This is a genomic window from Arthrobacter caoxuetaonis, assembly GCF_023921125.1.
In the GTDB taxonomy this organism is placed as follows: domain Bacteria; phylum Actinomycetota; class Actinomycetes; order Actinomycetales; family Micrococcaceae; genus Arthrobacter_B; species Arthrobacter_B caoxuetaonis.
Genome location: NZ_CP099466.1, coordinates 737,356 through 795,026 on the forward strand (window position 1 = coordinate 737,356; position 57,671 = coordinate 795,026).

The 57,671-nt window shown below is 64.5% G+C and carries 43 protein-coding genes (2 of these 43 only partly in view); 30 read left to right on the forward strand and 13 right to left on the reverse strand.

Annotated features, from left to right (window positions below; genetic code table 11):
• On the reverse strand, positions 1 to 246 hold the 5' portion of the coding sequence (locus tag NF551_RS03415) for a M20/M25/M40 family metallo-hydrolase (RefSeq protein ID WP_227895442.1). It extends 1,065 nt beyond the left edge of the window; 246 of the gene's 1,311 nt are visible here — the first part of the coding sequence; its start codon is at positions 244 to 246; its stop codon lies off the left edge, out of view.
• Positions 247 to 480: 234 nt separating this feature from the next.
• On the opposite strand from NF551_RS03415, the gene NF551_RS03420 reads away from it, so the two are divergent.
• From NF551_RS03420 to NF551_RS03450, 7 genes are read left to right on the forward strand one after another with little or no spacing between them, the layout of a single operon-like run.
• Positions 481 to 2,322 carry an ABC transporter substrate-binding protein gene (locus NF551_RS03420; protein ID WP_227895441.1) on the forward strand — a complete coding sequence of 614 codons (1,842 nt, stop codon included), beginning with the start codon at positions 481 to 483 and terminating at the stop codon, positions 2,320 to 2,322.
• 2 nt (positions 2,323 to 2,324) lie between these two features.
• Entirely contained in the window at positions 2,325 to 3,365 is a 1,041-nt protein-coding gene (locus NF551_RS03425; protein ID WP_227895440.1) for an ABC transporter permease, read from the forward strand.
• Complete coding sequence (locus NF551_RS03430) at positions 3,362 to 4,261, forward strand: ABC transporter permease (protein WP_227895439.1); 900 nt, start codon at positions 3,362 to 3,364, stop codon at positions 4,259 to 4,261. The genes NF551_RS03425 and NF551_RS03430 overlap by 4 nt, the downstream gene beginning before the upstream one ends.
• Entirely contained in the window at positions 4,261 to 5,985 is a 1,725-nt protein-coding gene (locus NF551_RS03435; protein ID WP_227895438.1) for a dipeptide ABC transporter ATP-binding protein, read from the forward strand. The genes NF551_RS03430 and NF551_RS03435 overlap by 1 nt, the downstream gene beginning before the upstream one ends.
• Entirely contained in the window at positions 5,982 to 6,905 is a 924-nt protein-coding gene (locus NF551_RS03440; protein ID WP_227895437.1) for a S66 peptidase family protein, read from the forward strand. Before NF551_RS03435 ends, NF551_RS03440 begins: the two co-directional genes overlap by 4 nt.
• 5 nt (positions 6,906 to 6,910) lie before the next feature.
• Complete coding sequence (locus NF551_RS03445) at positions 6,911 to 8,023, forward strand: serine hydrolase domain-containing protein (RefSeq protein ID WP_227895436.1); 1,113 nt, start codon at positions 6,911 to 6,913, stop codon at positions 8,021 to 8,023.
• Between the two features lie 27 nt (positions 8,024 to 8,050).
• Entirely contained in the window at positions 8,051 to 8,893 is an 843-nt protein-coding gene (locus NF551_RS03450) for a serine hydrolase (protein WP_227895435.1), read from the forward strand.
• A 10-nt stretch (positions 8,894 to 8,903) separates the two neighbouring features.
• Here the strand turns inward: NF551_RS03450 and NF551_RS03455 are convergent, their stop codons facing one another.
• The gene (locus NF551_RS03455; protein WP_227895434.1) at positions 8,904 to 10,070 is read right to left on the reverse strand and encodes a mandelate racemase/muconate lactonizing enzyme family protein; all 1,167 of its coding nucleotides are present in this window, start codon (positions 10,068 to 10,070) and stop codon (positions 8,904 to 8,906) included.
• A gap of 33 nt (positions 10,071 to 10,103) precedes the next feature.
• Entirely contained in the window at positions 10,104 to 11,699 is a 1,596-nt protein-coding gene (gene mdlC / locus NF551_RS03460; RefSeq protein ID WP_227895433.1) for a benzoylformate decarboxylase, read from the reverse strand.
• A 1,478-nt stretch (positions 11,700 to 13,177) separates the two neighbouring features.
• Between mdlC and NF551_RS03465 the strand changes: the two genes are divergently transcribed.
• The 5 genes from NF551_RS03465 to NF551_RS03485 all read left to right on the forward strand — a co-directional run bounded on the left by NF551_RS03465 (position 13,178) and on the right by NF551_RS03485 (position 25,342).
• On the forward strand, positions 13,178 to 17,944 hold the full coding sequence (locus NF551_RS03465) for a sacsin N-terminal ATP-binding-like domain-containing protein (protein ID WP_227895432.1): 4,767 nt from the start codon (positions 13,178 to 13,180) through the stop codon (positions 17,942 to 17,944).
• Positions 17,941 to 19,458, forward strand: coding sequence for a nuclease-related domain-containing DEAD/DEAH box helicase (locus tag NF551_RS03470; RefSeq protein WP_227895431.1), 1,518 nt, complete (start codon positions 17,941 to 17,943; stop codon positions 19,456 to 19,458). Before NF551_RS03465 ends, NF551_RS03470 begins: the two co-directional genes overlap by 4 nt.
• A 17-nt stretch (positions 19,459 to 19,475) precedes the next feature.
• Positions 19,476 to 22,628, forward strand: coding sequence for a helicase-related protein (locus tag NF551_RS03475; RefSeq protein ID WP_252604980.1), 3,153 nt, complete (start codon positions 19,476 to 19,478; stop codon positions 22,626 to 22,628).
• Positions 22,609 to 24,417, forward strand: coding sequence for a DrmB family protein (gene drmB / locus NF551_RS03480; RefSeq protein ID WP_227895429.1), 1,809 nt, complete (start codon positions 22,609 to 22,611; stop codon positions 24,415 to 24,417). The genes NF551_RS03475 and drmB overlap by 20 nt, the downstream gene beginning before the upstream one ends.
• 133 nt (positions 24,418 to 24,550) lie before the next feature.
• Positions 24,551 to 25,342, forward strand: coding sequence for an NgoMIV family type II restriction endonuclease (locus NF551_RS03485; protein WP_227895428.1), 792 nt, complete (start codon positions 24,551 to 24,553; stop codon positions 25,340 to 25,342).
• Between the two features lie 809 nt (positions 25,343 to 26,151).
• On the opposite strand, the gene NF551_RS03490 is transcribed toward NF551_RS03485, so the two are convergent.
• On the reverse strand, positions 26,152 to 27,255 hold the full coding sequence (locus NF551_RS03490; RefSeq protein WP_252604981.1) for a DNA cytosine methyltransferase: 1,104 nt from the start codon (positions 27,253 to 27,255) through the stop codon (positions 26,152 to 26,154).
• Between the two features lie 62 nt (positions 27,256 to 27,317).
• Here NF551_RS03490 and NF551_RS03495 point away from each other — a divergent pair, with 62 nt between their 5' ends.
• The 6 genes from NF551_RS03495 to NF551_RS03520 all read left to right on the forward strand — a co-directional run bounded on the left by NF551_RS03495 (position 27,318) and on the right by NF551_RS03520 (position 33,730).
• Positions 27,318 to 27,512 carry an McrC family protein gene (locus tag NF551_RS03495; protein ID WP_227895427.1) on the forward strand — a complete coding sequence of 65 codons (195 nt, stop codon included), beginning with the start codon at positions 27,318 to 27,320 and terminating at the stop codon, positions 27,510 to 27,512.
• Positions 27,513 to 27,889: 377 nt separating this feature from the next.
• Positions 27,890 to 28,600: a GntR family transcriptional regulator gene (locus NF551_RS03500; protein WP_227895426.1), complete on the forward strand. Its 711-nt coding sequence runs from the start codon at positions 27,890 to 27,892 to the stop codon at positions 28,598 to 28,600.
• A gap of 51 nt (positions 28,601 to 28,651) precedes the next feature.
• Complete coding sequence (locus NF551_RS03505; protein WP_227895425.1) at positions 28,652 to 29,644, forward strand: ABC transporter substrate-binding protein; 993 nt, start codon at positions 28,652 to 28,654, stop codon at positions 29,642 to 29,644.
• Positions 29,645 to 29,666: 22 nt separating this feature from the next.
• A complete protein-coding gene (locus NF551_RS03510) occupies positions 29,667 to 30,902 on the forward strand; it encodes an alpha-hydroxy acid oxidase (protein ID WP_227895424.1) in 1,236 nt (411 codons plus the stop codon).
• A gap of 92 nt (positions 30,903 to 30,994) precedes the next feature.
• Entirely contained in the window at positions 30,995 to 31,501 is a 507-nt protein-coding gene (locus tag NF551_RS03515) for a DinB family protein (RefSeq protein ID WP_227895423.1), read from the forward strand.
• Positions 31,502 to 31,618: 117 nt separating this feature from the next.
• Positions 31,619 to 33,730 (forward strand): FAD-dependent oxidoreductase, encoded by a 2,112-nt coding sequence (locus NF551_RS03520; RefSeq protein ID WP_227895422.1) that lies wholly within the window; start codon positions 31,619 to 31,621, stop codon positions 33,728 to 33,730.
• A 107-nt stretch (positions 33,731 to 33,837) separates the two neighbouring features.
• Here NF551_RS03520 and NF551_RS03525 read toward each other — a convergent pair whose 3' ends face one another.
• A complete protein-coding gene (locus NF551_RS03525; RefSeq protein ID WP_227895421.1) occupies positions 33,838 to 34,329 on the reverse strand; it encodes an anthrone oxygenase family protein in 492 nt (163 codons plus the stop codon).
• On the reverse strand, positions 34,326 to 35,282 hold the full coding sequence (locus NF551_RS03530) for an SDR family oxidoreductase (RefSeq protein ID WP_227895420.1): 957 nt from the start codon (positions 35,280 to 35,282) through the stop codon (positions 34,326 to 34,328). The genes NF551_RS03525 and NF551_RS03530 overlap by 4 nt, the downstream gene beginning before the upstream one ends.
• A 62-nt stretch (positions 35,283 to 35,344) precedes the next feature.
• On the opposite strand from NF551_RS03530, the gene NF551_RS03535 reads away from it, so the two are divergent.
• The 6 genes from NF551_RS03535 (at position 35,345) to NF551_RS03560 (ending at position 42,867) form a co-directional block, all read left to right on the forward strand.
• Positions 35,345 to 36,280, forward strand: coding sequence for an AraC family transcriptional regulator (locus tag NF551_RS03535; RefSeq protein WP_227895419.1), 936 nt, complete (start codon positions 35,345 to 35,347; stop codon positions 36,278 to 36,280).
• Positions 36,281 to 36,430: 150 nt separating this feature from the next.
• Positions 36,431 to 37,030 carry a phosphatase PAP2 family protein gene (locus NF551_RS03540; RefSeq protein WP_227895418.1) on the forward strand — a complete coding sequence of 200 codons (600 nt, stop codon included), beginning with the start codon at positions 36,431 to 36,433 and terminating at the stop codon, positions 37,028 to 37,030.
• A gap of 323 nt (positions 37,031 to 37,353) precedes the next feature.
• Positions 37,354 to 40,329 carry a beta-glucosidase gene (locus NF551_RS03545; RefSeq protein WP_227895417.1) on the forward strand — a complete coding sequence of 992 codons (2,976 nt, stop codon included), beginning with the start codon at positions 37,354 to 37,356 and terminating at the stop codon, positions 40,327 to 40,329.
• 156 nt (positions 40,330 to 40,485) lie between these two features.
• The gene (locus NF551_RS03550; RefSeq protein ID WP_227895416.1) at positions 40,486 to 41,457 is read left to right on the forward strand and encodes a D-2-hydroxyacid dehydrogenase; all 972 of its coding nucleotides are present in this window, start codon (positions 40,486 to 40,488) and stop codon (positions 41,455 to 41,457) included.
• 158 nt (positions 41,458 to 41,615) lie between these two features.
• On the forward strand, positions 41,616 to 42,257 hold the full coding sequence (locus NF551_RS03555; RefSeq protein ID WP_227895415.1) for a DUF2867 domain-containing protein: 642 nt from the start codon (positions 41,616 to 41,618) through the stop codon (positions 42,255 to 42,257).
• Between the two features lie 13 nt (positions 42,258 to 42,270).
• The gene (locus NF551_RS03560; RefSeq protein ID WP_227895414.1) at positions 42,271 to 42,867 is read left to right on the forward strand and encodes a TetR/AcrR family transcriptional regulator; all 597 of its coding nucleotides are present in this window, start codon (positions 42,271 to 42,273) and stop codon (positions 42,865 to 42,867) included.
• A gap of 446 nt (positions 42,868 to 43,313) precedes the next feature.
• Here NF551_RS03560 and NF551_RS03565 read toward each other — a convergent pair whose 3' ends face one another.
• The 5 genes from NF551_RS03565 to NF551_RS03585 form a co-directional block, all read right to left on the reverse strand.
• The gene (locus tag NF551_RS03565) at positions 43,314 to 45,026 is read right to left on the reverse strand and encodes an amidase (RefSeq protein WP_227895413.1); all 1,713 of its coding nucleotides are present in this window, start codon (positions 45,024 to 45,026) and stop codon (positions 43,314 to 43,316) included.
• On the reverse strand, positions 45,026 to 46,144 hold the full coding sequence (locus NF551_RS03570) for an agmatine deiminase family protein (RefSeq protein ID WP_227895412.1): 1,119 nt from the start codon (positions 46,142 to 46,144) through the stop codon (positions 45,026 to 45,028). Before NF551_RS03570 ends, NF551_RS03565 begins: the two co-directional genes overlap by 1 nt.
• Before the next feature lie 24 nt (positions 46,145 to 46,168).
• Positions 46,169 to 47,857 (reverse strand): amidohydrolase, encoded by a 1,689-nt coding sequence (locus NF551_RS03575; RefSeq protein WP_227895411.1) that lies wholly within the window; start codon positions 47,855 to 47,857, stop codon positions 46,169 to 46,171.
• The gene (locus NF551_RS03580) at positions 47,857 to 49,140 is read right to left on the reverse strand and encodes an MFS transporter (protein WP_252604982.1); all 1,284 of its coding nucleotides are present in this window, start codon (positions 49,138 to 49,140) and stop codon (positions 47,857 to 47,859) included. The genes NF551_RS03575 and NF551_RS03580 overlap by 1 nt, the downstream gene beginning before the upstream one ends.
• Positions 49,141 to 49,241: 101 nt before the next feature.
• Complete coding sequence (locus NF551_RS03585) at positions 49,242 to 49,856, reverse strand: TetR/AcrR family transcriptional regulator C-terminal domain-containing protein (RefSeq protein WP_227895409.1); 615 nt, start codon at positions 49,854 to 49,856, stop codon at positions 49,242 to 49,244.
• A 187-nt stretch (positions 49,857 to 50,043) separates the two neighbouring features.
• Between NF551_RS03585 and NF551_RS03590 the strand changes: the two genes are divergently transcribed.
• Positions 50,044 to 50,577 carry a hypothetical protein gene (locus NF551_RS03590; protein ID WP_227895408.1) on the forward strand — a complete coding sequence of 178 codons (534 nt, stop codon included), beginning with the start codon at positions 50,044 to 50,046 and terminating at the stop codon, positions 50,575 to 50,577.
• A gap of 170 nt (positions 50,578 to 50,747) precedes the next feature.
• Positions 50,748 to 51,254: a hypothetical protein gene (locus tag NF551_RS03595; protein WP_227895407.1), complete on the forward strand. Its 507-nt coding sequence runs from the start codon at positions 50,748 to 50,750 to the stop codon at positions 51,252 to 51,254.
• On the opposite strand, the gene NF551_RS03600 is transcribed toward NF551_RS03595, so the two are convergent.
• Positions 51,216 to 52,178, reverse strand: a complete 963-nt coding sequence (locus tag NF551_RS03600) for an EamA family transporter (protein ID WP_227895406.1) — start codon at positions 52,176 to 52,178, stop codon at positions 51,216 to 51,218. The two genes, NF551_RS03595 and NF551_RS03600, sit on opposite strands and share 39 nt — an antisense overlap.
• A 45-nt stretch (positions 52,179 to 52,223) precedes the next feature.
• Here NF551_RS03600 and NF551_RS03605 point away from each other — a divergent pair, with 45 nt between their 5' ends.
• The gene (locus tag NF551_RS03605; RefSeq protein ID WP_227895405.1) at positions 52,224 to 52,700 is read left to right on the forward strand and encodes a MarR family winged helix-turn-helix transcriptional regulator; all 477 of its coding nucleotides are present in this window, start codon (positions 52,224 to 52,226) and stop codon (positions 52,698 to 52,700) included.
• A gap of 226 nt (positions 52,701 to 52,926) precedes the next feature.
• Here the strand turns inward: NF551_RS03605 and NF551_RS03610 are convergent, their stop codons facing one another.
• Entirely contained in the window at positions 52,927 to 53,094 is a 168-nt protein-coding gene (locus tag NF551_RS03610; protein WP_227895404.1) for a hypothetical protein, read from the reverse strand.
• An 18-nt stretch (positions 53,095 to 53,112) separates the two neighbouring features.
• Between NF551_RS03610 and NF551_RS03615 the strand changes: the two genes are divergently transcribed.
• From NF551_RS03615 to NF551_RS03625, 3 genes are all read left to right on the forward strand, one after another.
• On the forward strand, positions 53,113 to 54,768 hold the full coding sequence (locus tag NF551_RS03615; protein ID WP_227895403.1) for a bifunctional metallophosphatase/5'-nucleotidase: 1,656 nt from the start codon (positions 53,113 to 53,115) through the stop codon (positions 54,766 to 54,768).
• Between the two features lie 714 nt (positions 54,769 to 55,482).
• Positions 55,483 to 57,381 (forward strand): FAD-binding monooxygenase, encoded by a 1,899-nt coding sequence (locus NF551_RS03620; RefSeq protein ID WP_227895469.1) that lies wholly within the window; start codon positions 55,483 to 55,485, stop codon positions 57,379 to 57,381.
• Positions 57,382 to 57,551: 170 nt separating this feature from the next.
• Positions 57,552 to 57,671, forward strand: the 5' portion of a protein-coding gene (locus NF551_RS03625) for an ion channel protein (RefSeq protein ID WP_227895402.1). 1,173 nt of this gene lie beyond the right edge of the window; the window shows 120 of its 1,293 coding nt (coding positions 1-120); its start codon is at positions 57,552 to 57,554; its stop codon lies beyond the right edge, outside the window.

Here is a 57,671-nt window from a genome sequence, read left to right on the forward strand (position 1 = left end):
GGCAGGCACAACGTCCAGGTGTGCGTGCACCAGCAGTGCCGGAAGCGAGCGGTCCGCGCCCGGCACCCGCACCACCACGGACTGCCGGGTTTCCTCGGGGCCCAGGACCACCGGATCCAGGCCCGCGGCTGAAAGCCGGGCCGCGATCCACAGGGCAGCCTCCCGCTCTCCGTTGCTCTTGCCCTCGCCGTAGTTGGACGTATCGAAGCGAATCAGTTCTGCGCAGAGCTCTGCCGGATCGTGCATGCGGTTCCCTTCAGGTGTTTACAAGACAGTAACCAAAATAGGTAAAAAAATCTGTTGATTCGGGAACCTTCAGTAATTAGTGTTCAAGCAGCGATTTCCACGCGATCGAATTCCTCACCGGATTGCCGGCCGCAGATTACGCTATGCCCGAAACTGGGACCGTAGATACGTGTTTACATTTGTTTGCATATTTCCGCTGGCATAAGTCCAGCCTGTTACGGAGGAAAACGTAAATTGCAGCCGTATATCCCGCGCCCGCCGAGGCACCGCTTCCGTTCTTCCTCCGTCGCAGCCGCCCTGGGGCTGGCGGCAGCACTTGCCGTCCCCGTGGCCGCGGCGGCACCGGCAGTCGCCGCCGAGGACAACGCGCCGATGCTCAAGCTCGCCCTCACCGGGGACATTGACACCCTGAACCCTTTCATCTCCATCCTCGCCACGAGCTCGAACGTGCTGCGCCTGCAGTACGAGCCGCTCGTTGCCTACGGTGCGGAAGCGAACGAGGAAATCCCGGGGATGGCCGAGAGCTGGGAGACTTCCGAGGACGGGACCGTCTGGACCTTCAGCATCCCCGAGGGACGGCAGTGGTCTGACGGAGAGCCGATCACCGCCGAAGACGCGGAGTGGACCTTTAACGCCATTATGGAAAACGATGACCTGAAGCAGGCCAACGGCTCAGTGCTGAGCAGTGTGGAATCGGTCGAAGCCGAGGATGACACCACCCTGGTGATCACCCTGAGCGAGGCCCAGGCCGTCAACCCCGGCACCGAGCTGCCGATCGTCCCCGAGCATGTGTGGTCCGAGCTGGACGATCCGGCCGGTTACGCCAATGACAAGGACACGGTGGGATCGGGGCCGTTCGTGGTGGACAACTACGACAAGTCGGCCGGCGTCACCATGACCACCAACCCGAACTACTGGCGCGGAGCCGCGAAGATCTCCGGTGTCACCTGGATTCCGTACAAGAACTCCGACGCCGCCGTGCAGGCGCTGCGCACCGGAGAGATCGACATTGTCAGCGGCCTCACACCGGCCCAGTACCAGGCACTCGAGAACGAGCCGAACATCACCACCAACGCCGGCACCGGGCGCCGCTACCAGGCAATCGGCATCAATCCCGGCGCCCAGACCCCCGACGGTACCCCGATGGGCGACGGACATCCGGCACTGCAGGACGTGCAGGTGCGCCGGGCCGTGGCCCTGGCCATCGACAGCGACACCCTGCTGGAGAAGGTCCTGCAGGGACTGGGGGACAAGGCCACGGGTGAGATTCCCATGACTTACCCGCTCTACCACTGGGATACCGATGAGTTGCCGCTGGCCTATGACCCGGACGCCGCCAACAAGCTGCTGGACGAGGCCGGATACGAAATGGGTCCCGACGGCGTCCGCCTGGACAAGGACGGCAAGGCACTGTCCATGCGCCTGATGGGCCGCAACTCGGATCCGACCCACCAGCAGATGGCCGATTACGTCAAACCCTGGCTTAAGGAAATCGGTATTGATGTTTCCGTGGAAATGAAGGCTCCCGCCCAGGTGAATGATGATTCCACCGTCGGCAACTACGATCTCTACTTCACGGGATGGGGAATCGGTCCGGATCCGGATTTCCAGCTGTCCATCAACCAGTGCAGCTCGCGCCCGAATGCAGACGGCACCGGCGCGACGTCGGAGAACAATTACTGCGATCCGGAGTTCGATGAACTGTACAAAGCACAGCACGCCGAACTGGACCAGGAAAAGCGCAGCGAGTTGGTGGCCCAGGCACAGGAAATGATCTACAACGCAGCCGTCAACAAAGTCCTTTACTACGCCAACAGCCTTGAGGCCTACCGCTCGGACCGCTGGGAGCCGTTTGTCACCCAGCCGGCTGAGGGCGGCGTCATCACCAGCCAGAACGGTCCGTGGAGCTACTACCAGGCCACTCCGGCAGGTGAGCTGGATGAAGCCGGAGTTGTGACGGACGACGACAGCAACACCGGAATGTTCATCGGTGTTGGCGGAGCTGTTCTCGTGGCGGGCCTCGTGGCCTTCCTGCTGATCCGCCGCCGCTCCGCCACCGCGGACGACCGCGAGTAGCTGTGGCAGAAGCGCTCAGCGAGCAGGACCTGACTCCCGCCCGCCAAGACTCCGACAACCAGCGCAGGAATTCCTCCTGGCTGCATTACATCGGCGTCAAGGCGGGCGGGGCGGCCGTCTCCCTCATCATGGTGGTGGTCCTCGGGTTCTTCGCCTTTAGGATCCTGCCGGGAGACCCGGTGCGTTCCCTCGCGGACGGCCGGCAGGTCACTGCCGAACAAATGGATATCCTGCGCCGTGACTACGGCCTGGACCAGCCCCTGTTAGGCCAGTTCTGGCGGTACCTCACCGACCTGTTCCAGGGGAAGCTGGGGGAGTCCTACACGTACAACAGGCCGGTGCTGGAACTGATCGGCGACCGTCTGGGCCCTACCCTGCTGCTGACCGGAACCGCTGCGCTGATTTCGGTGGTGCTCGGGCTGTGGCTCGGGCAGAAGGCAGCGTGGCGCCGGGGCAGCCTGTTCGACAAGACCCAGACCGGGCTGGCGCTGATCTTTTGGTCGGTGCCGACGTTCTGGCTCGGGCTGTTGCTGCTGCTGCTCTTCGCCGGGACCCTGAACTGGTTCCCCACGGGCGGCATGGTCACCGCCGGGAGCAGTGCCGGCGGGCTGGAACGGATCCTGGACATCGGCCACCACATGGTTCTGCCGGTGCTGACCATGGTGGCCGTGGTCTACGCCCAGTACCTCATGGTGATGAGGGCGTCGCTGCTGGAGGAGATGACCTCCGATTACCTGACCACAGCGCGCGCCAAGGGGCTGCGGGAAGACGACGTCCGCCGCCGCCACGCAGTGCCCAACGCCCTCCTGCCCGCCGTCACGCTGATTTTCCTGACCTTGGGAGGGCTGATCGGCGGAGCGGTCACGGTGGAAACCGTGTTCTCCTGGCCAGGTCTCGGCTATCTGACCTTCCAGGCCCTGTCCGCGCCGGACTTCCCGCTCCTGCAGGGGACATTCGTGGTCTTTTCCTCGATCGTCATCCTGATGAACTTCGCCGCGGACCTGCTTTACCGCGTGCTCGATCCGCGATTGAGGGCCTCATGAACGCAACCCGCACCGCCTCGCGGGCGGCATGGGCGCGGCGCCGCGCCTCCGCCGCCGCAGGCTGGACACAGTTCCGCAGCAACAAGGCCGGGCTCAGCGGGATGATTGTCCTGCTCATTGTGGTGGCGCTGGCGCTGCTGGCTCCGGTGCTGGCACCGGAATCAACCCTCGACGTCACCCGGCTCGATTCCCTGCAGAACGAGCCGCCGTCGCTGGCCAACCCTCTGGGCACCGACCCGTCCGGGCGCAGCGTGCTGGCCATGCTGTTGTGGGGAGCCCGGGTCTCCCTGGTGGTCGGCTTCGCCGCAACGGCGGTCTCCATGGTGATCGGCACCGTCGTCGGGATGGCGGCCGGACACTTCTCCGGAGCCATCCAGGCAGTCCTCATGAGGATCATCGATTTCTTCCTGGTGGTTCCCTCCCTGGTGCTGGCAATCGTCCTCTCCAGCATCCTGGGCGCTGGCGTCATCACCATCGTCGCGGCGATCGGCATCACCTCCTGGGCGTCGACGGCCCGGCTGGTCCGGGCGCAGACCCTGACCATCGAGTCCCGGCCGTACATTGACCGTTCCTGGGCACTTGGTGCCGGCGACGCGCACATCATTGGCCGGCACGTGCTGCCTGCGGTGCTGCCGCTGGTGCTGGCCAACACCACCCTGACCGTGGGTTCGGCCATCATCGCCGAGTCAACGCTGAGCTTCCTGGGCCTGGGGGATTCGACCAGCATCTCCTGGGGGACCATGCTGAAATCCGCCTTGGACACGGGCGCTGCAACCGCCGGGTTCTGGTGGTTCGTGCTCCCGCCCGGTGTGGCGATCGTGATCGTCGTGCTCTGCTTCACCCTGGTGGGCCGTGCCCTGGAATCCGTAGTCAACCCCACCCTGCGAGGACGCTGATGCCCCGGCTGGCTTTTGAAGATATCCGCGTGACCTACACGATCCGCAGCGAGGAAGGTCCCCGCGATCTGGTGGCCGTCGACGGCGTATCCCTGGTCCTCGAGCCAGGTTCCACCCTGGGCCTGGCCGGCGAATCCGGCTGCGGCAAGTCCACCCTGGCCATGTCCGTGCTCCGCCTGCTTCCGTCCAACGCGCGGATAGAGGGGCGGATCATGCTCGGCGAGGAGGACGTTTCGGAACTGAGCTGGGGCCGGCTGCGTGCCGTGCGCTGGACCTCCGCCGCCGTCGTGTTCCAGGGTGCCATGCACTCACTGAACCCGGTACAGCGCATCGGGGACCAGATCGAGGAGGCGCTGCGCATCCATGCCCGCGACCTGGATCCGGCCTACCGCGAGGAGAAGGCCCGCCGGGCACGGGTGACGGAACTGCTCGGCCTGGTCGATCTGCCCCGGGCGAAGGCGGCGTCCTACCCGCACGAACTCTCCGGCGGACAGAAGCAGCGCGTCATGATCGCCATGGCCCTGGCCTGCGAGCCGGAACTGATCATCGCCGACGAGCCCACCACCGCCCTGGACGTGATTGTCCAGGACCAGGTGCTGCAGGTGCTCACCGGGCTGGTGGCCAGCCGCGGCCTGTCGCTGGTGATGATCAGCCACGACCTGTCCGTGCTCGCGTCGACCTGTGAGCGGATCGCGGTGATGCAGAACGGCCGGATCGTGGAGGAGGGCCCGGCGGCCTCGGTCATGCACGCACCGCAGCATCCCCACACCCAGGCCCTGGCCGCAGCGTTCCCCACCATCGGGGACCCGGCGTCCCGCCTGCGCCTGCCCGGTTACGCCGCCGAACCGGGGGCGCCGGATCCGGACGCTGCGCCCGTCTTGGAGGCCCGGAACGTCTCGGTGAGTTTCGCCGGACGCGGCGCGGGGACGGTTAGAGCGGTCGACGGCGTGAGCATCGCCTGCCGCCGCGGGGAAATCGTGGCCCTGGTCGGCCAGTCCGGGTCCGGGAAAACGACGCTGGCGCGCACACTGCTGGGCCTGCAGAAACCGACCGGCGGTGAACTGCTCTTTGACGGCAGTCCGCTGCCGCACCGCCGGCGTGCGCTGAAGGCCTACCGGCGGGCCGTGCAGTTTGTGCTGCAGGATCCCACCGCCGCGCTGAACCCGAAGCACACGGTCTACGAGTCGGTGGCTGAGGGGCCGCGGCTGCACAAACTGCCCGGCCACGAGGTACAGCTGGTGGCCGCCGCGCTGGCCAAGGCGGAGCTGAGCCCGCCGGAGCGGTTCGGCCCGGCCCTGCCGCAGGAGCTGTCCGGCGGGCAGCGCCAGCGCGTGGTCATCGCCGGGGCGCTGGCCCTGGACCCGGAGTTCCTGGTCGCCGATGAGCCGGTGGCCAGTCTGGATGCCTCGGTCCGGGCGGAAATCCTGGCCCTGCTGCTGCGGCTGCGCTCCGAGCTGGGGCTCGGAGCGCTGGTCATCACCCATGACCTGGGCCTGGCGTGGAACATCGCGGACCGGGTGGTGGTCATGTACCAGGGCAGGATTGTGGAGGAAGGCCCGGTGGAGCAGGTCCTGCTGGATCCGCAGCACGAATACACCCGCCGGCTGCTAAGCGTGGTGCCCACCGCGAACCGTCCGGCCGTCGGGGACCCAGCCGCCGTCGGGGAACCGGCCGCCGTTGGGGAACTGGCCGCGGGAGATACCGCCGTTGGGGAACCGGCGTGAGCGGGGCGGCCCATCCGGAGCTGGGGCCGCTGCGGTCCGGGGCGCGGGTTGGGCTGGTGGCACCCAGCGGTCCGCCGAAGCCGGAACAGCTGGAACGGGCTGAGGAGGTGCTGCGCGGCTGGGGGCTGGAACCTGTGCGGGGCAAGCACCTGCTGGACCACCATCCCCGTGCCAGCTACCTTGCCGGCAGTGATGCGGACCGTGCCAGTGACCTGCAGGACGCCTGGTGCGATGACTCGCTGGACGCCGTCCTGTGCGTGCGCGGCGGCTACGGCGCCGTCCGGGTATTGGACCTGCTGGATGTGCCCAAGCTGGCCTCGGCCCGGCCCAAGCCGCTGCTGGGATCCTCCGACATCACGGCACTGCATGTGTTCTGGGCCGAGGAGCTGGGCCTGGCCACCTGGTTCACTCCGATGGTGGCAACCGGGGCGTTCCTGGATGATCCGGTTGCGGCCGCGGGCGTGCACCGGGCACTGCTGGAACCATACGCAGGCACGTCGTACACGGGCCCCGCAGCCGAGGCGCTGGTGCCCGGCACTGCCCACGGCGTCCTGACCGGCGGCAACCTGGCCCTGCTGGCCATGCTCAACGGTGCACGAACGCGGAAGCCGGTGGACAACACCGGGCGGATCGGGCTGCTGGAGGATGTCACCGAAGAGCCGTACCGGCTGGACGGGTTGCTGCAGACCTTGCTGCGGTCCGGTTGGTTTGACGGCCTCACCGGCCTGGCGCTGGGTTCCTGGTCCGAGTGCGGCGACCTCGCCGAGGTGCGGGCCCTCTGCGTCGAGTTGCTGGCTCCGCTCGGCATTCCGCTGGTCTGGGAACTGGGCTTCGGACACGGTCCCGCCGCGCACAGCATCCCCCTTGGTGTCCCTGCCACCCTGACGGCAGGCCCGCAGCCGCAGCTGGTCCTGGACTGACCGGCATGGACCTGACACGCCAGCTGCAGGACCTGCTCGACGACGCCGTCGGGCAGGGCATGACGCCCTCAGCGGTGTGCGCCGCATCGCTCGACGGCGAAGCGTTGCCCGTACTCTCCGCCGGTCTGGCCCTGCGCTTCGGCGCCGACGGCGTGCCGCTGCCTGCCGAGGAGCGGGTGCCGGCCGATCCGCAGACCTGGTACGACCTCGCGTCGGTGACCAAACCCTTTTCCGCCCTCGCCGTCCTGGCGCTGGCGCGGGACGGGCTCCTGGACCTGGACGAGCCGGTGGCCGCCCGGCTGTCCGCTTTCGCCGCACCGTATCGGGGGAGCGAAGCGGGGAAGCAGCGCGTGACGCTGCGGCATCTGCTTACTCACACCTCGGGGCTGCCGGGCACCTGGGACGGCTGGCGGGAGCCACTGCCGGACCGGCAGACCGCGCTGGCCTCCCTGCTCTCCGTTCCGCTGGTTGCGGAGCCCGGTACCGGTTTCAGCTATTCGTGCGTGGGTTACAACTCCGCCATGGCGCTGGCGGAAAGCGTCACCGGGATGGCTTGGCGGACGCTCGTCGAGCTCCTGGTCCTGGATCCCCTGGCGCTGGGCGGCGACATCACGTTCCAGCCCGACCCCGGACACTGCGCCGCCACGGAATGCGGCTCGCCGGACGGGCGCGCCCTGGTCCGCGGCGAGGTGCATGACGAATCCGCGTACGCCCTGGGCGGGGCCGCCGCCAACGCAGGACTGTTCGGTACAGCCTCCGGCGTCCTCCGGTTCGCCGAAGCGCTGCGCGGCGGGATCCCGGCGCTCCTGCCCGGTCCGCTGGCAGAACTGCTGTGGGAGGACCAGCTGGACGGCCTGATGGGCTCCGCCGCAGGGGCGGCCCGCACCGGCGTCGGATACGGACAGTCCGTGGGCCTGCGGATCGGCCAGCTCGGCTGGATGGGCGGGGAAGCCGCGGACGCCCGCGGCCACAACGGTTTCACGGGCACCTCTTTCCTGACCGACCGGGGGCGCCGGCTCAGCGTGGTCCTGCTGACCAACCGGGTCCACCCCACCCGCGACGGAACCGACGTTACGCCGCTGCGGAAGGCGGTCAACGAGGCCGTCTACACCGCTTAGACCCCATCCATCCCTCCAGGAGAGTTCATGCCCGTTCTATCCGATTACAGCGACGGCACCCCCGAGATCGCGTTTTGCCTGCTGAACCCCGACGGCGGCACGGCGGCCTCCCGCGGCGCGGACACTGCGTTCTATTCAGCCAGCACCATCAAACTGGCCGTCCTGCTGGCGGTACTGCAGGCGGTGGACCGCGGTGAGCTGTCGCTGGAGATGAGGTTTCCCGCTCGGGACACGTTCTCCAGCGCCGTGCCCGATGGCGGCGAGTTCGGCTTCCCGGGCGATGAGGCAGACCCGGGAATGCCGGCGGCGGGCACCGAGATGTCCCTGGCCGCCGTGCTGGACCGGATGATCACTGTCTCCTCGAACGCGGCCACGAACATGGCCGTGGACCTGGTCGGGTTCGACGCCGTGAACCGCACCCTCGCCGGCGCCGGTGCAGCGTCGTCGTACATGCAGCGCTATATCGGCGACCTGGCCGCGTTGGAGGCCGGGCTCACCCACCAGGTGACGGCGGCGGATCTGGCCCGCACCATGTACGCACTGATTTCCGGAAAGGCGCTGGGGCCGGAATCCACGGAGTTCGCGCTGGGCCTCCTGGCCCGGCAGGAGTTCGCCTGGATTGCCGCCGGCCTTGCCCCGGACACGGTCCAGGGCAGCAAGTCCGGCTGGGTGACAGGTATCAGCCACGATGTTGCGTTCTTCGCCCCGGCCGGCACTCTGCTGCAGGCGCCGTTGGAGCGGGCGTGGGTGTTGGCCATCTGCACCCGCGGCTACGAAGCGGATGCCGGCCAGGAGGTGCTTGCCGCCGTCGCCGGCCTGGCTGCTGCGGTGGCAGGAAGCGAGTTCAGTGCCGTGGTGCCGGCCGGCTAGGTCAGTACAGCTAGGCCGGATCGGTGCGGATGCCGGCGGCGGCCAGCCCGGTGTGCAGGCCGGTGATGCCCTGTCCGGGAACTGACGGCAGGTGCAGGACGGGACCGACGTAGCGGACGCCGCCGTCGACCGCCGGCACCGCGGGCCACAGGCCGCCGTCCAGGTCCTGGCCGCTGCGCCCGGGGAACCCCGTGCCCAGTCCCGCGGCTGCGGCCAGCGCAGCACCGGCTCCGGCGCCTACAGTGCTTTCGAGCATGCAGCCGACCAGTACGCCCAGTCCGTGCCCGCGGGCCGCGGCGAGCAGGCGGACGGCGGGATAGATGCCGCCTGCCTTGGCCAGTTTGAGGTTCACCAGCGCCGCCGCACGGTGTTGCAGCAGGGGTTCCAGGTCCCGCTCGTCCTGGACGGATTCGTCGGCCATGACGGGCACGTCGACGGCGGCCCGCACCCGGGCCAGCCCGGCCCAGTTCCCTGCGGCCACCGGCTGCTCAGCCAGCTCCAGCCCGACTCCGGCGTCGGCCATGGCGTTCAGGACCCGCACTGCCTCGTCCGGTGAATAGGCTTGGTTCGCGTCGACCCGCAGCCGCACGTCCGGGCCCACCGCAGCGCGGACAGCAGTCAGCCCTGCCACGGCGTCCAGGTCGGCGCGGAGCTTGACCTTCAGGCAGCGAAAACCTTTCTGCACCCATCCGGTGGCTGCATCGGCCAGAGCCTCAGGTTCCGCGGCGGAGAGGGTAATGTCCGTGAGTACGGTGTCTTCCAGATTCGGCCCGGCGACCTGCGGCCCCGCGACCTGCGGATACGTGATTGCCAGGAACCGGTGCAGGGGCTGTCCGGCGGTTACGGCCGCGAGGTCATGCACGGCGCAGTCGAGTCCCATCCGTACCGCGGACGGCACCGGAGCTCCGGCGATGCGGCGCACCAGGCTGTCCAGGTCGCTGATGGGGCGGCCGATCACCAGGGGAGCGAGGTCCTGCCGTGCCCGGGCCAGCACCTCTGCGGTGCTGACCCCGGTCACCCGGCTGACCGGCGTCTCGCCCCATCCGCTGCGGCCGTCCGAGTCCTGCAGCCGGAACAGCACTGTTTCCAGGACGGAGGACGTCCGGACGGCGGTGCTGAAGGTTCCGGTCAGCGGGAGGCTGAGAGGGTGCAGGTCCAGGGTGGTGATGGTGGCCATGCGTGCTGTGCTCCTGCTGGTGCCGGGCCCGCCTTAGACCACCCGTGCCTCGATCAGCACGGGGCCCTCGGCTTCCAGAGCTTTCCGGTACGCAGCTGCGAATTCTTCCCGGGTTTCGGTGCGGCTTGCCGGAACGCCGTAGCCCTCGGCCAGGGACACGAAATCGATTCCGCCGAGCGTCAGCCCCGGCACGTCCGGAACGCCCATGCGTTGGGCGAATCCTGCAAGCGCGCCGTAGCCGGAGTTATTGACGATCACAAAGACCGTCCGCGTTCCGTGCTGCGCGGCCGTGTAGAGCGCGCTGATGCCGTAGTTGGCGGAACCGTCTCCTACGGTGGCGACGACGGTCATGTCTGGCTTGGCCAGTGCTACGCCCACAGCAGCCGGGAGCCCGAATCCAAGACCGCCGGAGGCAGGGAAGTGGTACATCCCCGGGCGGTCCATGGCGACCCGTTCCAGGTATTCCAGGTCCAGGGTGGTGGTCTCGTTGACGTAGACGACGTCGTCGCGGACCTGTTCGTTCAGGACCTCCAGGATTTCTGTACCGGTCATTCCGTTCGGCGAGGTGGCTGCCGCGGGAAGTTCACGCGCTGGCCGGCGGATTCCCCGGTCCTGCACATTGGAGGACAGGACGGCGATGGCAGCAGCTATGTCTGCCACTATCGCGCGGCCAAAGGGAGCGCGGGTGGCTTCGGACGGGTCCTGGGTGAGGTGCCAGACCTGCGTTCCGGGATCCAGGTAGTTCGAGGGCTCCCAGCGGTGATAGCGGAACACCGGGGCTCCGAGCACCAGCACGGTGTCATGGCCGGAGAGCTGGCGCCGAACGGAATCGATCCCGGGAACCATCACTCCGCCGAAGTTGGGATGAGTGGTGGGGAAGGGGGCACGCGGAGGGGACGGGGCTACATAGACGGTCGCATTGAGGTGCTCGGCCAGACGCACCACCTGGGAGTAAACCTCCGGATCCTTGATGGCCGCTGCGTCCACCTGGGGTCCGAGCACCAGCGCCGGGTTCCGGGCCTGGTCAACGGCGTTCACGAGCTCCTGAGCCAGGTCAGTGGGGAGGCCACCGGCCACGGTCACCGACCGGGAGGTGAGCAGGTCGTCGTCGGGAAGGGCTGGCTGGGCCCAGTCATCCAGGGGGACGGAGACGTAGACCGGGCCCTGCGGGTGGGTGGTGGCCTCGAGCACAGCCTGGGACAGGGTGCGGGGAACGTCGGTCGCCGCGAGGGGCTCGTGGGCGTATTTGGTGAGGGGATAGGTCAGCATGCCGGCATCCACATTTGCGAGCATGGTCTCCTGGCCCACGGTGCGGCGGACCTGCTGGCCGGCAAGCAGGACCAGCGGAATATGCGCGTAGTGCGCGTTCGTCAAAGCCCCCATAGCGTTTCCGGTTCCGGAGGCCGCGTGCAGGTTGACCAGGACCGGCTGGCCCGTCACCCGGGCGTAACCCTCTGCCATCCCCACGACGACCTGCTCGTGGAGGCCCAGGACGAACGTGAAATCCTTCCCCAGGCCGGCCAGGAAAGGCAGTTCGTTGGATCCGGGGTTGCCGAAGATGGTCGTCATCCCGTGAGCCCGGAACACGTTCGCAGATGCCTGCAGGACGGTAGTTTCTTCGTTGATCAAGTCTCTCCTCGGGAATGCGGTGCCAGCTGCGTGGCCGGGTCCTTCGTGGTTCAGGTCCTACACTGTGAACGCGCGGACGAATCCAAAAAACCCTGGCGCTCCTTTGCGTCATTACCATTCTTGCATGAGTCGTAGGTCACACATGGATGGTGTTACGCCGAGGAAAGTGCGTCGGGGATGACCGGGATGTGGGCGCAGAAAACGGGCCAAGTGCGGGACGGCGAGCTGCCAGTGAGCATTTGCCTCTGCCAATTATCATTACTCCGTGCACACCGGAGGAACCTTTCCAGCCTGACAGCAGCGCGCTTGAAGACCATTCCCTCCACGACCACCAGTCAGGCCGACCGGAAATTGCTTGAAAATCCGCTCGGAGAGGTAATGAAATGAATCGAGTAAGATTTACTGCCTCATTTTCAGCCCTGCTGCTAGCCCTCACCGGGTGTGGGTTAGCCAGCGATTCGACGGAGGGGCTGGAACCGACCCCTTCAACGGATGGGGAGACACCAGGGTGAACAAGAGACCTGGCAGGAAGCCAAGGCTTAAACGCGGGGAATGGAACTGGAAATAGCCAATTCGATTCCGAAGGATCTACTGTCCACAATTGATCAGCTGGCCGAGCTCCTGATCGATTGTGGCGGGTCTTCCGATAACTGGGCCGGGGCGCTGTCAATCTGATAGCGGGAACCGAACCGGAACCGTTGGTGCGGACATTGAGGCGAAGTACCGGGACAGCACAATCCGTATCGCCACCGGCTCTGCATGCGGGGAGTCCTAGTGCCGATGGGACCGGCACGGGCCAGACAGAGGTCGATAAACTGAGCTCCACCGCCCTGCGCTGGGACCTTGCTGCGCCGTCGGAACTACGTCTACCTGACCACAGACACAGACACAGACACAGACACAGACACAGACACAGACACAGATGGTCATGGGAGCTGTTGCAGCCTTTGCGCTCGGCCTCGCGAGGAGCGGTTCCTGTCGCCTTCCTTGAGCGGAGGGGGAGCGTGGGTGTATGCGTCTGCCTAGTTGGCAGGTGTGTCCACTCGGCTTTCGGAATCTTGCCTTGCTTGGGTCTGAACCGGCGGCGTCTCTCGAGCTGTCCGCCGCCGCCCGGCGCAAAGACCTCAATCGCTTTTCGGACGCGGCTTTTTATTCGCATCCGAAGGAGCTTCCTCTAGGAACTGCGGCAGAGACGGCTTTGGCTTCGGGGAAGGTGTCCTTGGCCAGCTCGGCTACCGATTTTCGCCACGGCTCGCGTCCAGCTCACCGGGCCGTCACTTCGGATCCCGTGACTTCGATCCTTCGGCCTGGGCCGTCCCAGCCATCGCCGGCGACCGCCACGATCAGTTCGATCCCGACCTGTGTCAAGAGAGTGAGGTTGCAAAAGCACTAAGAGCCCAAAAATGCCTTCGGCGTGTGGCGCCACAATCCGTTCACGGTACCGATACGGTGGCTCTACACATAAACCGGGGGGGGAAATGTCAACGTTGACAAAGGGCTGGGAGCCAGACGAGACGCTCGTCCGAGAGGTCAAAGAGCAGTTTGCAAGCGCTATAACGGCGTATACGGCAAAACCGACACTAATCACGGAGCACGCCAATCACGAGGAATCGATTCGCACTGGAGGATACGCGAGCCGCACGCTCTTGGAGCTCGTCCAAAACGCTGCCGATGCGATGGCTGGCATTGACGACACAGATGCCTTGGGTCGGGTGGAGATTGTCCTTGATCCCGAATCTCGGACCCTCTACTGCGCGAACTCTGGCCGCCCCTTCTCCAAGAGCGGCCTCGTCGCAATTACTCACGCCCACCTCAGCGGCAAGCGTGGTGACGAGATTGGCCGCTTCGGGCTGGGTTTTAAATCGGTTCTCGCTGTCAGTAGTAGGCCGCAAGTTCTTAGTCGGTCAGTTTCCTTTGAGTTCAATTCAAAGGAGGCGAATAGTGCGCTGAAGCAAATCGGGGCTGCTACCAGGAGCCTGCCTGTGCTTCGTACGGCGACCTTGGTGGATGCATCGGCCACGATTGCTGCAGACCCGACTGCTAGTGACCTTGCAGAATGGGCGACAACAATTGTGCGCCTCCCCGACATTACCGACTTGGACCGGATATGTAAGGAGATGGAGAAATTTGCGTCTGAATTCCTGCTCTTCGTCGGTGCGGTTCGTGAGGTCCGGCTCAGCGTTCTCGGCGACGAAGGATTTACGACAAGTCACGTTTCTCGCAGCCTAGGCGACGGTCGCTTCAAAATAGAGCGCCCAGACGGTACTGGAGATGAATGGTTCGTTAATGAGGCTATGCATGCCCCAAGCTCGGTTGCACGCCGTGAAGTGGGCGAGGCTGTTTCACGGAGCGAGATTAAAGTCAGTGTGGCTATTCCGCTGAAGCCTCGAAGGGCAAACTCGGAGACGGGCGATCTCGGTAATCAGATCGGCCAGTTCTGGAGTTACTTCCCGTTGCAAGACAAGACATCCGCAACGGCCTTCTTCAATGCGCCCTGGAGTGTCAATGATGACAGGACGACTCTACTTTCGAACCAATACAATCGTGAGATTCTGGCGACCGTCGCAGAACTTTTTGTAGAGCTCTTGCCACGACTAAGTACGAAGGAAGATCCTGCCGCCCATCTCGATTACCTACCCGCGCGAGGTAGAGAAGCAAAGTACTTCGGGGACGAAGTTTTGTGTGCTTTGGTACCTCCACTCGCTGTCTCAGCGTTGTTGGTTCCGGATGGTACGGGAGAGCTGTGCAATCCCGCGGAATTGAGACCGCTTGACTTTGCCTGCGACTGGAAAATTCCGGAGGAGGCACACGAAGGCTGGATTGCGTCACCGAACACCTTGAACGATGTTCCGCATTGGCGTTGTTATAGTTCTACTCAGCGGATTTCTCGGCTGCGCCAGTTATTTGCTACGAGCGTTGATCCAACGCGGTATGACGATGATGATCGCGGAATAAAGCGTGCACTTGAGCTCATGCCCAAAAGGGGCATCCAGTCCTGGCTGCGGGAGTGGGCTGAAGGCGGGGATATGCGTTCTTCTGCGAACGCCCTTCGGGTGGTACTAAAGAACCGTCAAATGGACGACGCTGACAAAGTCCGTGTAATCCCAACCAGTGACGGTTTGAAGGCATTATGTGACCGTAGCTTGGTGTTCCTAGAGCAAGCTGACGACCTCGCTATTGAGGGCGCGATTTTTATCAGCCCTGAATTTCTTAGATTGCCGGACGTGGAGAAAATTCTGCGATCAGCAGGATTCCGAGACTTGGACCCCGAGGCAATTTTGGCAGCACGGCTAAGTCAGCTAACCCCCGAGGCCGGTAACGAGCAGCAAGCAAAATTTTGGGACGCAGCACTTGGGGTGAGCCTGCGTGAAGCACTTAGAATCGTCCAAGCGAACCCCACTGCTCAGATCCTGGTCCCGACCAAGGACGGCGAGTGGCACTGGCCGCAACAGGTACTCGACCTCGACAGCGACATACCGGCATATTCCAATGTATTGCTAGACCGTGGTCGCTGTCTTCCTGTGCTTGCTCATAAGCTGGGTGTGGCACACCGTCCGGTGGCGGATTTCTCACTCGAGGACGAATCTTTTGGCCAGCTTTATCAGGAATGGGTACTCGAGGAACTGAACACTAAGCTTACTCCGGGCGAGCGTCCCATCGAGAAGATTGCTCTCTATCCGAGAGACTCTCACTCACCGGGGCCGTTTTCTCCTCTGTTCTTGTTCGAACAGTCGGGTGCTAGTAACGAGGTGAGGGAATCCTGGACACGGCAACTCCTAGAGCTGGGGGATGCTTCATGGGACTGCGAGGACCTATCTACTGGCGCATCTTACAGAGTCAAATCTCCCGTCAGGTGGGCTGTGGAGGCAGTAGGCCTTTTGCGCAGTTCGCGCGGATACCGCCGGATTGCCGAACTGGTGGCTCCATCTCTGGTGCAGTATAGGGACCTTCTTCCGCTGTACGAGGGCCCCCGGAGCATAGTCGATATCCTTCGTCTCCCAGCTGACCTCAAGATGGTCCCTAAGCCAGTCCTGCGGGACGCACTTAACGTCGATCTCCTGCCCCCGCAGTTTGACGACGGCCTTCTTGTCGAATTCCTTTTGGACGCGGCTAGCCGGGCTTACCCGGAAGGGAAGCCCCCACGAATCCCTGCTCGCGTGGGTAGGATTATAGAATCCTGTCCTAGCAACACGGTCTTCACTGCCGTCAACGAAGAACAGCGCCAATATCTCGCTACTCATCAGAGGCCTTTTCTCCTTGCCACCGAGGCGCAAGCTGAACGCCTAGCCCAAGAAGTGGGCTGTCTCAGCTTTGAGGACAGTTTTTCTTTTTCGACTCGCATCGATGGCGAACAGGACTCTGAACCCCTCCTCGACGTCTTTACCGGATTGCGCAGTTTCACAGCTAAAACGGACCTGAACAGCGTGATGGTTGCTCGTGCAGAGTCTGTGGCGAAGTGGGTCACGACTAAGGAGGGTGTCGTGCCTCAGTCGCTGGACTCACACCGCGACGGTTTCAAACTGGTCATACGGACAGGCCTTGATGAGCGTGCAACTCTGCGTGTCGTAAGCGAGTCGTTCGACTTGGGCCTGAATAATTCGGACATTGACCGAGTCCTCAAGGATGGAATAGATCATCGCCTTGAAATGATGCGTCAGGAAGCTCTGGCCGCAACCACAGATGTAGACCGGTTGGAAGTTTATTTCGGTGCAGATGACCTCAGAGAGGAACTGCCGAAGGGACTGTGGCAAGGGCTTGTCGCACAAAAACTGGTGAACAGGGATACTTCGGTCGCCGAACTGTTCCTGTCCGTTTACGGCAAGGATTCTGTCAGCAAAGTTGCGGACCTCTTTCGCCGTGAGGGGTTTCCGGACGTCCCCACGCAATGGGCTGGCGGAGCAGCTACCATTTCTTGGCTTAGGAAGATGGGATTCGGCACCGAGTTTGCCGGGCAGAAGAACCGCAGACAGGACGCAGAGTTCGTCATACCGGGTGCTACTGTCCTGCCGGACCTGCACGACTACCAGGCAAGGATTAGTACTGAGCTCGCCAATGTGATTTTGGAAGTTGGGGACGGGGGACGCCGCAGTAAAGCTATGGTCGAGTTGCCCACAGGTGCCGGCAAGACACGAGTTGCGACGCAGACCATTCTGCAGCTTTTCATTGACGGCGAGCTCCGAGGCCCCATCCTATGGATTGCGCAGTCACAGGAACTCTGCGAACAAGCCGTTCAAACGTTCTCTGAAGTGTGGAGGGGACTCTGTACAGCTCAAGCCGTCGATTTGCCTTTGACCGTGGGGCGCCTGTGGCAAGACAACGAGGTCCACGAGCCGGATACGGACTTGAGCGTGATCGTGGCCACGGACGCAAAATTGGATGTGATCATTGGTCGCGCTGAGTACGAATGGCTCAGCAATGCCAAGGCCGTCTTCGTAGACGAGGGCCACGTTGCCGGAACTTCCACCCGGTACACAGGAATCTTCTCCTGGCTCGGTGTTGACGGCCGTAAGTGGGAGCGTCCACTCGTTGGCCTGTCAGCCACACCCTTCAAGGGCACCTCAGCCCAAGCAACTGATCAGCTTGCTGCTCGCTTCGGTCGCCGGAAACTCGTTGCGTTCCCGGAAAACCCTTATCAGGAGCTGGTCGCCCGCGGCGTCCTGGCGAGAGTTGAGCACCGGGTGCTCAAGGGGGCGGAGATTGAACTGACGGGCGCGGAGGAGAGCGAAGCAAAGCGCACCAATCGCATCAGTAATACGGTCCTCGACCGAGTCGCCACAAACCACGCTCGTATGGCGGTTCTAGTAGACAGCATCATGGGGCTTGAGCTGGATTGGGGTAGGTCGGTCCTTGTGTTTACACCCAACGTGCTATCCGCCCAGGTGCTAGCTGCTACGTTGCGGTTCCGCGGTGTTGAGGCTGCATCAGTGAGTGGCCAAACAGGCCGCCAAGAACGTCGTGATTTGATCAAGAGGTTTAAGGACGGAGACATCCAGGTCCTCACGAACTGTGACCTGCTGACACAGGGTTTCGACGCGCCGGGGGTTACTTCTCTCTACATCGCACGGCCAACTTTCAGCCCCAACGCTTACATCCAAATGGCAGGACGTGGTCTACGCGGACCGAGAAACGGTGGAAAGGAAAAGTGTCTGATTGTTGACATGGCGGACAATTTCGGAAATGCAGACATCAACCAACTGCTCGGATTCCGTGAATACGAAGCACTTTGGCAGGAGCAGCAGTCATGATTCTCGTTCCGGATTTGCAGACTATTACGCAAACGGCACAAAGCGACGCTGAACGTCGGGTTGCCCGTTTGCTCCACGCGATTCATGGTGACGACGCGGTTGCCTTTCACTCGGTAAAACTCCGCTCGCACCAGTACAAGCGGGTGGCGGAAGCGGACTTTGTCGTACTGTGGAAGGGCGTTGCCATAGTTATTGAGGTCAAAGGCGGTGGGGTAACCAAGTTTGAGGGTGTTTGGTACTCCACTGACAGGCGCGGCGACGCCCATCGCCTCAATTCCTCGCCGATGGAGCAAGCGCGGACAGCGATGTTTGCGCTCAAGGACATTCTCGAGCAGGACAAGCTCGGTTGGTTCCCTGCCGAAGCCGCAGTGGTGACGCCCGATACTAATTCACCTCCCCCCTCAACTGAGTGGAAGTCAACGCACTGGCTGGCAAAAGAAACGATGACCAGTGCCGCACTTGCAGGTGCGCTCGATCTGATTGCAAAATCAGCCCGAACTGCGCGATCCGGAATACGCCTAGCTCGGGTGAATGAACTTCGTGCGCGGCTGTTCGGGGAGTTTTCGAGGATGCCTGTTATCGATGCCCAACGCGGTGCCGTGCTCGAAGAACAAAACCTTGCCACCGTCGAGCAGGCACGCGTTCTTGCGGGCCTCGCCAAAAACGAACGGATTATGGTACTCGGCGGCGCTGGCACTGGCAAATCATTGGTTCTTGCCGAGGCCGCTAAACAAGAAGCAGATGCTGGACGATCGGTGCTCGTGACATTCCGCTCACCTGGGCTACGCAACTTCTTTGAACCGTTGCTTAATGGCCACAATGTGGAGCTTCTTGAATTTGATCAGATTGATCAAGCAAAGCAATTCGATGTGGTTTTGGTCGATGAAGCACAGGATCTCATGTCTGACGACGCGATGGACCTTCTTGACCGGGTCGTCAAAGGCGGCCGGGCAAGGGGTCGCTGGCGTATGTTCCTCGATCCGAACAATCAGGCACACGTCGACGGCCCCTTCGACGCCGAGGTGCTGGAACTCGTAGGTTCAGACGCAATGGAGTATGAGTTGAACAAGAACGTGCGGAACACTAGATCAATCGTGCACGTGGTGCAGGAATATCTTGGAGCAGACATTGGTGATCCCGGTATCGTCCACGGGGAGCGAATTCAGTGGAAATGGGTAACGGAAGGCGACGCACTCATTTCTGCGTTAACCGTTGCGAAACAGCTCAAGGAAGACGGCGTCCCTGCTGCTGACATCTGGATCATCCCGGTGGCTGCAGAACGCGAGCTAGATGAAGCTCGGGAAGGCTTCCGTGTGCTAAGCCCTCGCGTGGCAAAGGGGCTGGAAGCCGAACACGTTATCGTATGCGACCTGCCGAAGGAGTACCGTGACGAACAGCTTTCCGCACTGTACGTAGCGGTAACACGCGCGAGGGTCACGCTGCATATCGTTGCGACTCAGATGGACAAGAGGCAACTTCAAACTTTGGGGCGTCTTTCTGGAGCCCGGTCATGAGCTTAACGCCTCATCAAATGGCAGCCATGGCCCACCTGCGCAGAGCCTACATGGGACCCGAGCAGGGGGAGGACGAGGTATTGTTCAACCGTCCCTCTCTTCAATATGCCGTCGGCTTGTTGTTTCCTGTCGATCTAGCCGGGGCCGTAGAGCCACAAGCTCTCGACGCAGAAGCCTTCCTTATGGCAGACGTGGGAGAGGGCGAGGTAGAAGAGAGCGGAGCTGCGCCTCCCCTGGCAGAAGAGTGGAGGCCGTCCTCGGCGGCTCTCTCCTTCGTAACTACTGGGGAAACAATCATCTGCGAATTTTCGGCTGCTACCTACGGGCCGATCCTGGATGATGGCCCGCTGCGCTGGAAGCGGACTGGGCACCGAGTACCTGCCATAAAGCTCACCCGTGGCGTTGCCTCCCGCAAATCACTCGACGTGGGCGGGCTGCAGGCGGAAATCGGGTCTCGGTGGCGTCAGTACGGCGATGCATGGCTCGTCACTGTGCATGTGCGACTTCTATCAGAATCGACTGGAGACGATCGCGAGGACATTGCCCGAATGCTCTTCCAAGTGGATCTCCAAGCCTCTCCGTCAGATGAAGGGATGATCGTGGAATACGACGTGGCTCGAGCGATCGACGTCGATCAAGAGGCGCGAGAAATCCGGTTGCGGTATCGAGACCGCAAGATTTTCGGAATAGGCCATGGAATGGCTGCAGGCTGGGACCTTGATGAGTCTGGCAAGTGCACACGGGTGTTTCTCGATCCGGTACCCCACTTCGTGGTCCCCGGAGTTGAGCAAGCTGGGGGAAACGACTTGGCGGAGGCTCCCCGTCAGGCTTTAGACCTGGCTTTCCTAGAGAGTATCGACAAGGATTCCGAGCCGGTTGTTTTGGCGCTTAAAGCGTTCGTGGATTCCTTCGGTGTGTGGGTGGACGGTCAGAAACTGGCGGCTGACAGCCTCGGGAAGGACGCTCAAGAGATAGCATTCCGGAGCGATCTTGCATTAAAGCGGATGAACGCTGGCGCGACCCTACTGGCAGATCCTTCTCAGCAGCAGCTCCGTCGTGCGTTTTCGCTAGCCATGGCGGCGATGAGACTTCAAATGTGCCAAGCCGACATAGGCAGGGGAAAACCACATTCAGAGCCAGCCTGGCGTCCTTTCCAACTCGGGTTTCTCCTTGTAGCGCTGGCATCGACCGTTGATGAGGGCCACGACGAGCGCGAACTCGTCGATCTGATCTGGTTCCCAACCGGTGGCGGGAAGACAGAGGCGTACCTCGCTTTAGCGGCGGTCGTGATCTTCCTGCGCCGCCTCGTAAACGGAACCAAGGGTGGTGGGACAGCAGTAATCACGAGGTATACGTTGCGCCTTCTGACTTCCCAGCAGTTCCAGCGGTCGGCCTCTTTGATATGCGCAATGGAACTTCTACGCGAGACCGACGACCGCGTACGTGGAATGGCACCTTTCTCTATCGGGTTGTGGGTGGGAAATGAAGTGACGCCTGGAACGCGGGACGACGCTAAATATGCACTCAACCGGCTTTATAAGGCACAGCATCCCCAGGATGCCAACAAGTTCCAAATAACCGAGTGTCCCTGGTGCCTTGCCGAGCTTGTTCCTGAGCGCAAGGACATTTCGGAGAGACAATATGGTGCCCGGCTCGTCGGCAAGGACGTCGTATTCCGGTGCGTCAGCGCTTCGTGTGAGTTCTCAACCCGCGAACTTCCCATGAACGTGGTGGACGAGGTCCTTTACGAGGAACCGCCAACGTTCCTACTCGCTACTGTAGACAAATTCGCGCGCCTTCAGTTTAAGGAAGAGGCAGGGCGTCTTCTCGGTATCGGCACCATTTATAAGCAACCCTCATTGATCATTCAAGACGAACTGCATCTGCTGTCCGGGCCACTTGGAACCACAGTTGCCGTCTTCGATGCGGTTATTCAGCTACTTCTCAGCCGATCCGGTTCACGCCCCAAAATTGTGGCCTCGACCGCAACGATCCGGTCCTCTAGTGACCAGGTCCGCGGCCTCTATGGACGCGATGTTGCCCTCTATCCTCCGGCCAGTCTGGACGGGGACACTACCTTTTTTGCCCGTCCAGTGAGAAGCGGGCAGGGGCGACTTTATGCTGGCCTTATGCCGCAAAGCGTGTCGCAGGCTACCGCGCTTATCGCTGCTGCTTCCCCGATGCTTGAACTTCCTCACATACTTGGCGATGTCGAAGGGGACAGTGGACGGCTCGATTCATACTGGAGCCTGGTTATGTATCACAACAGCCTTCGCGAGCTGGGACGCACTGGTGCTCTCCTGCTGGATGATATCAACGGCCGGCTTGAAACACGTTCTGAGCGCCTCGAGCATAAACTACGTACTGTTCGGGCGCAGCACGTACTCGAACTCACCAGTCGGCGAGGTCCGGAAGAGCTTCCCAAAGATTTACGGGAGCTAAGGGTGGAAGCCGATGAATCAGCCGAAGCGGTTGACGTGGTGCTGTCTTCAAATATGCTGTCCGTCGGAATCGATGTCCAGCGCCTGGCGCTGATGCTCATGGTGGGGCAACCGAAGACTACTGCCGAGTACATTCAGGCAACCAGCCGTGTCGGACGAGGAGACACACACGGCATTGTGGTGACGCTGTTTCGATCGAATCGTGCGCGGGACCGTTCACATTTCGAAACCTTCCGTGGCTACCACGATGCCCTCTACCGGAGCGTGGAACCTACCAGTGTCACCCCGTGGTCCTTATCATCCCGTGATCGTTCTCTTGCTGGGGCGACGATTGCACTCATTCGCCATTCTTTTCCTGCGCTTGCGGGGGATGCTGCTGCCGGTGCTTTCGATCTTGCGAATATGAGATTCCGCTCCGCGCTCGACCGACTAATCGACGGTTTCTTAGAGCGCGTTACAAATGCGGACCCCGAGGAACTTGAAGCTGCCTCAGATCAGGTATGGAAAATTCTGAGGGAGTGGGACCGCAAAGCGGAGAGCGCGCGGGCCGCTGGCGAGCAACTACGTTACGAGCGTCGCAAAGCTGAGCAACCGTCACTAGTGAAGAGATACGGTGAGACAGGAGACGCGTGGGTGGTAGGCGATTCGATGCGTTCGGTAGAGCCGAACGTATCAGTAGAGGTTCAGGAACCTGAGAGAGAAGTGCAGCGTGCAAAACATCAGGCATGATCTAAGGCTTTCCGAAACTGTATCTCCCTTCGGCGTCGGCGCCATCGTGGACGTGCTCGGGGAATCACTAATAGCACCCGACACCTCTTGGTGGGACCGGCGGACATCTCCGGAGATCAGCTGTGACCGGCTTGTCGCGCAGCTGGGGCCCGGCGTTCTCAAACAGGCTCCAACGCATGCCGGGCCTGCAGGCAAAGACACCCCAAGTCTTCTTTACTGGAGATTTCCGGCGTGGAGGTTCTGCGAGAGATGTTCAAAGCTGTCGAAGCTTACAGGAATAGAGAAGGGCAAGTTTCGTAACTCGTGTGACTGTGGCGGGGCACTCGTACCGATGCGTTATGTAGCGGTCTGCAAGACAGGCAGTCACATACAGGATGTTCCCTGGTTTAAATGGTCCCATCGCGGATCCGACAAAGGCGTAACGGAGGAAGTGCGCTTTTGCCGTGCTTACACAGAACTGCGCTTCGTCAGGTCCAGCAAGCGAGGCGAGGGCCTTGCATCCCTTCGCGTCGAGTGCGGCAAATGCAAACGGTCCCGTCCGCTCTCAGAACTGGTAGGCGTAGACTCGCTAATCCGTGACGGTATCAGATGCGACGGCCGGCAACCCTGGGAGCCGGAGGGACCGACTACGCAGACCTGTGAAGCGCCTCTCGTGGCTGTTCAACGAGGAGCTAACGGAAATTACATTGCCGAACGGGTGTCGGCTTTAGATATTCCCGAGGAGAGACCACGCTCTCTGCAAATCATTGAGCAGGTGCGGAGCCACGACCTGTTCACCCGACTCATCGATGACAACGGCGGTCCAAAATCGGAGCAGATCGCTGGCTGGATTGCGGAAGAACTCAACACTGAGACTGAGCAAGTCCTTGAAGCCGCGTTTGCCAGTAGTGATGAGCCTGGATCGCCAGTCCATAAACTTAAGGACGGTGAATGGGCCGCGTTTGTGAAAAAGATGGAGCGGAGGCGAGATCTAACCCAGGGAAACTTTGTCGTGGATGGCTGGACCCGCGACGACTACTCGCATCGAAATGGCGGCATCCATGCTGTTCTCTCCGGCGTAGGTCAGGTGAGGAGGGTGCGCGAGGTTCGGGCTCTCAAGGGTTTCCGACGCCACAGCCCCGATGCGGACTTTATCCGGGCAGATCTCGACCGTGATCCAAAGCATCGGCCCGTCTATCCGGCGTTGGAACTGTTCGGCGAAGGCATATTCCTTCAGTTCGATGAGGCGGTGCTCGCGCAATGGGAGGCTCAGCACTCAGTGAGGGCACGTGCGGGGATCCTAGCGGAGCGACGTTCCCAGTCTGAATGGGCCAACCGGCTTGATGTGCCCGAACCACGATTCGTTGCACTCCACACTGTTGCACACCTGCTAGTGCGGCGCCTGGCATTCGCTAGCGGTTATTCATCCGCAGCTCTGCAGGAGCGGATCTACGCGAATTCAGACCGGCCGGACAAAACCGCAGGCATCCTCATCTATACCGCAGCTGGCGACGCCCAGGGGACTCTCGGTGGGCTTGTGCGGCTAGGTGACCCTCGCCATCTGTTTCCGCTTTTGCTGGCTGCACTGGATGATGCGGATGTATGTTCCAACGACCCCGTTTGCATCGAAAGCGATAGGCAGGGAGCATCGCAGCTTAACCTCTCCGCTTGCCACGGTTGTGCGCTCATAAGTGAAACATCCTGCGAGACGGGAAACCGCCTCCTGGACCGGCAGCTGGTGCTGGGTGGGAGTGAAGTTCCAGGGCTGCTAGAGGACATACTAAAAGCTGTTCGAATGCCAGTCCTCTAGGCGGACGAAGTCCAGCCTCACCAAACGCTGTGTATTGGTCGAGGGATTTGTGTACCGCCCCACAGTGAGTGATGATGCTATTCCGGCTTCGAAATGTTCACAACTGGCATTTGTAGAAAGGGCTTATTGTTAAATGATGCTTTGGGGAACGAAGAATTTTGATGGGACGAATGGCGATGCACCATTTGCCAGCGACCTGATTGTGTGGAAAACTCTGAAGAACGGCAGAAAAGTTGTCAACATTGCCGATTCGGACAATGATCCCTCGTGCAAATTGTCCGAGCTTGTGGTTGACCAACTAATGGCTTCCAAAGATAGCCCAGGTGCTGGTCTTGGCACTGGACGCCCGTTGGAAATGGCGGTAGCAAGTTCCTTGGAAACTGACTTGCCTAAGCTTGACCCCAGTCGTACTTGGACGGTCGGCAGAGGCTCAGAAAAAATCTCCGACTTCTTGCAGTATAAGCATTTGGAAAAGGTGAATCAGTTAGTTAATAGGCATGCGGAACTTAGAACTACGTTGGGTACCGATTATTTGATAAAGCCGGATGTGACAGTAGGCCTACCCTCTAGGCATGAATGGGAACCACGCTTTCTGCACGCAGCCGTCTCGTGCAAATGGACAATTAGAAGTGATCGAGTTCAAAATATTCGCCACGAAAATAACCAAATGATCCGACATCGGAGGGAGCGCCTGCCACACTTGGTGACCGTGACGGCAGAGCCGCTTCCTACTCGCTTGGCAGCAATTGCACGAGGAACCGGTGAAGTAGATGCCGTCTATCACGTGGCTTATGGTGCATTGGATCGAGCTATCGGTACAGCTGGTTTTCTCAGCCGCGAGCAGAGGGATGCTTGGGAAGAGGTGACAGAGCAGGGCCGGGTGCGGCCCTATTCTGACCTTGCAAAAACACTCGCATATTGGTAGGTCCACGCTCAGTGGGAGGCGTCGGTAGGTCTCACAATTCGTGAGTGGGCATGCTAGCTGAACAGCTGCCCCATGGGTTGCTACGACGGGACTATGAGTTCACATACCTGACACTCGTTATCTCCCGGTTGCGGGGCCTCTATGAAGCTTCTATATTTCGTCAATTTCCAAATCGGTTGTCGCGGTGCTGTTCAACAGTGGGCACAGCATCTATGGGCTCTTGCTTGAACTCTGGTAAAAACCGAAGGTGTCCGTACTGTTAGAACTCAAGCGCTGAGTGCGCATGCCGAATGGCAAGGACGGGACGCATCGGTCGGAGAAGATTTTGCATGCGGAGACCCTCGAACAACGCTTGCTCAAGTTCGACCGACCTCAGCATCCAATATGTTGAGATCGGTCGTGAGGTTCTTCTTCCTGTCCAGACGGTAGCCACAGAGCCGTGCGGCGAAGGGAGCAGGCGTGATTCGACTCACTCATGAACACTGACCCAGCCCCTACTATCTCTTGGAACGTCAGAGTCGAGAGCGAGGATGGGATCACGGCTGGGAAGAGAACCATGGGCATACGCACAATCGATTTATTTGCAGGCGCCGGACTATCTGGCTGCGAGCGGGCAGGCTTGGGCTTCAAGCCCATCTTCGCCGTCGAGATAGAGGCTGCGGAAGCCGCAATCTACGAGTGGCACTTTGGCTCAGAGATTGGAATCAGGGTCTGTTACGAATGTGAAGAGCTCCCGACGCTGACAGAGAAGAGACGTCCGATGCACGTGCCTAGCCGCCACAGTTGCAGCGGCACTAAGCGCTGTGTGACTACACGAGCTGGGGGATGCCCTCGGTGTTTCGCGCTGTGGGTACGGTCTCGACCGGGGAACTCCATCGTGATCTCGTCATCGTATCGAGGAAATCATCAGGGAGAACACGACCGAGTGCTGCTGCCAGGACATGAACCGCGAGCCGCGGGGGAATGGCGTTGCCGATCTGTTGAGAGACGTCCTTGCCCGCCCACGGGTAGTCAGCCGGGAACGTCTGGAGCTGGCCAGCTTCTGAGAGCGTGAGACGATCAAGTTCGCCTTCATCAGAATACAGTCTGTTTCGGGAGACTTTCCCGGTAACCGTGAAAGCAGGTTCCTTTGACGTCCGCCGACCGCGGGCCTTCGGATCCCCACCGGTTCCATAATTAGAAACCAACACGAAAGGCTCTGCCCGGTTCAAGGTCTCACCGATGCTTCTAGTCGGTAGCAACGAAGGCCTGTCCGTGGAGACTATGAGCTCTTTCCTCCTGAACCGGTGGTGCGTTGGGGCGGGAAGTTCGGGCACAAGTTCCAGGTTCGCGATCATAATCGCCCGCCGACGCGTCTGTGGAACTCCATATTCCTCTGCGTTGAGTATGCCCGTCGCTGTCTTGTAACCGAGTGATTCAAGACCCCTCGCCATGGCCTCCCAGACGGGCAGGACGGCAGGTACCTGCTCCAAGACAATGGTCTTATAGGGTTTCCCCGCCCTATGGGCTTCCAGCGCCCACCGCAGCGGCTGCAGCACCAACCCGGTTCGCTCATCGTCCAAAGCGGCTAGTTCAGTAGTGATGTCATCCCCGCCGACCATCCGGTCAATAAAAGATAAGACTTTGTCTAAGGCCTTGCGACCGGCGCCTGCCCCCGCCACCGTATACGTCTGACACGGCGGCCCTCCAGCGAGGATCGTCGCGTGAGGGAACTCATCCGGATTGTGGTTCCGTACGTCACCTTGCACAGTTTCCAGCCCGGCGGCTCGCCTGGTTGCACAAGCATTCTCATCCCACTCGATGCCGGTCACGGACACTCCCAGCCAATGCGCGGCGACATCCAATCCACCGGGACCAGCAAAAAGATCCACCATTTGGGCGGAAGAAAGTGAACCAGATTGCGTGAACGTCATAGCCGACGATCCTATCAGCCGACAGCGCTCCCAAAATGAGCAGCATGCTGAGCCTTTCGACGATGCCTTTCGCCACAATGGGTCCCGAAAGGCTCGGCACCCCGCCGGTGTTCTTCGACGCCAAATACAAGGTCTCCTCGGCGGTCGGCAAATACGCCAACGCCGACCATTACCAAATGCTGGCCTACCGCGCCGGGGGGATCCGGAGCCTGGCTGGTCAATACAAGGGCTGGCGAGCATCGCTCTCGCCGGGTTAACACCAGAGTCGCTGTGGAGGTGTACCCGTTGGATCTTTCCCAGCATCCCCACTAGGCCGTGGATGGAGTCGACCGCTTGGCTGTACTGTCCGTGGCCCTGCCACGTAAAGCGGTCTGCCACGAGATATCTCTGCAAATCGGCTTCCAGGGAGACATTTGTCGTCGGTGACGGCGGCGCGGTCAACTACATCCACGGCGCCTTCCACTCCTAGTGGAAGGTGACCACGGAGCTCTAGAACTGACGCGCCGCTGCCGGACCGTCCCTCCATGGGGCTAGCCGTCCTAAGCTTGAGCGAATCCCAAACTTGAAGCACGCTCGGATGGTCTCTTGTATCCCTGAGATATATCTGTAGCATCTCTGTCATGCAGGTCATACCTTGACGTCCGTTGGCAACGTCCACCCGTTGCCCACGGGCAACGCGAACCCCGCCAAAGACGCAACCCAATCCCAGCCGGAACGAATCCGCAGCATGATCCGCCGGCAGATCATCCGCGCCGAATTGCGGCCGGGGCAGATCTTCACGGAACCGGACCTTGCCCGTGAATACGGTGTCTCCAAGACCCCGGTCCGCGAAGCGCTGCAGATGCTCACCGTTGAAGGCCTGGTAAGCGTGCTGCCGCGCAAGGGTTACATGGTGCGCAGCCTGAGCTTCCACGACGTCCGCGAAGTCATGGACCTGCGGCTCATCCTTGAGCCCCCGCTGGTTGCCGCAGCAGCCCGCAACGTGACCGCCGAACTCGTCACCGAACTCCGCGCACGGATTGAAGACCAGTTCCGCGACGGAAATTCCCTAGAAGAACGGCTCTCCGCAGCCCGCGACTTCCACGTCACCTGTGCCCATGCCTCCCGCAACACCCGTGCCGCGGCCATGGACCGCAGCCTCACCGACGAGGTCATGCGCTTCTACCACTTGATGCCCATGGCACACGACCACTTCTCCTCCACAGAGGAACGCACCGCCCACGAAGCGATCTTCGACGCCGTTGCCACCGGCAACGCCGAAGCAGCCCAGCAGCTGATGCACGACCATCTGCTTGAAGCCAACGCTGCCATGATCCGCACCTTCTACAACGCAGGACCGCTCTAACCCGCACCTCCAACCCCCGACCAGCACGCCGACAACTCGAAAGGCAACGCAATGAAGCGTTCACTTAGCACCCTCGGTACCGCCGCCCTGATAACCACCGGACTCTTCCTCACCTCCTGCGGATCCGACGCCGGAACCGGCGATGGCGGGGGAGGAGAACCGGTAAAGATCGGCATCTCCCAGCTCATGGACATCCAGGCCCTGGACGACACCCGGGAAGGTTTCATCAAGGGCATGAGTGAAAACGGGTACGCCGAAGGCGAGGGCGTGGAGTACGACTACCAGAACGCGCAGGGCGACCAGGCCACCGCCACCCAGATCGCTGCCGGCTTCGCGTCGTCGGACCTAGACCTGGTCTTCGCCATCGCCACCCCGGCAGCCCAGAGCGTGGCCCAGGCCGTCGGCAACATCCCCGTGGTCTTCTCCGCCGTCACCGAACCGGTGGAAGCCGGCATCGTCGAAGCCTGGGACGCACCCGGAGCCAACATCACCGGCACCAGCAACCTCGGCCCGGTGGAAGACCAGATTGCCCTGATCAAGGAACTTGCCCCTGAAGCCAAGACCATCGGCGTCGTCTATTCCTCAGGTGAAGTGAACTCCCGCGTGCAGGTCGACCTGGCCCGCGAAGCCGCCGACGAACTCGGGATGGAACTGAAGGAAGCCGCTATCTCCGCGACCTCCGAGGTCCAGCAGGCCGCCCAATCCCTGGACGCGGACGCGCTCTACGTGCCGACGGACTCGCACGTGGTCGCCGCCATCGACAGCGTGGTGGAAGCCGCTGAAACGAAACAGATTCCCCTCGTCGTCGGCGACAGTGCCTCCGTGGAAGCCGGCGGCGTCGCCACCTACGGACTGGACTACGAGCAGCTCGGCTACCAGACCGCGCTGATGGCCATCAAGATCCTCGAAGGCGAAGATCCCGCGAACATGCCGGTGGAAAAGCAGACCGAATCCCTGCTGGTCCTCAACAAGTCAGCTGCCGCGCGGATGGGCGTGACCATCCCGCAGGAAATGCTCGACGCCGCCGACACCGTCATTGACTGACCGCACCCTTTCGAAAGCAGCCATGAAGCGCCGAATTCCCCAATACTCCGAGCTCCGCGAACTCGTCCAGTTCAAGGCTTTCGACCCCGACCGGCGGCGCGCACGCCTGGCCAGGGCCAACACCATCGCTGACCTGCGGGACATCGCCAAACGGCGGGTCCCGACGGCGGCGTTCGAGTATGTGGACGGCGGCTCCTTCGCCGAACACTCGCTGCGCCGGAACCGGGACGCGTTCGACGCCGTCGAGTTCAACCCGCGTGTGCTGCGCGACGTCTCTGCCGTGGACCTTCGCACCAAGATCGCCGGTGCGGAAGCGGCGCTGCCGGTGGGCATCGCGCCTACCGGCCTGACCCGGCTGATGCACGCCGAAGGTGAGGTCGCCGGAGCGCAGGCAGCGGCGTCGTTCGGCATTCCGTTCTCGCTCTCCACGATGGGCACGGTGTCCATCGAGGAGGTCGCTCGGGAAGCGCCCGACGCCGAGCGATGGTTCCAGCTTTACCTCTGGAAGGACCGTCCCCGGTCACTGGACCTGATCCGCCGCGCGGAAGCGGCCGGATTCGGGGCGCTGATCGTCACCGTGGACACCCCGGTCTCCGGCGCCCGGCACCGCGACACCCGCAACGGGATGACGCTGCCGCCGACGCTCACTGCCAAGACCATCCTCGATGCCTCCTACCGGCCGGAATGGTGGTTCAACTTCCTAACCACCAAACCACTGGGCTTCGCGAACTTTGAGGGGGAGCGGACGTCGGTGGCGGAGCAGGTCAATACGATGTTCGATCCGTCCCTGAACCTGGATGACCTGGCCTGGCTGCGGGAGAACTGGTCCGGGGAGCTGATCGTGAAGGGCATCCAGTCGGCGTCCGACGCCGTCGACGTCCTGGCCCGCGGCGCGGATGCCCTGGTGGTCTCCAACCACGGCGGCCGGCAGCTGGACCGTGCGCCGGTTCCGCTGAAGGTCCTGCCGGAGATCCGCGCCGCCGTCGGGTCTGAGGCTCAGCTGATCCTGGACTCCGGGATTATGTCCGGCGGGGACATCGTGGCGGCGCTGGCGGCCGGTGCCGATTTCACCCTGATTGGGAGGGCCTATCTGTATGGGCTGATGGCCGGCGGGCGTCAGGGCGTGGACCGGGCGCTGGAAATCCTGCGGACGGAAATGACCCTGGTGATGCAGCTGATTGGGGTCACCAGTGTGGCGGAGCTTGGGCCGGAGCATTTGCGGAACCTTGCGCGAACCACGCAGGAAGCCAGGGGTTAACGCTCCACTGACACGTCCTCCGCTGTTGCTAGGCTGCGGAGGCGGCGTTCCGGTACCAAGCCGGGCCCGTGCCGACGCCACCGGAGGACCGCATGCCTAACCCAGACAACCACAGCAGCCACCACGCTCCCTTTGACGCGCAGATCGGCACGTTCATCGACCAGCACCGCAGCAGCCTGGCCGCCAGCCTGGAGAGCCTCACCGAAGAAGAGGCCCGACGGCGGCTGGTCCCCTCCAAGACAACGCTGCTCGGACTGGTCAAGCATGCCGCCTTCGTGGAGCGGGTCTGGTTCGGTGAAGCCGTCACCGGAGCGTCGAGGGCGGAACTCGGTATTCCAGACACCCCCGACGAGTCTCTCGATCTGGAGGAATCGGACACCATCGAGTCGGTTCTGGCGGCCTATGCCGTGGCCGTCGAGCAGTCCCGCCGTGCGGTTGCCGGGATGGACGGGGACGCCGTGCTCCCCGGCAACCGCCGGGGTCCGCTGCCGCTCCGCTGTGTCCAGCAGCACATGCTCCGCGAACTTGCCCACCACTGCGGCCACGCGGACATCCTGCGGGAACTGGTTTTGGCCGCTCGGTCCCGGACGCAGGAGTAGGCACCCCGCCTACCCACGCGCTTCCCACCGGCACCGCACACGGCTGTCGCCCAGAACACATCCCACCACCCCGCTCCTGGCGTTTACGGCGTAAACAACAGGACTAAAATTCCAACTGTGAACACCAAAACCTTCCCGCACCTGATGGCCCCGGGCCGCATCGGCCCGATGGAAACCCCCAACCGGATCGTCCTGCCCGCCATGGACATGAACGTCTCCGAGCACGGCGAAATCGAACAGACCGAGATTGACCACTACGTGGCCCGCGCCAAGGGCGGCGCAGGCCTGATCATCACCGGTGCCTGCGCCATCGCGTTCCCGCACGGCGCAGCGTCCATGAAGGAGCCCGGTCTCTCGGATGACAAGTACATCCCCGGACTGAAGGCCCTCGCCGACGCGATCCACGCCGCAGGCAGCAAGCTCTGCATCCAGTCCACGCACCACGGCAAGGTAGCCCGCGTGGACGTCGCCAATGACCGCGCGGTCCTCGCTCCGAACCAGCCGGACTACAGCTACGACATGTCCGCCCTGGCCGACAGCACCCGGGAAGAACTCGGCAAGATGGGCGCCGCTACCGCCGGCAAGCAGACCTCCTACAAGGAGATGACCCAGGAGGACATCGACTGGCTCATTCAGACCTGGGCCGACGCCGCTGAACGCATCGCGAAGGCCGGCGCCGACGCGATCGAAATCCACGCAGCCCACGGCTACATCCTGGGCGTCTTCCTGAACCAGCGGGACAACAAGCGCACCGACGAATACGGCGGCTCCCTCGCCAACCGCGCCCGCCTGGCCTGCGAAGTCATCTCCGCCGTCAAGGCACGAGTCGGCGACAAACTGGCCATCCTGGTCCGCGTCGCCGGCGAAGAATACGGACAGGAAGGCGGCCTCACCCTTCCCGAAGCCACCGAGGCCTCCAAGCTGTTCGAAGAAGCCGGCGCTGATGCCATCCACGTCACCGGCTGGGGCCGGAACCCGTTCGACAACTTCACCGACGGCCCGCTGCCCAACAAGGTGGGCGCCTATCTGGAAAACGCCGCCGCGGTGAAGAAGAACGTCAACGTTCCCGTCATCGCCGTCGGCCGTATGCTTCCGGACATCTCCGAGAAGGCCATTGCCGCAGGCCAGATCGACTTCGCCGCCATGGGACGGCAGCTGCTGGCTGACCCCGAACTGCCGAACAAACTCCGCGACGGCAAGTTCGACCAGGTGCGCCCCTGCATCAACTGCTACCTCTGCGTCGCGGAGAACTTCTTCGACGACACCCCGTTCTGTGCCGTCAACCCGGCCCTGGGCAACGAAGCCGTGCTCCCGCTCAAGCCCGCCTCGCAGGCCAAACACGTGCTCGTCGTCGGCGCCGGCCCGGCAGGCCTGGAAAGCGCGCGCGTGCTCACCGAACGCGGCCACCGCGTCACCGTGATCGACAAGTCCGACCGCCTGGGCGGCACCATGTGGTTCTCCACCATGACGACGCCGGACAACGAACGCCTGCTGCGCTGGTTCAAGGCCGAGATCAAGCGGCTGCGCATCGCCGTCAAACTGAACACCCCCGCCACCGTGGAAACCATCCGCGCACTGAACCCGGACCACGTCATCGTGGCCACCGGCGCCGTCCGGCCCAAGCCCGACTTCCCGGGCGGCGACCTGCCGATCGTGCAGACCGGCGACACCCTGCGCGCCATGATGCTCGGCACCGCCACCGCTGAGGAAGCCGGCGCCGTGCTGAGCACCCTGGGCAAGATGGGCCGGCTTTCCGGCGTGACCAAGAGCCCCGAGTTCGTCCGCCAGTTCACCAAGTTCTGGTTGCCGATGGGCAAGGACGTGGTGGTGATCGGCGGCTCCCTGGTGGGCCTGGAACTGGCCGAATTCCTCGCCGAACGCGGACGCCGCGTCACCCTGCTGCACGAAAAGCAGCAGCTGGGCCTGCCGCTGGCCATGCCGCGCCGCTGGACCGCGGTCAGCGACGCCAAGAAGCACGGCGTGCAGATCCACCGCAACGCCGTGATCACCCGCATCACCGAGAAGTCCGTGGAATGGACGGTGGGGGAGGAGTCCTTCTCCGCACCCGCCGCCATGGTGGTCTACGCGGACGGTACGACGTCGGCAGCCCCGCTCGCGGACGAGCTGCGGAACGCGGGCATCCCCTGCGACGTCGTCGGTGACGCCGGTGCGGTCAACTACATTCACGGCGCGATCCACTCTTCGTGGAAGGTGACCACGGAGCTCTAAGCTCAATTGGAGCTCCAGCTGCCCGCCGCCAGTCGTAGAACCGGCGGCGGGCAGCCTGGATGCCCCAACGATGGGCACGGAGAGTCCGCAGTACCTGAGCGGCATCGCTACCGTGCCGTGAGCAGGAGGACCCCACCCACAACACTGGCCAGTGCACGTGCTGCATTCGCGGCGCCCCACTGGCGGCGGTACGTGGACCACGGTGAGTCCATAGTTCCAGCAGCCAGCTTGCGGTTCAGCGGGACATTCACGGCAGCGGTGAGAGCGAAGGCTGCCAGACTGAGCCCGGCGCCAATCCAAGCCAGGGTGGGACGCTGCAGTTGTCCGGCCAGTACAGCGGTCCCCGCTGCTGCCAGAGCTGATCCGAAGAACAACAGCAGGAACGGCGGGCGCTCTGCGGTGTTGTTGATGCTGCGCATTAACTCCGCTGCCCGGTCCGAACCTAAGCGTTCCAGCCGGTCCAGCGCGGGAAGGACCATCACCGGGAACGCCGCATAGATGCCCCCTGTGACCAGGGCGCCCGTGCCCGCCAGGGCACTCAATAGTGCGGCGGGCTCGAGCGCAGTGGGCATTTCGGCGAAGTCGGCCGCGTGGGTCATGACACACCTGCCGCTGACTCGCCCTGCGGCTGCGGGAGCTTTTCATCCCAGACACGCTGGACCGCCGTCCGGGCAATGTACTCCTGGATCGGCTGGGGAGGCCTGCCCAGCAGGCGCTCCAAGTCACCGCTCGAGTGGCTGGCGGAGCCGTCCATCGCCTCCGCGAACAGCCAGACGATCCCCTCCGCTTCCTCGCGGCTCATCCCGGCATCCGCAGCTCCGGCAATGAAATCCTCCGGGGTCGTCGGGACGTGTTCGACTGTTCTGCCGAGGGCAGCAGAAAGGGCCGCGGCGACGTCGGCAAACGTCACCGAATCCGGCCCGGTGAACTCGAGGATTCCCGAGGCCACTTCCCGATAGGCATCCACTTCGGTGAGGAGGTGCGCCAGCGCCTCGGCCGAGTCTTCGAGGTCCACAAACGGTTCGGAAACTCCGTTCACGGGTACCCGCAGCTGGCCTTGGAGCACCTGCGGGTGCAGGAAGTGCTCGGAGAAGTCCTGCTGGAACCACGCAGAGCGGACGACGACGGCGGCAGGGAAGTTCCGCAGCACCGCTTCCTCACTGGGGTGGGCGGCTGTTCCGCCGCGCCCGGAGAGAAGGATCAACCGGCTGAGTCCGTGGTGGCGGGCGGCCGCGGCGAACTCGCTGAGGATCTCCGGTGCACCGGGGTCGGCAACGTCCGGGGCGTAGCAAATGAAGGCTGCATCAGCACCGGAGAGCTGGACCGGCCAGGTGTCCGGCGCTTCCCAGGCGAAGGGAGGGTCGCCCTGCCGGGAAGCTGCCCGCACGGAAAGCCCGTCGACGCCGGAGAGCGCAGAAACGAGCCGGCGGCCGGTACGGCCTGTGGCTCCGGTAATCAGAATGCTGGTTTTTGTGTCCATGTCTTTCATCTCAGCGGTGATTGGCTGGGTGCTCCATAATGAATCCACCGCAGATGTTTCGAATTCGTCCATCAGGCACAGACTTAAGAAAGCACAGCCCGGCAGTCCTCATCCCATCCTCGGGAGACACCCACATGGTTACCTTGGAATCGCTCGTTGAAGGTCCGCGCGCCCGAGGTGCATTTGTGCTGCGCCTGGAACTGGACGGGGACTGGGCGATCGAGGTCGCCGACGAATCAATGCTCACCGTGATGGCGGTCCTTGCGGGGGACTGCGTGGTGAGCACAGCGTCCGGCGAGGCCACAGCGCAGAAGGGGAACGTCGTCGTCGTCCGCGGTCCCGGACCATTCTCCGTGGCGTCGGAGCCTGGCCGGCCGCCGGACTTCATCATTCCGCCCGATCAGACCTGCGTGGACGTGCACGGTAACCGGTTGGTCGAGTCCATGAACCGCGGCATCCGCTCCTGGGGAACCACGCTGAGGGGTGAAGACCGGATCCTGGTCGGGACCTATGCGAATCCGCTGGAAGTCGGCCGTCTCTCGGCCCAGCTGTTGCCCGAGGTGATGGTCGAGCGCACCGATCCGGCCACCCAGGTGTTCGCGGAACTGCTGGCCGACCAGGCCGCCACGGATGCTCCGGGACAGGCCGTGGTCCTGGACCGGCTGCTGGATGTGCTGCTTATAGCGACGGTTCGCGCTGCCGGAAACGGAACTTCCCACCGTACCGATCCGCCGATCGACCGGGTTCTGGACCGTCTGCACAACAACCCGCAGTCCCCGCTGTCGGTCGACGCCATGGCCCGTATGGAGTCGATGTCCCGGGCAGCGTTCTCGCAGCGGTTCAGGGAGCGGACGGGTTTGGGCCCCGGCGCCTACCTGCGGCGCCTGCGCCTGGCCTGGGCCGCTGACACGCTGCTGGCGGGAACCCGGACCATCGCAGCGATTGCTGAGCAGGCCGGCTACGGGAGCCCGGCTTCCTTTTCCACCGCGTTCAAGCAGGAGCACGGGCAGAGCCCCCGGGACTGGCGGCTGCGGCGGGGACGTGAGGCCCCTTCGCTGCCCGGAGCGTAAAACCCGAATCACCGTCGCAGCGGCTGCGGCAGTTCCTACCGCCCCGACGCTGGCTGCGAAAAACTGCTACCCGGGCTGGCACACCCGGAACAGCGCCGGCTTGCCGTGCCGGTGCACTGGTCCTAGCGCCGTCAGCCGTAGAATCGACGGATGCCAAAAACCCTGCTGGTCCCCGCAGCCCGGTCCTCCCAGCTCGCGCGCATCGTCACGGAGGTTTCGGCCCCGGCCGTCCTGGTGGGGATGCTCCTGCTGCTCCAGCCACTGCTCAGCCCCGGCGTGACCTGGCTGCAGGGCATAGTGGCGGCCGGCTTTACCGTGGGCCTGCCGTTCGCCGGGATCCTGTGGCTGAAACGGCGGGGTTCGGTTACCGACCACCACATCGGCGTGCGCTCCCAGCGGGCTCCGATCCTGGCGGCGACGGCACTGTCTTTGGGGATTGGTGCGCTGGTGCTGATCCTCCTGGACGCCCCGGCCGTGCTGTTTGGCGAAATCGGCGGCGTGTTCATTGGGCTGGTGCTGTGCATGGCAGCGAACCTGGTGTGGAAGCTGTCGGTCCATTCCGCCGTGGCAGCGTACATCGGCCTGGCGCTGCTGGCACCCGTCCCCGTTTTTGGACCGGCCCTGGCACTGATGCTGGCTTCCGTCACCGGATGGTCCCGGGTGAAGCTCGGGGACCACACTCCCACGCAGGTTATGGCCGGACACCTGGCCGGGTGTGCGGCGTTCGCAGCCGCGCTGCTGCTGCCCTGATACGGGTCCGTCTGCCCTGGTACGGGTACGGTACCTCTGTCCAGGGCGGTGCTTTGCTGTTTCCGGCCAATCCGTTCCCTGGGACCCCTCGCGCCGCAAACCTCGGTTGACCAGCCGATGGCCGCCTCTTACCGTCCGACGTGCACCCGACGCCGGAACCTGCGGACGGCGGGTCAGCGGCGGGACCGCTTCTGCTGGGGGAAGGCAGGGCCTGGAATCGGGCCGGAGCGCCCGCCGTGCATCACCCGCACGCACGTTACGCGGGCATCCAGCGGTAGCCGCCGCGCCCAGGGGGTGAACGCGGCCCGTATGAGGGAACCACCATGGAAGAAAAAAAGACAACCAGCTCCCCACCCCTGCATCGACACCACAGCAAGCGAAGGCAGCCGGCCCGGATCTCCACGAGACACCTGCTGATCCGAAGAGCGGTCGCTGTCCTGGCCGGAGCAGTACTCGCCACCGGCAGTTTCCTGCCCGCCGCGAACGCCCAGGACGTGCCGGCGGATCAGGCCCCGGGCGCCCAGCTCCCCGGTGAGGCACCCGCCCCCGCCGACGCGCCGGCTCCGCAGCAGGACCCGGACCAGCCCTGGCTGGACCCCAGCCTGCCGCCCGCAGAACGCGCAGACCTCCTGGTCGCAGCCATGACGCTGGAGCAGAAAGTCACGCTGCTGATCCAAAGCGGCGGGCCCGGCCTGCCGGAACTGGGCATCCCGCCCATCCGCAGCAAGGACGGCTGCTGCGGGCTGGCCCTGGAATCGACGCCGACGACGGCGCTTCCGGTCGGCGTCGGACTCGCCTCCACCTTCAATCCCAGACTGGCCCAGGCCTATGGGCATGTCTCCGGGGAAGAAGCCCGCACCACCGGCTACAACGCGATTGCCGGGCCCACCATGGACCTGGTCCGCACCCCGTACAACGGCCGGATGTGGGAGGACCTGGGGGAGGACCCGCTGCTGAGCGGCGACACTGCCACTAACCAGGTCATCGGGGAACAGGACGCCCAGGTCTCCTCCCTGGTCAAGCACTACAACCTGAACAACTTCGAAACCCGGCGCGGCCACGTGGACGTTGTGGTGGACGAGCGGACCCTGCAGGAAACCTATACCCGGCCCTGGGCCAGCGTGGTCCAGGAAGGCAACGCCGGAGCCGTGATGTGTTCCTTCAACAAGGTCAACGGCGAGTTCGCCTGCGGCAATGACACGCTGCTGAACCAGATCCTCAAAAGCCAGCTCGGCTTCGAAGGATTTGTGTCCTCCGACTTCAACGCCGCGCACAGCTTCGCCGACTACGCCGCCGGGCTGGACGTCGCCGGCCCGGGCGACGAATTCTCCGGGAACAACCTGCTGCAGGCCGTGCTGGCCGGCACCGTCCCGGAAGAACGGATCACCGACGCCGCACGCCGTGTCGCGCTGACCATGTTCCAGTTCGGGATCGTGGACAATCCGCCGCCGGGATCCTTCGAGAACCCGCAGCCGGCCGAACCGCCCATTCCTGACACGTTGCTGGACCAGCATGCCGGAGTCGCCGAGCAGGTCGCCGCACAGGCGGCAGTGCTGCTGAAGAACGACGGCGCCCTGCCGCTGGATGACGCGGTGCCGAGCATCGGGCTGATCGGCGCGGACGTCGACTGGTACATCGACGGCGGCGGCAGCGGCGCCATTCCCAACCCGGCGCGGCTGACCACCATCCTGGACGGCATCACCGCCCGGGCAGGCGGCACGGTGGAAACCGCCGCCGGAACTGACCCGGTGTCCCTGGCGGATACCATTCCGGGCCCGCCGCCGGTTCCCAGCGGAGTGCTCACCAACGTCAATGCCGAATACCGGCTGGGGCTGAACAACTTCGAAGGCGAGCCGGAACTGGCCCGCACCGAGGAGCAGGTCAATCTGCGGACCGGGATCTCCAATGACACCATCAACACCTCCCAGGTGCCCGGCATCGGCCCGGTCCTGGCCTCCCAGCCGATGTCCGCGCGCTGGACCGGAACGATCGTGGCCCCTGCGACGGCGTCGTACACCTTCTCGCTGACCAACCTGGGGGCCGCGCAGCTGTTCCTGGATGACCAGCAGGTCATCACCAACCCGGCACCGACCCTGGAGACGCAGGAAATCACGCTGGACCTCACCGAGGGACAGAGTGTGGCCGTGCGCATCGACTACACCACCGATGCGCCGAACCAGTTCAACGGCGGCCTGAATGACCAGCCCGGAGCCATGATCCGGTTCGGCTGGACCCCGCCGGAGGACGTGCTGGCGCCGGACATGGCAGAAGCCGTGGAACTGGCAGCGAACTCCGCCGTCGCCGTCGTGGTGGCACGCGACTACACCGGTGAAGCTGCCGACCGCGGCTCGCTGACGCTGCCGCAGGACCAGGACCGGCTGATCAGCGCCGTCACGGCCGCCAACCCGAACACCATCGTGGTGCTGGCGACCAGCGGACCGGTGACCATGCCGTGGATCGACCAGGTGCCGGCGGTACTGGAAACCTGGTACCCCGGGCAGAGCCAGGGCATCACGGTGGCCGGGCTGCTCTTCGGGGACATCAACCCCTCCGGAAAGCTGCCGGTCACGTTCCCGGTCAGCGACGAGCAGGCGGTCACGGTTGGCCCGCCGAATCCGTTCGACCTGATCTCGATCGTGGATCCGGTGGTGGAGTACACCGAGGGCGTGTTCGTGGGTTACAAGGCCTACCTCGCCGCGGACGCCGTGCCGCTGTTCCCGTTCGGACACGGACTCTCCTACACCGAGTTCGACTACAGCCGGCTGCACACCACCCAGCGGGTGAATCCCGACGCCGAGGAACCCAAAGCCTCCGTCTCGCTGAAGGTGCGCAACACCGGAAACGCCGCCGGTCGGGAAACGGTCCAGGTCTATGTCGGTCCGCTGCCCGGCGACGTCCCGACGCCGCCGAAGCAGCTGGCAGGCTACGGCAGCATCACCCTGGAGCCAGGGGAGCGGGGCCGGCTGGAGATCAAGCTGGATCCGCGCTCGCTGCAGTACTGGGACGTGGAAACCGGCGGCTGGGTGACTCCCACCGGAACCGTGCCGATCTACGTGGGCAGTTCTGTGGAGGACATCCGGCTCGAAGGCAGCATCACCATCGGCTGCGGACGCCCCGACCACGGCAAGCACGACCACAGCCACGGTCATGGCAAGGGGCACGGCCATGGCCACGGTGACCAGGCCGGACACGGGAACTGGGACCGGGACCGCGGGCACTGGGGCAACAAGGGCCGCTGGGGACAGCGGGACGACGGCGGCCGCCAGCACTGGGCTTCCTACCGTCACGGCCGCGGCTAGCGGCTGACTCTGCGGCTTGCGGCTGAGACCCGGGCAGCATGACTTGTCAGGCCGTGCTGCCCGGGCCTTTCTCGGGCCCTGGGACTTTCCGCCCGGCCGGCACAGCCGGGCGTCACGGATACGCTCATTCCGTGCGGGATCGCCTAACCTGAGCGAATGCCCAAACCCGTACTGACCATCCTTGCCGGCTCCCGTCCCGTGACCGGATTGGAGCGGCTGGAAGCACTCGCTGACGTGCGCCTGGCCACGGACGCGGCGGAGCTGGCCGCTGCGCTGCCGGGCTCGGAAATCGTGTACCTCTGGGACTACTTCGCCGACGGGCTGCGCCAGGGATGGGCTGGGGCGGACGCCCTGAAATGGGTGCACCTTCCCGCGGCCGGCGTGGACCGGCTGCTCTTTCCGGAGCTCGCGGCGTCGAACGTGACTGTCACCAACGCCCGCGGCATCTTCGACGCGGCGATGGCCGAGTACGCCTTGGCCGGGATCCTCTACTTTGCCAAGAACTTTCCGCGCGCCACGCTGAACCAGCGGGAGCGCCTGTGGAAGCACTTCGGCACGTCCAACCTCGCCGGCACCCGCGCGCTGGTCGCCGGCACGGGCAGCATTGGGCGCGCCACCGCCCGGCTGCTGCGCGCCGTCGGCATTGAGGCCGACGGCCTGGGCCGCACCGCCCGGAACGGCGACCCCGACTTCTTTGCGATCCACAACAGTGCGGACTTTGCCTCCGTTGCACGCGGGTACGACTACGTCATCCTTGCCGCGCCGCTGACGTCCGGAACCCGGGACATGCTGAACCAGGAAGTCCTCGCGGCCATGCGCCCGAGCGCGGTGGTGGTCAACATGGGCCGCGGCGAACTCGTGGACCAGGACGCCCTCGTGGCCGCCTTGTCGGCCAACGGGATTGCCGGAGCCGTCCTCGACGTGACACACCCCGAACCCCTGCCCGAATCCGATCCGTTGTGGGGCCTGGACAACGTGCTCATCACCCCGCATCTGGCCGGCGATTCGCGGACCCACCTGCCTGCCCTGGCCGCCCAGTTCGAGGCCAACCTGGTGGCGTACCGTGAAGGCCGTCCGCTGGCGAACGTGGTGGACAAGCGGCTGGGATTCGTGGTGTCGGGCGGCTGATCAACCGAGATTCCCCGTCGGGGTTTTCGCCGCAATTTCCCGCCGCGGTTTACGGGCTGAATGGGGTTATGTCCCCTTCACCATCGGTGTACCATCTGGTACATCGATGCGCTGTGAGGCGCATCGCAAGGCATGGACTTCCCCAAGGAGGCGCCGCTATGGGCGTTCCGAACCCCCAAAGTACAGTCCGCCGCTGGCGGATCGATGACATCACTCCCGATTTCCAAAATTACGGAGTCTGGGATCTGCCCACCCCGGGCGGCCGGGATGACTTTCCCCGTTTGGTCCAGTTGTTTGCAGGCGGCACGACGGCGGACAACCCCTCCCGCATTGCCCGCCTGCTTTTCGCCATCCGGTGGAAGCTCGGTGCACTGCTGGGCTGGGACGATGCTGACTCCGGTATCGGCCGGAGGGTGGACTCGCTGCGCAGCCGCCTGCCGGCCGATCTTCGCCGGGCAGCACCCGGTCCGGCCTTCAGCACACTCCCTTTTACGCCCGTCTTCCTGCTGGAAAACGAGTCCGCCGCGGAAATGGCCAACAGCACGATGCACGGAGTGCTGCACCTGCGCTGGGTGCCGGATCAGCGCGGTGCCGACGGCGGCCAGAATGCCCAGGGTGACGCTGACGGTGCTTACCACGGACAGCTGGCCGTGCTGGTGAAGCCCAACGGGCTGTTCGGCCGCGCCTACATGGCGGGGATCAAGCCGTTCCGGCACCTGCTGGTCTATCCGCCCCTGCTGCGCGGAATCGGCCGGGAGTGGCAGGACCTCAGCGCGCAGGGCAGCGGCGGGACCGCATGACGGCCGGCAGCGCATGAACGACAGCCAGACCGGATCCAGCCGGGAGCAGCTGCTGGAGGCAGCACTTGGCTACTTTGCCAAGAACGGCGTGCAGAACCAGAGCCTGCGCAGTCTCGCCTCCGGCATCGGCACCAGCCACCGGATGCTCAACTACCACTTTGGGTCCCGGGAAGGACTCCTGACCGAGGTCGTGGGCGCCGTCGAACGCCGCCAGCGCAGCGCGTTCGAGCAGCTGCTGGATGCCACCGGACCTGCCGGCCTGCCGCGGCAGGCCGTCCAGGACTTCTGGGACCGGATCGTGGAGGAGACACTCACCTACGGCCCGCTGCTTTTTGAGCTGGCTGCCCATGCCATGCAGGGGGAACCCCATGCGCAGGGACTGCGGGACACGCTGGTTCCGCCCTGGTTGGACGCCCTCGAGGAGATGCTCGTCCGCTCCGGACGGGAGCCCGGGGCGGCCAGGACGCAGGCGCGGCTGGCCCTCGCCGTCGTCAACGGCCTGCTGTTCGATCTGCTGCTCACCGGAAACCGGGCGGGCGTGACGGAAGCGCACCGCGCGTTCATGGAACTGGCCTTCGCGGATCTGCCCGGCTTCGGCAGCAGCGCGTAGCGCAGTCAGGGTTCCCGGGGCTGCGGACAGCGCTGGCCGTGAATGCTTTCCGGGCGGATGTTCGGGGCGGGGCGGGGCGGGGCGGGGCTGGGCGGTCGGTGCTCGGGGCGCGCTCGATCTGCCCTCGTTTCCTTTGCTGCAATAACGATGCTTGGGAGGCCTTGGCTCTAACCGACGTTATTGCAGCAGCAGATGCCCCGGCTGCTGAAGTTCCGCGCGAAAACACGGGGTGCTGCCAGAATTCCCACGCGTCGTTACCCGTGTTAAGGGTGTGACCACAGCAGCTAACAGCTGTCCCATTGGCTGGGAACCTTGGCGTCCCAACTGGGTATCCCAGCCCGCGGCGGGCCCAACTGGTGCGCCCAGCATGCCCAGCCCTCGGCCGGGCCCAGTACGAGCGGCCCAACAACCCCAACCCGCGGCCAGCCCGGCAGGACCGAAAGTCCCTACAGCCGGGGAGTCCGCGGCGGTTCGGTCCGGCGGCTGCCCGTGGCCTCAAAGGCGGCAGCCAGCCGGAGCAGTGCGGTGTCATCCCAGCCGCGGCCTGCGAAGGTCAGCCCCACCGGCATGCCGGTATCCGCCATGGTGCCCATCGGCACGGTGATGGTCGGAATGCCCAGGTGCCGGGGAACCAGGTTGCCGTTCGCGACCCAGACGCCGTTGGCCCAGGCCGCGTCAGCAGACTCCGGGTTTGTATCCGCATCGGCGGGACCGACGTCGGCCATTGCCGGGAACACGACGGCATCCAGGCCGAGGGCATCCATCCAGTCCTCCAGATCCCGACGCCGGGTCTCCTCCAATCCACGCACACCGTCGGCCAGGTGCGGAATGTCGGTAAAGGACGCCACAGGGTTGGCCCGGACGTGGGCGGGATATTCGGCGATGTCGTCGTCGAACCCGGTGTACCGGTCCGGCAGCGCTCCTTCGGGGTGCGGGAAGATCGCGGTGCCGTCGACGTCGGCCAGCCGATTCAGTGCGGGATCCCCGTTGGCAGCCAGGAAGTCATCCCACGCCCACGCGGAAAGGTCCACGATTTCGCGGTGCAGGAACTCCGGGCTCACGAGTCCCCGGGTGGCGATGGTCGGTGCACCGGGCCTGTCGCCCTCGTAATTGGTGACGGCCGGGAAGTCCACCTCCACGACCTCGGCGCCGGCGGCTTCCAGGTCCCGACGCGCGGTCTGCCACAGGGCAAGGACGGATTCCCGGGTCTCAATCCGCTGCCCGGTGGGCCCGCCGATCCCGGGGGATTCTGCGGTGCCGGCGTCCGGGTCGGCGTTGACGTACATCTTCGGCACGCCAAAGCGGCGCCCGGCCAAGGCGCCGCGGGCGGCGGCGGGATCGGCGACGGCGAGGTCAGCGTACGACGGCGGCCGCACCTCGGACGCGGCCGGAACCTTCACCCAGGGCTGGGCACGCCAGAAATCTCCCCGGGTCTCGGCGTCGTCCGCCACGATCACGTCCAGGACTTCGAGCAGGTCAGCCATGGTGCGGGTGTGCGGGACCACCACGTCCATGGTCGGGACCAGCGGCCAGTTCCCGCGCACGGAGATCACCCCGCGGGACGGGGTGTAGGCGCACAAGGCATTGCACGACGCCGGTGCGCGGCCCGAGGACCAGGTCTCCTCGCCCAGGCCGAATGCCGCGAAGCTCGCCGCCGTCGCCGTGCCCGATCCGTTGGAGGAACCGGACGCGAAGGCCGACGTGAGGAAACCTGCGTTGTAGGGGCTTTCGGCCCGGCCGTACAGGCCGCGCTGCATGCCGCCGTTGGCCATGGGCGGCATGTTCGTCAGGCCGATCAGCACCGCTCCGGCTTCGCGGAGCCGGCCGATCGTGAAGGCATCCTGCTGCGCGACCAGGTCCGCGAACGCCGGGGAGCCTGCCGCCACGGTCAGTCCCCGGGCCTTGAAGCTGTCCTTGGCCGTGTACGGAATCCCGTCCAGCGGGCCGCGGGTTTCACCGCGGGCGCGGCGGGCATCGGAGGCGCGGGCGTCGGCCAGGGCTTCCGGGTTCAGGACGATGACAGCGTTCAGCCGCGGGCCGGATTGGTCGTAGGCCTCGATGCGTGCCAGGTACGCGCGGGTCAGCTCTTCGCTGGTGACGGTCCCGGCCTGCAGTGCAGCGCGCAGCTCGGCAATGCCGGCCTCGACGACGTCGAACATCAGGCGCCCGCCTCAGCCGCGCTTGCCTTAGCGGCGCTTGCGTCAGCGGCCGCGCCTGCTTTAGGCATGCTGCCCAGGGGAGCCGGCTGCTGCTGGGTGATGCAGTGGATGCCGCCGCCGAACTCGAAAATGTCCCGCGCGTCGACCAGTTCAATGGTCCGCCCCGGATAGGCGCGGCCGAGGATGTCGGCGGCAGCGGCGTCGTTCGCATCCTCGAAGGCGCAGAGCACCACCACATTGTTGGCCACGTAATGGTTGATGTAGGAGTAGTCCACGAAGCCGTCCCCGGCGTCGATCACGGTGGGGGCGGGCACATCGATGAGTTCCAGGGTCCGGCCGCGGGCGTCCGTCGCGGCCTCCAGGACCGCACGGATCTCCTGCATCACGTCACGGTCGGGGTGGCGGGAATCGTCCTGGCGGTGCAGCAGCACGGTGCCCGGGGAAGCGAAACATGCCACGATGTCCACGTGCCCGCGGGTGCCGAATTCGTCATAGTCCCGGGTCAGGCCGCGCGGCAGCCAGATGGCTTTGGACGTCCCCAGCCGGGCGTGGATTTCGGCTTCGACGGATTCCCGGGTGGCCCCGGGATTCCGGCCCGGATCGAGCTGGACGGTTTCGGTGAGCAGCACGGTGCCCTCGCCGTCGGTATGGAACCCGCCGCCCTCGTTGACCAGGGTGCTGGCGTGCACCGGCACTCCGGCGCGGCCGGCGGTGAACCGGCCCAGGTGCTGGTCCTTGTCCCACGCCGCCCAGTCCTGCGCACCCCAGCCGTTGAAGATCCAATCCACGGCGGCTACGGAACCGTCCGCGGCATGGACGAAGGTGGGTCCGGAGTCGCGCAGCCACGCGTCGTCCAGGGGGACCGGGAGCACCGTGATGCCGTCTCCCAGAAGCTCGTGTGCCTGGGCCACATCAGCGGGATCGGCGAGGACAGTGACCGGTTCGTAGCGGGAGATGGTGCGCGCGACGGCGGACCAGGCACGGCGGGCCCGGGCCAACGTCCCGCTTCCGGGATCCCCGAACGTGTCATTCGACGGCGGGAACGCCATCCAGGTGCGCTCGTGCGGAGCCCACTCGGCGGGCATGGCGGAGGCGGTCGAGGTGCTGGCGGGGTGCATGTCTTCGGAGTTCCTTCGGGTCGGTCAGGACAGGGTATCGGCCGCGGCGGAAAAGACCGTCCTGCCGCCGGTAACGGTCAGTAACACCGAGTTGGCCAGCAGGTCCTCCGCCGGTCCGGCAAGCGGGTCGGCGGCCAGGACGGTGAAGTCCGCCATGTGCCCGGGGCGAATCTGCCCAAGGCTGGCCTCCGCACGGCAGGAGTAGGCGGCGTCGCGCGTGGCGTGGCAGAGGGCATCGGCCAGGTCCATGGCGTAGCGGGGCAGGTTCGCGACCAGCTCCGGGTCCATGGCGGACTTGCGAGTGGCCGCGACGTACAGGTTGGGCAGCGCCTGGTACGGGGCGGTGGGGGCGTCCGTGCTGATCGCCAGGACGGCACCGGCCTCGCTGAACTCGGTCCAAGGGTAGGCCCGCTCGGTCCGGTCATCGCCGAGCATGGCACGCCAGTTGTCCTGGATGGCCGGATCCGCGTGGACCGGCTGGACGGAAGCGACGACGCCGAGGTCCGCCAGGCGCTGGACGTTGGCTTCGGTGACGGTTTCCAGATGCTCGATCCGGTGCCGGCGTGTATCCGCCGGTCCGTTGACCCGCACCGCATGTTCCAGGGCATCGAGGGCGATATCCGAGGCTTCGTCACCGATCGCGTGCAGGGCGACCTGCAGTCCGGCGGCATCTGCGGCGGCCACTACGGGGAAGAGCGCTTCGCGGTCCCAGATCGGCCCGGAAGTGCTGCCGTCGGCGTAGGGCTCCTTCATGGCGGCGGTGCAGCTGTCGATCACCCCGTCCACAATGACCTTTATCCCGCACAGCTGCAGCCAGGCGGCCGTGCCGTTCGCGGCCAGTTCCGCCGCGAGTTCCTGCGCCCGGGCCACCTGCGCCAGGTTCTCTTCGGTGCTGTCCCTGCGGTGGATCAGCCAGTGGCCCTTCACCCGGAGCGGCAGCGTGCCGCCGTGCCGGACTAGGGCGCGGGTGAACGCGGCGACGTCGTCGTCCCCCACTGCCATGTCCACGGCGCCGGTGACTCCGGCCGCGGCGTAGTGGGCGAAGGCGGCTTCGAGCCAGGCGTCGCGGTCTTCGTCGCGGGCCGCGTTGGCCAGGGCCGGCCAGACGATCTGCACGGCAGCGGTTTCATACAGCATGCCGTCGGCGGTTCCGGAGGAACCGCGGCCGATCCGTCCGCCGAGCGGGTCGGGGGTGCTGCCGTCGATGCCGAGTTCGGCCAGCGCGGCGCTGTTGACCCAGACCGAGTGCAGGTCATTGGAGTCCAGGTAAACCGGGCGGTCGGGTACGGCGGCGTCGAGCAGATCCCTGGTAGGTTCCGCACCGCCAAGTGCGCTGTGCAGCCAGCCGCTGCCCAGGACCCGGGGCAGTGCCGGGTTGTCCCGGACCGCCTGCCGCAGGCGTTCCTGCAGGTCGGCGAGGGTTTCCGCATCCCGGAGCTGGACCTTGCCGAGGGCCTGGCCGGTCATCAGCAGGTGGGTGTGCGCGTCGATGATTCCGGGCAGGACGAACGCTCCGCCGAGATCGACCGTTGTGGCGCCGTCGCCCGCGGCCTGGGCTGCGGGGGCGGTGTCCCCAGCGAAGAGGAAGCGCCCATTCTCGACGACGAACGCTTCGACGGTGGGCGGTTCGACGGCGTCCGCCTCGTTATGCAGCCCGGCTGCATGCGGTCCCGTGGCCGTGAAGACGATGCCGTTGGTGTAGAGCGTGCGCATCAGGCGACCGCCGTCGTCGTCGTGGTTTCGGCGGGGAGTGCCGCTGCCTTTTCGGCGCGGACCGAGTAACGGGAAATGATCACGAACGGGACCAGCAGGATCAAGGTCATCACGGCCAGGAGGATGCCCAGCGCCGAGTAGCCGGCCGAGGCGGAGACCGCAGTGCCGAGGAACGGGGCAAAAGCGGAGCCGATGAGGTAGACCCCGAGCGCCGGAGCGGACCATTTGCCGGAGGCGTCCAGGGCCGCGGCGATGGCAATGATGTAGATGAAAGCGATCAGGTACAGGGTGTTCCAGAGAATGATGACGGCCATGTAGAGGCCGGAATCCTCGACCGTGCCGGAGATGAATTTCATGGCGGCACCGGCCACAAGCACAACGGCCAGCGGTACGGTGCGGCCCAGCCGGCGGCCGGCCAGCCCGACCAGGGCAGATCCCAGCAGCCCGCCGAGCGTGGACAGGCTGAGCACCAGGCCCATGCCGGTCTCATCCAACCCGGCCTGGTCTGCGCCCATGGTCGCGGCGACGGCCCAGAGCGAATCCTCGCTCAGGCCCCAGAGGGCAAAGCAGATCAGCAGGCCAAGCCCGGCGAGTGTTGCTTTGCGGGAGGGGTTGCGGATGCCGACGCCGGTGCCTGCGGGGGTGCCGGTGGCTGCGGCGGGCTCGCGCTCCGGCGCTGCCGTGGCGGGCACCAGTGTGGCGGCGGGCGCCGCCGTCGGGCTGTCCGGAAGCCAGGAGGTTACCAGCAGGGCCGCCAGCGCGAGCCCTGCCAGCAGGCCGAACGCACTGCCCATCCCGGCGCCCAACGCCGGAATCACGAACAGCACGACGGACACGATGGCCCGGTTCGTGAAGCCGCTGATGCCGGAGGCACGGTCCGGGTTGCGCAGTGCACCCAGCGCGGCACCGGCGGAGGACACGGCGCCGCCGGCCCCAAGGCCGCCGAGAATGACGCCGGCAATCACTGCGGGTTCGGACGGAAGGAACGCTGCCGCACCGAAGCCGGCGGCGGTCAGCACCAGGCCGGCCCGGGCAATCAGGTAACGTCCGGACGACGCCGCCCAGCGCGAGGTCAGGAGGCAGGAGAGTGCGCACGCGAGCAGGGACGCTGTCATCAGCGTGCCGGCGGCCGTGACGGAGAAGCCGAGGTCCGCCGTGAGGGCGACGATCATGATCGGCACCAGGTTGGCCGTCATGAAACCGATGACGCCGATACCGAAGACGGAGACGGCCCGTTTGGGGGTGAGGGGAACCCGTCCCTCGGCGGAAATGGTCTGGACCATGATGTCTCCCTCGGTGCGTGCGGTGGAAAGTAAATGAATGAGTTTCATTTACTTTCGGGGACGCTGGCCCGTTGCGCAATAGTAAAACGAAAGGGTTTCAGTTAACTCTGTGTAAACTCCTGGGCCCGCAGCCCTTCGATCAGGACTTCCAGTCCCAGTTCAAAGGCGGCTTCCGCCCGGCCTTCGATGGTGAACGGTGCCTGCAATGCGCGGTCCAGCGCGGGAAAGTCACCCGGGGGAGGGGCCCACACGACGGCCGGGGCCGTCAGTTCCATAACCGAACCGAGCACCAGGTTATCGATCAGTGACAGCGCGGACACGATGCGGTTCGGCGGCAAGCCGGCCTGCTCCAGGGCGAGCGCCATCGTCTCGTAGGCAGCGAGGGCGCCTGTGTCCTGGACGGTCTGGGCCAGGATCAGCGGCACCAGCCGCGGGTGGGCTGCGATGCAGCGGCGGTAGGCGCGGACGACGGCGCGCAGTGCCTCGTCCCACGACAGGTCCTGGACGGGCAGCTGGAGCTTTTCGGAGAAGACGCGCGCGCGGATGAGTTCGATGATGTGTTCGCGGTTCTGGATGTGGTTGTAGAGCGAGGACTGGCTGACCTCCAGTTCCCGGGCGATCCGGGGGAAGCTGAAGTTCCCGGTCGTATCGATCAGTTCCAGCGCCGTCGTAACGATGGCCTCGGCCGAAAGCAGCGGCGAGCGGGGGCGGGGCATGGCGGGACTCCTCGATTAGTAGTGTCCACCAATCTACCGACACGGCGGCCGGCGGCGGTGGCGCAGCCTTCCACGAGCAGATCCAGCGGGCCTGCCGCCGTACCGTGACTGTGGCAGCGCCGCCGTCGTACCCCTACAGGAGGCTCTGCCCTCCCGCAGGGTCCGTACCCGGGGCTAAGCTCCGGGCATGAACAGGGGAAATTTCTGGACGGCAGTCTCGGACTGGGCCATCACCTGGATTCCTGTGCTCGGACCGCTGGGCATCCTGACGACGGCACTGGTTGCCTACTTTGCGTACCGGCAGAAACTCGAGGCAGACCGCCGCGCCCAGTGGTGGGTCCGGGCGCAGTGGGCGCTCGAAGCATCCCTGAGCGCAAATCCGCGCCGTTCGCTGGCCGGGCTGGCGGTGCTGAATGACCTGAAGACCAGCTCGCTCGCCACCCGTGAAGACCGGGAGTTGTTCCGGCTCATTGCCCTGACGGCGCGGGATGAGCTTCTGGCTGAGGCTGCGCCGCCGGCCTCGGTGCGTGCGCGTGAGGCAGCTGGGTCCGGGTCCGGTGACGGGACTGTCCTGGAGACGCGGATCCTGGAGCAGGCTCATCTGCTGCTTGGATCCGCAGAGCCGGCAATGCGCCCGCCAAGAACCCGCCTGCCGGGAACCCGGGGCGCCGCTCCTGCGGGTCCGCCGCCGCCGTCCCGCCAGGAGGAACCGAGCGCCTAAGCGGGGTGGTGCTTCAGCACCAGCCTGCCGGCATCCCAATCTCGGCGGCTCCTTGCCGCCCATCCCGGCTGCTCCTACCGTAGAAGGACCCGGAACCATCGACCCCGCAACTGCGAAGGGCCCAAATCCAGGCCACTTGCCGTGCGGCGTCCGGACCCTGCGAGGCGATCATGGGCACACAACCGAACGATCCTATGTACAGCTACGGACAGGGCTATCCCCCGAGCGGGGTGCGCTCCAACCAGGGATGGGGGCTGGCGCTCGCCGGGCTGATCTTCGGGGTGGTTGCCCTGGGAATGTTCTGGATCCCGCTGATCAACTACCTGGCACTGGCGCTGGCAGTGGTGGGACTTGGACTCTCGATTGCGGCGCTGGTCATCGCTGTGCGCCGCGGTACTACGGCGAAGATCCTGTCCATCGCTGCTGTAATTGTCTCCGGGCTGGCGTTCGTGCTGTGTGCGATGGCTATCTTCCTGTGGGGTGCCCTTTTCAGCAGCATCGGTGAAGACGAGGACACCACAAGATATGTGCCCGCACCCACAGTCACCATCACTAGTCCGGCTGCGACAGGGAGTTCGGGCGGGATGGCTCCTTCGTCGTCGGCCCCGTCCACCGGAACCGGCACGTCAACCGGCACCTCAACAGGTGCGACGAGCTCCGCTACCTCGTCCGAATAGGCGCCTTCGCTCCGGGGCGGTCGGCAGCTCCGCTGCCTGGGCCGGCGCCTCCGCCGGCATGAGCGTGCCGAGCCGCGACCCCCAAAGGGTCACCGCAAGCAGGGACCCAAGAATCAGCAACAGTCCGCAGGCCTGGCCGGCACTGAAGGACTCCCGCAGCACAACAGCACCCGCCACCGCGGCGACGACGGGACTGAGCAGCGACAGGAAACTCACCTGTGAGGCCGGGAGACGTGTGATGCCGCGGAACCACAGCCAGTACGCCAGCACGGTGCCGGCAATCGCGAGATAAACATAGCCCGCAATGTTCACGGACGTGAGGGACGGCAGGGAGGCACCTTCCGCCACAAGCATCACCGGAACGAGGAAGAGCCCGCCGGCCACCAGCTGCCAGGCCGTCGAAACCAGCGGACCGGCCGGCGGCTGCCAGCGCTTAGCCAGCACTATCCCGGCTGCCATCGACACGGCACCTCCCAGTGCCGCCAGCACCCCCACGACGTCGAGCCGGGCATTGGCCTGCAGGACCAGCAGCCCTACCCCTGCTACTCCGGCAACCCCGGCACCCAGTTTCAGGGGTGTCAGCCGCTCGCCCAGCAGCCGCACCGCCAAGCCAGCCACGATCAAAGGCTGCACCGCTCCAACCATGGCGGCCACTCCGCCCGGCAGCCGGTACGCCGCCACAAACAGCAGGGCAAAAAACACCCCGAAATTCAGCAGCCCCAGCACCGCCGATTTCCACCACCAGGCTCCGGAGGGCAGCCGGCGCAGAACCACCAGCAGGATCAGTCCGGCGGGAAGGGAGCGCAGCACGGCAGCCAGCAGCGGCCGGTCCGGCGGCAGCAGTTCGGAGGTCACGAGGTAGGTCGTGCCCCAGATGGCCGGAGCAAGGGCAGTCAGGATCAGGAACAGCAATTTACTAAGCACTTAGCAATAATTACTTAAGCACTTAGCAATGTCTAGACTGGAGGCATGAGCGACCACGTCGACAACGTCCTGGCCCAGTGGGCCGCAGAGCGCCCTGACCTGGACGTTTCCCCGATGGCTGTCCTTGGCAGGCTCAGCCGGGCCTCGCGCCGGCTGGACTCCGAACTTGCGCAGACCTTCGCCACCCACAACCTCGACGCCGCCGGATTCGACGTCTTGGCGACCCTTCGCCGGGCAGGTGCTCCCTACGCGCTCAGCCCCAAGGACCTGGCCGCCGGTGCCATGGTGACGTCCGCCGCCGTCGCACAGCGGCTCAATAAGCTCGAGGCGCGCGGTTTGGTGGAACGCTCCCGGAACGACGACGACGGCCGCAGCACCCGCGTGACGCTCACCGAAACGGGCAGGCAGCTGGTCGATGCCGCGCTGCCGGACCACGTCGCCACGGAGCATCGGCTGCTCGAGCCGCTCACCGGCGTCGAACGCCAGACGCTCGCGAAGCTGCTGGCAAAACTCGGCGGCTGACGCCCAATCTCCGTCACATGGTATTCGCGTAATCCGGACCGAAAACGGGGTGCGCACTTCCGCCGGAGGGGCCGGGAGGGGAAGGCTGCCTAAGTACGCAGCACTGCGCAAGTCACTACGCCCTCCAAGGAGCTGGTTTCCCGTGTCTTTCCATCCGCCCCGCCCCCGCACCCGCGTGGCCGCAGTCCTCGCCACTGTCTGCGCGGCTAGCCTGATCCTTATGCCGTCAGCAGCCGCCGCCCCAGGACACGGACATGGCTCCGGCCACTCGTCCGGCCACGGCCACGGTCACGGCCATGGCCACGGAAACGGACACGGACCTAAACCCGGGCATCCCGGTCACCCCGGGCATCCAGGCAAACCGGACAAACCGGGCAAGCCAGGCAAGGACCAAACCGCCACGGTAACCGTGATGGGCACCTCCGACCTGCACGGCTACATCGAGAACTGGGACTACTTCAAGGATGCGGAGTACGACGACGCTGCGGGCAACGATGTGGGTCTCGCCAAAATCTCGGCACTGGCCAACCAGGTCCGGGCGGACCGGGGAGAAGCCAATACCCTGCTGATCGATGCCGGTGACACGATCCAGGGGACGTCGCTCACGGACTACTTCGCCAACGTCGAGCCGATCACCGAGACCGGCGAAATCCACCCGATGGCGGCCGCCATGAACGCCATGGATTACGACGCCGCCGCGCTGGGCAACCATGAATTCAACTACGGCACCGACCTCCTCGCAGAGTTTGAGGACCAGCTGGACTTCCCGCTGCTGGCGGCCAACGCCGTGGATGAGAACACCGGCAAACCCGCCTTCACCCCGTACATCATCAAGACAGTGAAACCGAAGGGAAACAAGCCGATCAAGGTCGGCATCCTGGGCCTGACGAATCCGGGTATTGCCATCTGGGATAAGGGCAATGTGGAGGGCAAGCTGCGCTTCCCGGACCTGGTGGAGACGGCAGCGAAGTATGTGCCGCGGATGAAGGCCGCGGGCGCCGACGTCGTTGTGGTCAGTGCACACTCCGGAACCTCCGGCACCTCCTCCTACGGCGACGGACTGCCGCTGGAAAATGCTGCCACGCAGGTAGCCGAGGAAGTCCCGGGGATCGACGCGATCCTGGTGGGCCACGCGCACCAGGAAATCCCGGAACACTTCGTCACCAACAAAACCACCGGCGAGCAGGTGCTGCTGACCGAGCCGCTGAACTGGGGCATGCGGCTGTCCGTCATGGACTTCGAACTCACCAAGGTGCGCGGAAAATGGGACGTGACGTCGGCGTCGTCCTCCCTGCTGAATGCCAACACCGTGGAGCCGGATCCGGTGGTCTCCGGCCTGGTGCGCGATGCCCACCAGCGGGTGATCGACTACGTCAACACCCCGGTGGGCACAGCTACGGAATCCATGCCGGCGGCGGAATCGCGGTACCGGGACACCGCGGTGATCGATTTCGTCAACGAAGTCCAGGCCGACGCCGTCGAGCGGGCGCTGGCCGGCACCGAAAACGCGGGACTTCCGGTGCTCTCCATCGCTGCACCGTTCAGCCGCACGGCCGTTATCCCCGAAGGGCCGGTGACCATCCGCGACATCGCCGGACTCTACGTCTTTCCCAACACGCTCTACGCGGTGGACATGACCGGCGCGCAGATCAAGGATTACCTGGAGTATTCGGCGAAGTACTTTGTGCAGACTGCTCCGGGTGCTCCGATTGATCCGGAGACGCTGACCAACGCGGATGGCACTCCGGACTACAACTACGACATGTTCTCCGGGATCTCCTACGACATCGACATCTCCCAGCCGGCGGGGCAGCGGATCACCAACCTGATGTACGACGGCGCTGCGCTGGATCCGGCGCAGCACTTTGCCGTGGCCACGAACAACTACCGCCAGTCCGGCGGCGGGAACTTCCCGCACATTGCCACGGCTCCGGTGCTGCTCAACCAGCAGACCGAAATCCGCCAGCTCCTCATCGATTACGTGGTGGCGAACCAGAGCATCGACCCGTCCGCGTTTGCGGAGGAGAACTGGCGGCTGGTCCGGGCCGGGGTGCCGGTGTTCGGCTAGGTTGCACGGGTTCGTAGAGCCGCGCCGTTCGTTGGGTTGCGTTCGGTGCGCTCACGCCCGTTCGTTGGGGCGCTCGTTTGGCTGCGTCCTGAGTTCAGCGTTGCTGAGCTCGGTGTTTCCGGGCGCGGCCGATTTTCGCGGGGGAGTGTCCTCAGGCTCCAGGTGCGGAGGTCCTCGATTTCGATGGGCCCGAAATTCCTCCGCCTTGGGACTTCCCTGCCGGTTTGGGACATTCCTGCCAGCGCGCCGCGGAGGATTGTCCCCAACTGGCAGGGATTGTCCCGAACTGGAGGAAATATGCCTCGGATTGGTGCCCAAACTGGCGGGATTGTCCCGAGCTGGAGGGTTTCGGCCCAAGCCTGGTGGTGTCCCCAACCGGAGGGATTTGGGCCAGGTTCCGTGCCCAAGCGCTCGCCGGTTCGGGTTTTCGCTGCCACTTCGGCCTTTCGCTGCCACATACAACCGGCAGCGAAAACTGGAACAGGGAGCAGAGCAGATTACCGGCAGCAGAAACCCCGGCCCCGCCCCACCCCACCCATCCCCGCCCCCAAACGTCACACACGCGATGCTTGTTGTGACCTGCGTCATGCCTCCAGTACAGTGTCTGCACCAGCACAGTTTCGACTATTGAATCGCCTGTTCAAATAACGAACACCGAAGGCGCAGTAATCCGGTCGGACACCCGCAAGAAGACACAACGAAGTGAGGACACCCGTGCAGTTCCACCACCACGGCTACGTATCCGGCGATCCGCGCGTACAGCCCGCAGCCGGCGTCGGAATCAACCGGCCCGAAGAGCTCCCCGATGAGATGGACGTGCTCATTGTCGGCTCCGGTCCCGCCGGCATGCTCGCCGCCGCACAGCTGTCCCAGTTCCCGGACATCACCACCCGGATCATCGAACGCCGTGACAGCCGGCTGGTGATCGGCCAGGCCGACGGCATCCAGGCACGCAGCGTGGAAACCTTCCAGGCCTTTGGCTTCGCGGAGGAGATCATTGCCGAGGCCTACCGGATCACCGAGATGTGCTTCTGGCGCCCGGATCCCGAGAACCCGCAGAACATCGTCCGCTCCGGCCGCGCGCTGGACGATCCGACCGGCATCAGCGAGTTCCCGCACCTGATTGTGAACCAGGCCCGCGTGCTGGACTACTTCGCCCGTGTCATGGCGAATTCACCCACCCGGATGAAGCCGGACTACGGTTATGAGTTCGTGGACCTGGAAGTCGACGACGACGCCGAGTACCCGGTAACAGTCACCCTGCGCCGGACTGCCGGCCCGGACGAAGGCGCCGAGCGCATCGTCAAGGCCAAGTACGTGGTGGGCTGCGACGGCGCCCGGAGCAAGGTCCGCCAGTCGATCGGCAGCACCCTGGCCGGCGACGCCGCCAACCACGCCTGGGGTGTCATGGACGTCCTGGCCAACACCGACTTCCCGGACATCCGCACCAAGTGCGCCATCCAGTCCTCCAACGGCGGCAGCATCCTGCACATTCCGCGCGAAGGCGGGCACCTGTTCCGCATGTACGTGGACCTGGGTGAAGTTGCCGAGGACGACAACGGTGCTGTCCGCCAGACGAGCATCGAAGAAATCATCGATAAGGCCAACGCGATCCTGCACCCCTACACGCTCGACGTGCGCAACGTGGCCTGGCACAGCGTCTACGAGGTGGGCCACCGGCTCACCGACCGGTTCGACGACGTCCTGCCCGAGCAGATTGGCAAGCGCACCCCGCGCGTCTTCATCACCGGCGATGCCTGCCACACCCACAGCGCCAAGGCCGGCCAGGGCATGAATGTGTCCATGCAGGACGGGTTCAACATTGCCTGGAAGCTCGGCCACGTGCTGGACGGCCGCGCCCCGGAAAGCCTGCTCGCCACGTACTCCGCCGAACGCCAGGTGGTTGCCAAGAACCTGATCGACTTCGACAAGGAATGGTCCACACTGATGGCCAAGAAGCCCGAGGAGTTCGAGAACCCCTCGGACCTCGAGGACTTCTACGTCCGCACTGCCGAGTTCCCCGCCGGCTTCATGACCGAATACACGCCGTCCATGCTGGTCGGCGAGGCCCGGCACCAGGACCTGGCGACGGGCTTCACCATCGGCAAGCGCTTCAAGTCAGCTCCGGTGCTGCGCGTCTGCGACACCAATCCGGTGCAGCTCGGGCACCAGGCCAAGGCTGACGGCCGCTGGCGGATCTACGTCTTCGCCGACGCCGCCGAGGCCGGCACGCCTTCGCCGACCACGGAGCTCGCCGAGTGGCTGCAGAACGCTCCGGAATCACCGCTCGCCGCGCAGCCGGCCGACGGCGACGGGGATGCCTGGTTCGACGTCAAGGTCATCTACCAGCAGGACCACACCGGCATTGACCTGGGCGCGGTTCCGGCGGTCTTCAAGCCGCAGGTCGGCCCGTTCAAGCTGAATGACCTCACCAAGGTCTACGGCACCGACCCGGAAGCGGACATCTTCGAGCAGCGCGGCCTGGACCGCGGCGGCGTCGTCGTTGTGGTCCGCCCGGACCAATACGTTGCCAACGTGCTGCCGCTGACCGCGACGGCGGAGCTCGGTGAGTTCTTCGCTCCGCTGCTGCCGGCGCGCCAGGCACAGCGCTAGTACACATAAGCAAAGGACGACGGCGGCACTTTCGGTGCCGCCGTCGTCCTTTGCGTTAACGCCGGCACCGTTTCGCCGGCCGAATATTGCCGCTCGCCCTCCCGGCCAACCGCGCCCGGCCGTACGCTGGGCTGAGCACAGCTCCGCTCCCGCCGCCCAGGGATGGCACTATGACCGAACCCGCATCTGAGGGCTTCCTGGAGAAAAACCGTGTCCGGACGCTGGCCGCCCTCTCGGTTCCGGCGGTCCTGGTCGGCGTGGTTTCGGCCCTGATCCTCTTTGGCCTGGAC

Coding starts and splice junctions, on each gene's coding strand:
- NF551_RS03450 (WP_227895435.1), top strand. CDS start 8,051: ATGCCCGTTCTATCCGATTACAGCGACGGCACCCCCGAGATCGCGTTT.
- NF551_RS03575 (WP_227895411.1), bottom strand. CDS start 47,857: ATGCGCACGCTCTACACCAACGGCATCGTCTTCACGGCCACGGGACCG.
- NF551_RS03570 (WP_227895412.1), bottom strand. CDS start 46,144: ATGCACCCCGCCAGCACCTCGACCGCCTCCGCCATGCCCGCCGAGTGG.
- NF551_RS03435 (WP_227895438.1), top strand. CDS start 4,261: ATGCCCCGGCTGGCTTTTGAAGATATCCGCGTGACCTACACGATCCGC.
- NF551_RS03470 (WP_227895431.1), top strand. CDS start 17,941: ATGATTCTCGTTCCGGATTTGCAGACTATTACGCAAACGGCACAAAGC.
- NF551_RS03580 (WP_252604982.1), bottom strand. CDS start 49,140: ATGGTCCAGACCATTTCCGCCGAGGGACGGGTTCCCCTCACCCCCAAA.
- NF551_RS03555 (WP_227895415.1), top strand. CDS start 41,616: ATGGGCGTTCCGAACCCCCAAAGTACAGTCCGCCGCTGGCGGATCGAT.
- NF551_RS03515 (WP_227895423.1), top strand. CDS start 30,995: ATGCCTAACCCAGACAACCACAGCAGCCACCACGCTCCCTTTGACGCG.
- NF551_RS03590 (WP_227895408.1), top strand. CDS start 50,044: ATGAACAGGGGAAATTTCTGGACGGCAGTCTCGGACTGGGCCATCACC.
- NF551_RS03490 (WP_252604981.1), bottom strand. CDS start 27,255: ATGACGTTCACGCAATCTGGTTCACTTTCTTCCGCCCAAATGGTGGAT.
- NF551_RS03535 (WP_227895419.1), top strand. CDS start 35,345: ATGGTTACCTTGGAATCGCTCGTTGAAGGTCCGCGCGCCCGAGGTGCA.
- NF551_RS03540 (WP_227895418.1), top strand. CDS start 36,431: ATGCCAAAAACCCTGCTGGTCCCCGCAGCCCGGTCCTCCCAGCTCGCG.
- NF551_RS03445 (WP_227895436.1), top strand. CDS start 6,911: ATGGACCTGACACGCCAGCTGCAGGACCTGCTCGACGACGCCGTCGGG.
- NF551_RS03525 (WP_227895421.1), bottom strand. CDS start 34,329: ATGACCCACGCGGCCGACTTCGCCGAAATGCCCACTGCGCTCGAGCCC.
- NF551_RS03615 (WP_227895403.1), top strand. CDS start 53,113: ATGGGCACCTCCGACCTGCACGGCTACATCGAGAACTGGGACTACTTC.
- NF551_RS03585 (WP_227895409.1), bottom strand. CDS start 49,856: ATGCCCCGCCCCCGCTCGCCGCTGCTTTCGGCCGAGGCCATCGTTACG.
- NF551_RS03560 (WP_227895414.1), top strand. CDS start 42,271: ATGAACGACAGCCAGACCGGATCCAGCCGGGAGCAGCTGCTGGAGGCA.
- NF551_RS03550 (WP_227895416.1), top strand. CDS start 40,486: ATGCCCAAACCCGTACTGACCATCCTTGCCGGCTCCCGTCCCGTGACC.
- NF551_RS03595 (WP_227895407.1), top strand. CDS start 50,748: ATGGGCACACAACCGAACGATCCTATGTACAGCTACGGACAGGGCTAT.
- NF551_RS03605 (WP_227895405.1), top strand. CDS start 52,224: ATGAGCGACCACGTCGACAACGTCCTGGCCCAGTGGGCCGCAGAGCGC.
- NF551_RS03495 (WP_227895427.1), top strand. CDS start 27,318: ATGCCTTTCGCCACAATGGGTCCCGAAAGGCTCGGCACCCCGCCGGTG.
- NF551_RS03510 (WP_227895424.1), top strand. CDS start 29,667: ATGAAGCGCCGAATTCCCCAATACTCCGAGCTCCGCGAACTCGTCCAG.
- NF551_RS03485 (WP_227895428.1), top strand. CDS start 24,551: ATGATGCTTTGGGGAACGAAGAATTTTGATGGGACGAATGGCGATGCA.
- NF551_RS03430 (WP_227895439.1), top strand. CDS start 3,362: ATGAACGCAACCCGCACCGCCTCGCGGGCGGCATGGGCGCGGCGCCGC.
- NF551_RS03505 (WP_227895425.1), top strand. CDS start 28,652: ATGAAGCGTTCACTTAGCACCCTCGGTACCGCCGCCCTGATAACCACC.
- NF551_RS03530 (WP_227895420.1), bottom strand. CDS start 35,282: ATGGACGAATTCGAAACATCTGCGGTGGATTCATTATGGAGCACCCAG.
- NF551_RS03475 (WP_252604980.1), top strand. CDS start 19,476: ATGGCAGCCATGGCCCACCTGCGCAGAGCCTACATGGGACCCGAGCAG.
- NF551_RS03465 (WP_227895432.1), top strand. CDS start 13,178: ATGTCAACGTTGACAAAGGGCTGGGAGCCAGACGAGACGCTCGTCCGA.
- NF551_RS03545 (WP_227895417.1), top strand. CDS start 37,354: ATGGAAGAAAAAAAGACAACCAGCTCCCCACCCCTGCATCGACACCAC.
- NF551_RS03565 (WP_227895413.1), bottom strand. CDS start 45,026: ATGTTCGACGTCGTCGAGGCCGGCATTGCCGAGCTGCGCGCTGCACTG.
- NF551_RS03455 (WP_227895434.1), bottom strand. CDS start 10,070: ATGGCCACCATCACCACCCTGGACCTGCACCCTCTCAGCCTCCCGCTG.